We start from the raw sequence: 57,671 nt of genomic DNA, 5'->3' as shown, positions 1-57,671 counted from the left end.
CCGGTGACGTTCGACAACAGCGGCAAGCTGACCAATCCTGCCAACGGCAAGGTCAGCCTCGGCACCTTCACCCCGACCACCGGCGCGGGCCAGCTGAACATGACGCTGGATATCAGCGGCTCGACCCAGTACGGCGAGAAGTTCGCGCTGCGCAACACCCAGCAGGACGGCTATGCCGCTGGCAAGCTCAACGAGATCACCGTGTCGGAAACCGGCGTGGTCTATGCCCGCTACTCCAACGGCGACGACAAGCCCCTCGGCCAGGTCGCACTGACCACGTTCAACAACACGCAGGGTCTGGAGCAGAAGGGCAACAACCTGTGGGTGGAGACGTTCGAGTCGGGCACCCCGCGCACCGGCATGCCGGACACCTCCAACCTCGGCAAGATCCAGGCCGGCTCGCTGGAAGCGTCCACCGTCGACCTCACCGAGCAGCTGGTCAACATGATCACCGCGCAGCGCAACTTCCAGGCCAACGCGCAGATGATCACCACGCAGGACCAGATCACCCAGACCGTCATCAACATCCGTTGATGACCTGCTGACCCCGTCACGGAACTCCCCGCATGGATAAAGCCCTTTACGTGGCGATGACCGGTGCCCGCGCCTCCCTGCAGGCGCAGGGTACGCTCAGCCACAACCTCGCCAACTCCGACACCCCCGGCTTCAAGGAAGCGCTGGCCAACACCGAAGCCTTCCCGATCCGTGGCCCGGGCTTTGCCTCGCGGGTGGATGCGCTGCATGTCGACGCCGGATTCAACCGCACGCCCGGTTCGCAGCACATCACCGGCAAGCCGCTGGACCTGTCCCTGCAGACCGGCACCTGGCTGGCCGTGCAGTCCAGTGACGGCAGCGAGGCGTACACGCGCGGCGCGGCGTTGTCGGTGACGCCGAACGGCCAGCTGGTGACCTCCAGCGGCCGTCCAGTACTGGATGACAACAACAACCCGATCGCCATTCCGCCCTACCAGGCGATGGAGATCGGTGCCGACGGCACGCTCTCGATCATCCCGCAGGGCGAAGGTCCGCAGACCATGGCGCAGATCGGTCGCATCAAAGTGGTGCAGGCACCGGATGAACGCCTGGAGCGTGGCCTGGACGGCCTGTTCCGCAACACCGACCCGCTGCAGCCGTTCGCACCGGCACAGGGCACGGCCGTGCACAGCGGCCAGCTGGAAGGCAGCAACGTGGATGCCGCTGGCGCGCTGGTGCAGATGATCCAGCTGCAGCGCCAGTACGAAATGCAGGTGCAGGTGATCAAGCACGGCGACGAAAACGCGCGCAGCGCCAACAGCATGCTGCGCCTGGGCAGCTGACGGAATTCCGGCGCCGGTTGATGCCGGCGCTGGCACACCGCTTGCACACCCGCATACAAGGGCCGCACCACGCGGCCGGCTTCAGCAGACAGGACATCGAAGATGAACCAGGCATTGTGGATCGCGAAAACCGGACTGGATGCGCAGCAGATGCGCATGTCGGTGGTTTCCAACAACCTCGCCAACACCAACACCACCGGCTTCAAGCAGGACCGTGCCAGTTTTGAAGACCTGCTGTACCAGCAGGTGCGCCAGCCCGGCGGCTCATCGTCGGCGCAGACGCAGCTGCCCACCGGCCTGCAGCTGGGTACCGGCGTGCGCGTGGTCGCCACCGCCAAGAACTTTGAACAGGGTGGCCAGCAGCAGACCGGCCGCGCCCTGGACGTGATGGTCAATGGCCGCGGCTTCTTCGAAGTTCAGATGCCTGATGGCAGCTCGGCCTACACCCGTGATGGCTCGTTCAAGATCAACCAGGACAGCGAGCTGGTCACCAACAGCGGCTACCCGGTGCAGCCGGGCATCCAGATTCCCGAAGGCGCGCAGTCGGTGACCATCGGCACCGATGGCACCATCAGCGTGAAGATGGCCGACGGCGCCGCCTCGGTGGAAGTCGGCGCACTGACCCTGACCGACTTCGTCAATCCCGCTGGCCTGCAGGCACGTGGCGAGAACCTGTTCCTGGAGACCACTGCGTCCGGCCCGGCACAGAACGGCAACCCCGGCCTCAACGGCCTCGGCACTGTGGTGCAGGGCGCGCTGGAAGGCAGCAACGTCAACGTGGTGGAAGAGCTGGTGTCGATGATCGAAACCCAGCGCGCCTACGAGATGAACGCCAAGGCGATCTCCACCACCGACTCGATGCTCGGTTATCTCAACAACAAGCTCTGACCGGCCAAATCGGGAAACCGCCATGTCGCCCATTTCCAACTTCGCCCGCACTGCTCTCGCCTGCGCCGTGGCCGCCCTGCTCGGTGGCTGCGTGATCGCGGGCGACGTGCGCCCCTACCCGACGATGGCACCGATCCAGCCGATCATGCCGCCGCAGGCACAGCCGACCGCCGGTGCGATCTACGCTGCCGGCCCGACCCTGCAGCTGTATTCGGACCGGCGCGCGCGCGATGTTGGCGACCTGTTGACCATCACCCTGCTGGAAAACACCACCGCGCAGACCAGTGCCAACACGGCCACCAACAAGGAATCGAACCTGAGCCTGGGTACACCGTCCATTCTCGGTGCTCCGGTCACCCTCGGCGGCAAGGACATCCTGAGTGCCACGGCCAAGGGCGCGCGTGACTTCACCGGCAAGGGCAACAGCGCGCAGAGCAACCGCCTGCAGGGCAGCGTCACCGTCACTGTGGTGCAGCGCCTGCCCAACGGCAACCTGGTGGTGCAGGGTCAGAAGAACCTGCGGCTCAACCAGGGCGATGAACTGGTGCAGGTGCAGGGCATCGTGCGCCCGGGCGACATCAGCCAGGACAACACCATTCCGTCCAGCCGCGTGGCCGAGGCCCGCATCGTCTACGGCGGCCGCGGTCCCGTCGCGCAGTCCAACGCGATGGGCTGGCTGAGCCGCTTCTTCAACTCCGGCCTGACGCCGTTCTGAGTATGGCCATGAAACTCTTCTCCTCTTCTTCCTGGCAGCGACGCATGGCGTCGTTCGTCGCGCTGATGCTGCTGGTCGTGGCTGCCCCGGCCAGCGCCGAGCGCATCAAGGACCTGGCCCAGGTCGGTGGCGTGCGCGGCAATGCGCTGGTGGGTTATGGCCTGGTGGTCGGCCTGGACGGCAGCGGCGACCGCACCAGCCAGGCCCCCTTCACCGTGCAGAGCCTGAAGAACCTGCTCGGCGAGCTGGGCGTCAACGTGCCGCCGAACGTCAACCCGCAGCTGAAGAACGTGGCCGCCGTGGCGATCCACGCCGAACTGCCGCCGTTCGCCAAGCCGGGCCAGCCGATCGACATCACCGTGTCCTCGATCGGCAACGCGGTCTCGCTGCGCGGCGGTTCGCTGCTGATGGCGCCGCTGCGCGGTGCTGACGGCCAGATCTATGCCATCGCCCAGGGCAACCTGATCGTCGGCGGCTTTGGTGCGCAGGGCAAGGATGGTTCCCGTGTCTCGGTGAACGTGCCCAGCGTCGGCCGCATTCCCAACGGTGCCACCGTTGAACGCGCCCTGCCCGACCCGCTGGCCAACGGCGGCGACATCACCCTGAACCTGCACAACAACGACTTCACCACGGTCTCGCGCATGGTTGCCGCGCTCAACAACGCCTTCGGCGAAGGTGCGGCGCGTGCGGTCGATGGCGTGACCGTGGCGGTCACCGCGCCGACCGACCCAGGCGCGCGCATCGGCCTGCTGGCACGCATCGAGAACCTGGAACTCACCCCCGGCAGCGCCCCGGCCAAGGTGGTGGTCAATTCGCGTACCGGCACCGTGGTCATCGGCCAGCAGGTGCGCGTGGGACCGGCGGCGATCTCGCATGGTTCGCTGACCGTGACCATCCAGGAAAACACCAACGTCAGCCAGCCCAATGCGCTGTCCGGCGGCCGCACCGTGGCCAGCCCGCAGTCGACCATCACCGCCACCAACGACGGCAGCCGCATGTTCAAGTTCAGCGGCGGCACCACCCTGGACGAGATCGTGCACGCGGTGAACGCCGTGGGCGCGGCACCGGGCGATCTCATCGCGATCCTGGAAGCCCTGAAGCAGGCCGGCGCACTGAGTGCCGAGCTCGAGGTGATCTGATATGCGTATCACTCCCGCATTCGATCTGCACCCGGCGCAACAGAACGATCCGGCCAAGATCGACAAGGTCGCGCGCCAGCTGGAAGGCCAGTTCGCGCAGATGCTGGTCAAGAGCATGCGTGACGCCAGCTTCGGCGATTCGCTGTTCCCCGGCGAAAACAAGATGTTCCGCGAGATGTACGACCAGAAGATTGCCGAGGCCATGACCCGCGGCAAGGGCCTGGGACTGTCGGGCATGATCAGCCGGCAGCTGTCCGGCCAGGCCGCCGACGGCCCGGCGCTGGATACCCGCGTGGACCCGGCCAAGGCCAGTCGTGCCTACCAGCTCAATGCACCGGCCAAGTCGGCACCGTCGCTGCCGCTGGAAGACGGCAGCCAGGCCGTGCGCCTGCTGCAGCAGATGGCCGCCGGTGCACAGCACGGTGCGCAGGCGGCGGTCGCACCGATGGAACAGGCCCTGGACCTGATCGCCGGCCGCGAGAGCAGCAGCATGCACCGCTCGTTGGGCACCGAGGATCCGTACATCGGCAGCCTGCAGGGCGAGGACTGGGCCGCCAACAGCGACCAGTGGTCGGCCACCGCCAGCAACCGCGGCACCGCGATCAGTCCGGCCGATGCGATGGCTACCCGCACCGCCGTCGCCCAGCTGGGCGAGCACACCCCGGAAGGCTTCGTTGCCAGCATCTGGCAGCACGCGCAGAGTGCAGCCAAGGAACTGGGCGTGGATGCCCGCGCCCTGGTCGCCCAGGCGGCGCTGGAAACCGGCTGGGGCAAGCGCCACATCAAGCATGCCGACGGTAGCACTTCGCACAACCTGTTCGGCATCAAGGCCAATGGCTGGAACGGCCAGCGCGCCGTGGCCGGCACCCACGAATATGTCGATGGCGTGCGCCGCAACGAGACCGCCAGCTTCCGCGCCTACAGTTCGCCGGCCGAGAGCTTCGCCGACTATGTGCGCCTGCTGAAGACCAGCCCGCGTTACCAGCAGGCCCTGCAGGCCGGCACCGACGTGCAGGGCTTCGCCCGCGGCCTGCAACGCGCCGGCTATGCCACCGATCCGCGTTACGCGGCCAAGATCGCCGCGATCGCCGGCGGCCCGACCATCGAGCGCGCCGTCAGTGCCGTGGCCGATGCCGGCTCGCGCCTTGGCCAGACCTTCGCCAGCACCGCAACCGCGGCGCTGGGTATCACTCGTCGTTGAGGAACCCCATGTCCAGCGTACTTTCCACCGGTACTGGTGCCCTGCTCGCCTTCCAGCGTGCGTTGGCGACCACCAGCCACAACGTCGCCAACATCAACACCCCTGGCTACAGCCGGCAGAAGGTCGACTTCGCCACGTCTGATCCGCAGAACTACGGCTTTGGGGACGTTGGCAGCGGCACCCGCATCACCGATATCCGCCGTGCTGCCGACCAGCTGGCCATCTCGCGCCTGCTCGACAGCAGCGGCGAGCTGGCACGCCTGAAGCAGCTTTCGGGCATGGCCGACCGCGTGAATGCCCTGTTCTCGGACCCGGCCACGAATGTCGCCGGCTCCTGGTCCAACTTCTTCGACGCCGTCAGTGGCCTTTCGTCCAACGCGGCCGGCACGGCCGACCGGCAGAGCCTGCTCGATGGCGGCAAGGCCCTGGCGAGCCGCTTCGTGCAGCTCAACACACAGATGAACAACCTGAGCAGCGAAGTCAACAACGGGCTCATTGCCGGCGCCACGGAAGTCAATCGCCTGGCGCAGGAGATTGCGCAGATCAACGGCGCCATTGGCAGCAACGTGGCCAACGCGGCGCCGGACCTGCTCGATCGTCGCGACCAGCTGATCTCGCAGCTGATCGGTTACACCGGTGGCACTGCCGTCGTCCAGGATGGCGGCGTGATGAACGTCTATACCGCAGGCGGCAATGCGCTGGTGGTGGGCACGACCGCGTCCAAGGTCACTACGGTGACCGATCCATACCAGCCCGAACGCCTGCAACTGGCTCTGGAAACCCAGGGCAACACGATCACGCTCGATCCCAAGGCAGTGGGCGGAAAGATCGGCGGCATGCTCGAGTTCCGCGATACCGTGCTGACACCGGCCCAGGCCGAATTGGGCAAGCTCGCCGTCGGCCTGGCCGAGAGCTTCAACCAGGCGCACCACCAGGGCGTGGACCTGTACGGCAAGATGGGCGGCGACTTCTTCACCATCGGCAACCCACGCGTCACGCCCAACGCGAGCAATACCGGTACCGGCAGCCTCACTGCGACCTACGGTGACCTCTCCAAGCTGGAGGCACAGAACATCGTCCTCAAGTTCGACGGCACCCAGTGGCAGGCCACCCGCGCCGACACTGGCGCCACCGTTGCGTTGACCGGTACCGGCACGACCGCCGATCCGCTGGTGATCAATGGCGTCAAGCTGGTGGTCGGCGGCACCCCGGCCACCAACGACCGTTTCCTCCTGCAGCCGACCGCGGGCGTCGCCGGAAGCCTGGAAACCGCCATCACCGATCCCTCCCGCATCGCCGCAGCGGCAGCGGTCAAGGGTACGGCTGCACTGGCCAACACCGGCACCGGGAAGCTGACCGGCGTCACCGTCAACGATGTATCCAATCCGAACCTGCGCGATCCTGCCGCAATCGTGTTCACGTCGGCGACCACCTACACCATCAACGGTGGGCCGCCGCAGACCTACACACCGGGCCAGACCATCAGCGCCAATGGCTGGAGCTTCGTGCTGGACGGTGCACCGAAGGTCGGCGACACCTTCAATATCAGCCCTACTCCGGCAGGCTCGTCGGACAACAGCAACGCGGCAAAGCTGGCCAAGGTCGAGGACGCCAAGGCGTTCAACGGCGGCACCGTCACCCTCAACGGTGCGCTGGGGGGGGTGACCACGCAGGTCGGCGCGGCGGCACGTTCGGCTGAGTACTCGCTGGACGCGCAGCAGGTCATCACAGACAAGGCGCAGGCAGCCCGCGACGAGATCTCCGGCGTCAACCTGGATGAGGAAGCAGCCGACATGCTGCGGTTGCAGCAGGCCTATCAGGCCGCCTCACAGCTGATCTCCACAGCCGACAACATGTTCCAGACCATCCTGGGAGCCGTCCGTCGATGAGCAGCCGAATTTCCACCGGGATGATGTTCAACCAGTCCGTGTCGCTGATGCTCGCCAAGCAGTCGAAAATCAGCCACCTCGAGCAGCAGATCGCGACTGGCAGCAAGATCACCTCCGCCAAGGACGACCCGGTCGCTGCAGGTACGGCCGTTGGCCTGGACCGTGTCGTGGCCGGGCTCGAGCAGCTCGGCAAGAACGCCAACAGCGTGCAGAACCGCCTGGGCCTGCAGGAAAACGCCTTGGCTCAGGTCAATGAGCTCATGTCGCGCGCCGTGGAGTTGAGTATCCAGGCCAACAGTCCGGTGCCCAAGGCCAGTGACCTCAAGGCCATCGTCAGCGAGCTGAAGACCATCCAGGAAAGCCTGCTGTCGCTGGCCAATTCCCGGGATGGCAGCGGACGCTATCTGTTCGGCGGCAGCAACGACGCTGACGCCCCGTTCCAGCGGAGCGGCGGCACCGTGACCTACAGCGGTGACCAGAACCAGCGGCAGGTGGAGGTGGCACCGGGCCAACGGGTCTCCGACGCCCTGCCCGGCAGCGAGATCTTCATGCGCATCCCCACAGGCGATGGCCGTGTGGATGCCAGCGCGGCCGCCGGCAACACCGGCAGTGGCCTGTTGACCTCGGTCAGCCGCGACGGCAGCGGCAGCTGGGCCGGCGGCACGCTCAATGTCCGCTTCACCGGCACTGCCGAAGGTGCCTATGAGGTGGTTGATGGCACCGGCACGGTGGTCGGCAGCGGAACCCACAAACCCGGCGAGGACATTGTCGTTGGCGGCGTGCGCATGCGCATCGAGGGCAAGCCAGCCGCCGGTGATCAGTTCAACGTCAGCGACGCGGGTAGCCGCGACATCTTCTCCACCCTGGACAAACTGGTCGCCGCACTGGAAACCGACCCGTCCACCGAAAGCCAGCGCACGGCGCTGCAGAACACGCTGCAGTCCAGCATCCGCGACCTCAACAGGGCCTCGGAAACGATGATCGACGCCCGCGCCAAGGGTGGCGCCCAGCTGGCCGCCATCGATACCGCGGCCAGCGCCCGCGAAGCCACAGCCGTCACCGTCAAGAGCACCCTCTCGACGATGCGCGACCTCGATTACGCCGATGCCATCGGCCAATACAAGCTGGAGACCGCCGCCCTTCAAGCCGCCCAGACGATCTTCAGCCAGATGCAGGCGATGTCCCTGTTCAACAAGATCCGCTAGTCCCTTTCCTCGTTCCATCCGTCTTCCAGCACGGCGCGTCCCGCGCCTTCCACACCGAAACAACCGAGCAACCACGGAGAAGCACCATGGCACAGATCATCAACACCAACACCATGTCGCTGAACGCTCAGCGCAACCTGTCCACCAGCAGCAGCTCGCTGGCCACCTCGATCCAGCGCCTGTCCTCGGGCATGCGTATCAACAGTGCCAAGGACGACGCCGCCGGTCTGGCGATCTCCGAGCGGTTCACCACCCAGATCCGTGGCATCAACCAGGCCGCGCGCAACGCCAACGACGGCATCTCGCTGGCACAGACCGCTGAAGGCGCACTGGGCGAAGTCGGCAACAATCTGCAGCGCATCCGCGAACTGGCCGTTCAGGCCCGCAGCGCAACCAACTCCGCCTCGGACCGCCAGGCGCTGAACGCCGAGGTGCAGCTGCTGAAGCAGGAAATCCAGCGCGTTGCGGAGCAGACCAACTTCAACGGCACCAGCCTGCTGGACGGCAGCTTCACCAACCAGGCCTTCCAGATCGGCGCCGACCAGGGCCAGACCATCAACATCTCGCAGATCACCAATGCGAATGTGCACAAGCTGGGCGACTGGACCAGTGCCTCGACCCCGGCAAGCGTGGCCGGCAAGACTGCGACCGGTGGCGCCGAGGCTGCGATTCCGACCACCTCGGGCACGTCCGGCGACTTCAATGATGTCGCGGCCGCTGCTCCTGCTTTCAGCTTCTCAGTAGGCGGCATTTCGATCCATACCGCTGCTGTTGGCGCCAATGTCACCGCCGCTGACATTACCGCAGCACTGGCCAGCAAGTCCGATGCATTGGCCGCCGCCGGCATCACCATGAGTGGCACCGTCGCTGCCGGCACCTTGGCGTTCTCGCGCGCCGACGGCAATGATCTGCCGATCACCGTCACCGGCGCCGGTGCCGGTGAGGGCTTCGCCACTGGCGCCTTTGTCGCCAACCATCAGAACGGCACGCCGGCAATTGCTGCTGATTTCCCCGCCATCACTGCCGGTCAGCTGACGCTGACCAAGGCCGATGGCAGTGGCGTGGTCGACATCAACGTGGGTGCCGCAAAGAACGCCTCGGAACGCAACACGTTGCTGGTGAACGCCATCAACGCCAAGACCCACGAAACCGGCGTCACCGCATCGCTGATCGACGGGAAGGTGCAGCTGGAAAACAAGGAAGGCAACTTCACCATTGGTGGCTCGCTGAGCGCCACCGCGCTGGCCAATGCCACTGGCCTGACGGCAGGCAGCAGCGCCACCAATGGCACGGCATTCACCGCAGGTACGGCCCAGACGGGCTTTGCAGAACTGGATATCTCCAACCAGGCCAACGCCGACAACGCCATCCTCGCCATGGATGCGGCGCTGCAGTCGGTCAATTCGGCCCGCGCCGACCTCGGCGCGATCCAGAACCGCTTCACCTCGACCATCGCCAATCTGAACACCAATTCGGAGAACCTGTCCGCCGCGCGCAGCCGCATCCGTGACGTTGACTACGCACAGGAAACCGCCGAACTGACCCGCGGGCAGATCCTGCAGCAGGCCGGCACGGCCATGCTGGCCCAGGCCAACCAGGTGCCGCAGAACGTACTGCGCCTGCTGCAGTCGTAATTCCTGCACCACTCGAGCTGGAGCCGGGCCCCGCCATGCAGATGGCGGGGCCTTTTCGTTTGACCAGAGAAAAAAGGATCGAAACTCCGCTAAAGGCCGGAGGGGTAGTGCCGTTATTGATTTCAGCAGCGGTAGCACACCCCTTGGGGGGAAGCCAGCCACTGCCCCCCGAAACCGGTCAGGCTGCTCTGCCGGACACACTGCCTACAAGGAAACCGCACCATGGCACAAGTCATCAACACCAACACCATGTCGCTGAACGCCCAGCGCAACCTGGGCACCAGCGGCGCCAACCTGGCCACCACCATTCAGCGCCTGTCCTCGGGCATGCGCATCAACAGCGCCAAGGACGATGCCGCCGGCCTGGCGATCTCCGAGCGCTTCACCACCCAGATCCGCGGCGCCAACCAGGCCGCCCGCAACGCCAACGACGGCATCTCGCTGGCCCAGACCGCCGAAGGCGCACTGGGTGAGATCGGCAACAACCTGCAGCGCGTCCGCGAGCTGGCCGTGCAGTCGCGCAGCGCCACCAACTCCGATTCCGACCGTCAGGCCCTGAACGCCGAAGTGCAGCTGCTGAAGCAGGAAATCCAGCGCGTCGCCGAACAGACCAACTTCAACGGCACCAACCTGCTGGACGGCACCTTCACCAACCAAGCCTTCCAGATCGGCGCCAACCAGGGCCAGACGATCAACATCTCGCAGGTTGCCAACGCCAACATCAGCAAGCTGGGTAACTGGACCAGCGCATCGCATGACGCCTCCGTCACCGGTGCTGTGCCGAATGGCAATGCTGCTAAGGCTGTTCCCACCACCACCGGTTCGTTCGGCACGTTCACCGCACCGGATGCCACCGCAAATGCGAACGGCTTCAGCATTAGCGTAGCAGGCGTGCAGATCGTTAATATCGCAGGCGGCACGGCGGTTACTGCACAGAACATCACCGACGGTCTGGCCGCGAAGAGTGATGAACTTGCGGCAGCAGGCGTGAAGTTCACCGGCGCGGTGGGCACCGACCTGACTTTCACGAAGGCCGATGGCAGCGCACTCGAAGTTCAGATGTCTGCCGACGCAGAGGCTGCATTTGGCAACGGTGCCGCCGTCAATGACACCGCCAACGGTACTCCGGCAGTCGCAGCGTCTTTCGGAGCTGTGAGCTTCACCGTCGCTGGCAGCAAGGGCTCCGCTCAGATCGACCTGACTGCCGTCGGAAGCGCAGGCGACCGCGCCACACAGATGGTGAACGCTGTCAACGCGAAAACCCACGAAACTGGCGTCACCGCCGCGCTGGTGGAAGGCAAGCTGCAACTGACCGGCAAGGAAGGCAACTTCACCATCGGCGTGGTAGCCGGCGGAGACGATGCCGCTGCGGTTAAGGAGCAGACTGGCCTGACCGCTGCTGCCACCAACAACTACGCTGCAGGTGGGGCCAAGACCGGCTTTGCAGATCTCGACATCTCCTCGAAGGACGGTGCCGACAACGCCATCCTGGCGATGGACGCAGCCCTGAACTCGATCAACTCCGCCCGCGCCGACCTGGGTGCAATCCAGAACCGCTTCACCTCGGTGGTTGCGAACCTGAACACCTCGTCGGAAAACATGTCGGCTGCCCGCAGCCGCATCCGCGACGTGGACTACGCTTCGGAAACCGCCGAGCTGACCCGCAACCAGATCCTGCAGCAGGCCGGTACCGCCATGCTGGCCCAGGCCAACCAGTCCAGCCAGAACGTGCTGAGCCTGCTGCGCTGATCCAGCGGTAGTACAAGGCAACAACGGGAAGGGGGCGCAAGCCCCCTTCTTCGTGCCCGGTGGCGGATTGGCATGAGCCTTGCAGAAGGCTGGAGAGCGTTTCCACGCTCAAGCTCGCCCCTCCCAGGCCGATAGCAGGTGCAGGACACCCGCCCGGCCCGTCCAAGATAAAGGATTCCCCTCATGGCCATCGGCACGATTGGTTCCGGCCTCGACATTCCCAGCCTGGTTGCACAGCTGACCGCCAAGGAACGCGAGCCCCGGGAAAAGCAGATCAACTCGGCGGGTGTTGCCGCCAGCGCCAAGCTTTCGGCGCTTGGCACCATCAAAAGCGGAATGACAGGTCTGCAGAGCGCGCTGAAGACCCTGGTCAAGGGCGTGGCCACCCCCGGCCTGAAAGTCAGCACGCCGACCGAGTCGAACTTCACTGCAACCCTGGACACCAGCACGACCGCCGGCAAGGCCGCTGCGGGCAGCCACCAGGTGGAAGTCAAATCCCTGGCACAGAACCAGAAGCTCAGCTCCAAGGCGTATACAAAGGACGCCGTGGTTGGCGACGGAACGCTGACGATCGCATACGGCGACAAGTCCATCAGCGTGAACATCGAACCCGGCGCGACGATGGAGAAGATCGCAGCCGAGATCAATTCCGCCGCCGAGAGCAAGGGCGTCACCGCGGCCGTGGTGACCGCCGACGATGGCATGCACCTGGTATTGACCGCCGTTGATTCCGGCAGCAAGGGCGCGTTGAAGGTCAGCGCCAGTGGCGGCAATGGCGGACTCTCCGAGCTGGCCTATGACGGCACATCCGCATCGAAGATGACCGAGATGGTGCCCGCCAAGGATGCAGTGGTGGTGGTGGATGGTTTCACCCGCACCAGCAGCTCCAACACGATCACCGACCTGGTACCTGGCATCAGCCTCACCCTGACCAAGGCGAAGGAAGGCGAGACGCAGACGCTGACCGTCACTCCGGACAACAGCACGCTGAAGACCAATCTCACGGCCTTCATCACCGCCTACAACGGCATCCAGACCACGTTGAAGAATTCCAGCGCTTACAACGCTGAGACGCGCACGGCCTCGACCATGACCGGCGACGCCATGGTCCGTGGCCTGCAGCAGCAGCTGCGCGCCCAGCTGAGTGCCAACGTCAACGACCTCAAGGATCTGGGCATCACCATTGCCGCCGACGGCAGCATGAGCCTTGATGGCGCCAAGCTCGACACCGCGCTGGCGAAGAACCCGGAGGCGGCCACCAAGCTGTTCGGTGCAGAGGGCGCGCTGGGCAAGCCGATGACCGAACTGCTCAAGAGCAGCCTGGACGCGACCACCGGCACGATCACCCAGCGTACGGCGACCTTGAACAAGCAGATCAAGGCACTGGAAAAGCAGCTGGACGAGCTGGACAAGAACATGGAAAAGGTGGCCGACCGCTACACCAAGCAGTTCACCGCGATGGAAAAGATGGTCACGCAGATGCAATCGGCCGGCGGCTCGCTCATCCAGCAGCTCGGCAACTGATTTCCAGGCATTTTTCCGGCGCAGTCGGTACTCAAGTAGAGCCCCGGCTGCGCCGATAACCCGTTAGACCCGTGCCGAACCCCTCAACCCACGCGGATGGGCAGGCATTCCAGGAGACTTCCCCTATGTACGGTTCCAATCGGCAGTTCGCCGAGCAGTACCGAAAAGTCGGCGTGACCACCTCGGTCGTCGATGCCGATCCACACAAGTTGGTAGCGCTGCTGCTGGCCGGTGCCTGCGAGCGCATCCGCACCGCTGAAGCCTCTTTGCAGCAGAATGACCAGGCGCGCAAGGGCAAGGCCATCGGCGAAGCCTGCGCCATCGTCGGCCACCTCAACGGCTCGCTCGATCACGAAGCCGGCGGCGAGATTGCCGGCAATCTGTCGGCACTGTACGACTTCGTCATCATGCGCCTGACCGAGGGTAACCTGCACAACGATCCGACCGCACTGAAGGAAGCCCTGGGCTTGATGGTGGAGATCGACTCGGCCTGGAACGCGATTCCGGCAGACCAGCGCCAGGTCACCAAAGCGGTGGCGCCATGAACCTTCAGACTATGCACGACGCCCTTGATACGCTGGAAACCAGCCTCGAGGGCGAGGACCACGACACCAGCGAACGGCTGATGGCCGAACACCTGGAAGCCGTGGCTGCCCTGTCGTTGGTTGTCGAGCGCCCCAGTGATGCCGCCATCCTCGCGTTGCGCGACCACCAGCAACGCGTACTGGCGCGCATGATCTCCCTCCGCGATGAAGCCGCAGCTCATCTGAAGCACACCGGCCGCTCCCTTCGCGCGGCGCATGCCTACCTGCAGGCAGAATCACTCGCATGACCCAACTGCCGACCACGTCGCTGCACCACCCCGCCGAAAGCGAGCTGTTCGACGAAACGCTCAGCTGCGAGCTGGCCTTGCCGGCCGAGTTCCAGGCAGGCAGCGCCGCCGGTCGCACCAGCAGTGCCGAAGGCCTGCTGCGCAGCCTGGCCCTGGTCGAGGACAGTCGCGTTGACGAGCACGACGACCGCAATGAGTCCAGCCTGCAGTTGCAGCGGCTGGAAGCCAAGCTGGATCTGGCGATGGTGCTGCTCGGCCGTCTGGTACGCCAGCAGGGCCAGGAACTGACGCTGCGCCCGGTGCGCTGGTCGCGCCGTGGCATCCGCCTGCAACTGGGGCCGCGCAGCGGCGCCAGCCCCGGCCAGGCCGGCCTGGTGCGCCTGCAGCCCAGCGACTGGCTGCCTGACCATATCGACCTGCCCGTGGAAGTGATCGCCGAAGCGGCGGACGGTGGCGGTGGTCACTACCTGTGGCTGCGTTTCCAGCGTCTTGGCGATGGCCTGGAGATGGCAATGGAGCGGCATCTGTTCCGCCTGCATCGCCGCCAGGTGGCCGAAGCACGCCGCGCCCGCTGAAACCTGCCACCATGACGCCGGATGGGCAACCCTTGGCGCGCCCGTTCAGCTAAGTTAAGGTGGACTCCCCTCACGGACCTCCAACGTGCCTGTGCGAGTTCTCATCGTCGACGATCACACCCTGGTCCGCGCCGGCCTGGCGCGGCTGCTGCAGGGGTTTGCCGACGTGCAGCTCGTCGCCGAGGCCAGCAATGCCGAGCAGGCACTGCAGCTGGCCCTGCAGCACGCCCCGGACGTGATCCTGATGGACCTGTCACTGCCCGGCCGCACCGGCCTGGAAGCCCTCAGCGACATCCGCCTGCGCGCCCCCGGCACGCGGGTGGTGATGATGACCATGCACGACGACGCCGCACACGTGCGCGATGCACTCGATCGCGGTGCGGTCGGGTTCCTGGTCAAGGATGCCGCACCGCAGGAGCTTGAACTGGCGCTGCGTGCCGCGCACGCCGGCCAGGTGTTCCTGAGCCCGCAGATCTCCGCCAAGATGCTGGCACCGATGCTCGGTCGAGAGAAACCCACCGGCATCGCCGCACTGTCGCCGCGCCAGCGCGAGATCCTGCGCCGCATCGGCAAGGGCGAAAGCAACAAGGAAATCGCCGCCGACCTCGGCATCAGCGTCAAGACAGTGGAAACCCACCGCGCACGCATGATGGAGTCGCTGGGCTGTCGCCGCGCCAACGATCTGCTGCTGCTGGCCGCGCGCCACCAGCACGAGCTGGAGTGATCCTCCGCGAAGGAGGCCAGATCCGCACTGACGACGAATTCCCGTCACCCCGACGCTCCCTGACAGGAATCCGTACACGGCGCAGCCCGCTTAACCCGGCACCCACACCGGAAATCAGCAACTTAGCGGCGATCATCGTCAACATTCCGCGACAATGTAGGGAATACCCCTACACCCTGTCAGGACATTCACGAAGCCCCTCAGGAACCCCCTGATTCCGCCCCCGCCGGATCAAAAGCAAGATGCGTTCCACAAGGCGCCGGGGAGCGGTGCCGGGGAACCACGATGAAGGCTGCACTCTCGACCCAGCTGGGCCAACAACTTCACCTCACCCCGCAGTTGCTGCAGTCGATCCGGCTGCTGCAGCTTGATGGCCTGCACCTGGAACAGGAAATCCAGCGCCTGCTGGACTCCAACCCGCTGCTGGAGATCGAAGAGGCTGAAGCACCCACCGCAGAAGCCACCGAGGCCGGCGCCACCACGCTGGAAACCGCTGCGTTCGACGAGCTGCCCGAGTCGTCGATGTGGGACGTGGCCGGCGCCAGCTGGCAGGACGGCGACGACGACCGCATGGCGCGCATCGCCGCCGGCGAATCGAGCGACCCGCAGCTGCGCGTGCTGCAGCGCCTGTCGCTGGACATGGATGACCGCGAGCTGGCCGTGGCCGCCTTCTGGCTGGACCATTGCGATGAGGCAGGCTACCTGCAGGCACCGCTGGACCAGCTGCAGCTGCTGGCCAGCGCCCAGTTCGACATCGCCGCCGACGGCGTGGAAGCCATCCGTCAGCAGCTGCTGCATGGCGAGCCGGCCGGCATGGCCGCACAGGACCTGCGCGAAGGCCTGCAGGCCCAGCTGCGCAGCCTGCACGGCGTAGTCCCCGCCCGCCACCTGGCGGCACGCATTCTCGATGGCGCGCTCGACGCGCTGGCCGCGCACGACTACCCCGCCCTCGCTCGCCTGCACGACGCCGAGATCGACGACGTGCGCGAGGCGGTGCGCCTGATCCTCTCGCTGCAGCCGCGCCCGGGTGACAGCCTGCTGCCCGAACGCAATGCCGTGGTGGTGCCGGACGTGGTCGCCTGGCACGCCGACGACCAGTGGAAGGTGGCGCTGAATCCGGCGACCAGCCGCCGCGTCTCGATCAACAGCCAGTACGAACAGGCCCTGGCCGAGACCAGCGAGGCCGCACCGGCACTGCGCGAAATGCTGCAGGAAGCGCGCTGGTTCAGCCGCGGCCTGTCGATGCGCTACGACACCCTGCTGCGCACCGCGCGGGTGATCGTCGAGCGCCAAGCCGCGTTCCTGGTGCGTGGCGAGGAGGCCATGGCGCCGCTGACGTTGAAGGAAGTGGCCGAAGAGATCGGCATGCACGAGTCCACCGTCTCGCGCATCACCACCGGCAAGTTCCTGCAGACCCCGCGCGGCACCTTCGAATTGAAGCACTTCTTCGCCGTGCGCCTGGAAGGCGCCAGCGTCTCCGGCCAGGCCGTGAAGGCCATGGTCCGCCGCCTGATCGACGCCGAACCGGCCGGCCGCCCGCTGGCCGACGAGGCCATCGCCGGCCTGCTGTCGCGCCAGGGGGTGAACATTGCCCGCCGAACCGTCGCAAAATACCGAGAACAACTGGACATCGCCCCGGCCCGTGAACGGCGCCGGCTTGGCGCTAGGCAACCGCAGCTGGCCCGGGTGGGCTGAAAAGGATGTTGGACATGAACAAGCTCACGGTCCTGCTGGTCGATGACCACGAGGGCTTCATCAACGCGGCGATGCGCCATTTCCGCAAGATCGACTGGCTGCAGATCGTCGGCAGCGCCGGCAACGGCCTGGAAGCGATCGAGCGCTCGGAAACGCTGCGCCCGCAGGTGGTGCTGATGGACCTGGCGATGCCGGAAATGGGCGGCCTGCAGGCCACCCGCCTGATCAAGTCGCAGGACGATGCACCGTACATCGTGATCGCCAGCCACTTCGACGACGCCGAGCACCGCGAACACGCGCTACGCGCTGGCGCCGACAATTTTGTCAGCAAGCTGTCCTACATCCAGGAAGTCATGCCGATCCTGGAAGGCCTCAGGGAGGATCGATCGTGAGCGAATCGCGCATCCTGGTGCTGGACAACGACGCCGTGCGTGCAGAGCGCACCGTTGCCCTGCTGGAATTCATGGATTTCAACCCGCGCTGGGTTTCCGACGCGGCCGACTTCGACCTGGGTCGCCAGCGCCAGAACGACTGGATGGCCGTGATCGTCGGCAGCCTGGACGACACCGCTGCCAGCACCGCGCTGTACAACTGGCTGGGCGGCAGCAGCCTGCCGCCGCCGGTGCTGCTGGCCGACGGTGATGCCGCAGCCTTTGCCCATCACCACGGCCTGCACGAAGCCAACATCTGGCCGCTGGAAACGCCGCTACGCCATGCGCAGATGGAAGCCCTGCTGCGCCGCGCCAGCCTCAAGCGCCTGGACGCCGAGCACCAGGCCGGCGCCGCCCAGGACCAGGGCCCGACCGGCAACGGTCCGGCGGTGACTGCGTTGCGCACGATGATCGAACAGGTGGCCGCATTCGACACCACCGTGCTCGTGCTGGGCGAATCCGGTACCGGCAAGGAAGTCGTGTCGCGCGCCATCCATCAGCGCTCGCCGCGCCGCGACGGCCCGTTCGTGGCGATCAACTGCGGTGCCATTCCGGCCGACCTGCTGGAAAGCGAACTGTTCGGCCACGAAAAGGGTGCCTTCACCGGCGCACTGACCGCGCGCAAGGGCCGTTTCGAAATGGCCGAAGGCGGTACCCTGCTGCTCGACGAAATCGGCGACATGAGCCTGCCGATGCAGGTGAAGCTGCTGCGCGTGCTGCAGGAACGCAGTTTCGAGCGTGTCGGTGGTAACCAGACCATCCGCTGCAACGTGCGCGTCGTGGCCGCGACCCATCGCGACCTGGAAACCCGCATCGCCGAAGGCAAGTTCCGCGAGGATCTGTTCTATCGCCTCAACGTGTTCCCGATCGACGTGCCCGCCCTGCGCGAGCGTCGCGAAGACCTGCCGGCGCTGGTGGAAACCATCGCCGCACAGCTGGCGCGCACCGGCCGTGGCGAAGTGCGCTTCACCCCGGAAGCCCTGCAGGCCCTGACCGGCTACGAGTGGCCGGGCAATGTGCGCGAACTAACCAACCTGGTCGAGCGCCTGGCGGTGCTGCACCCGGGCGGCTCGGTGCGCGTGCAGGACCTGCCGGCCCGCTACCGTGGCGACGCTGCACTGGCAGCGGTGGCCGCACCGGCACCGGTACAACCGACGGCCAGCGAAGAACGCCTGGACCTGCGCAGCTTCTCGTTCCACACCCCGGGCGGCGGCAACCAACCGGCGCTGGAGCACGGCATTGCCGTCAATCGCGCCGCAGCACCGGCGGCGCTGCCCGATGAAGGCATGGACCTGCGCAACCACATGGCCAACATCGAACTGGGCCTGATCAACGAAGCACTGGAACGCACCCAGGGCGTCGTCGCCCACGCCGCCCAGCTGCTCGGCCTGCGCCGCACCACCCTGGTGGAAAAGCTGCGCAAGTACGGCATCGAACGCGAGCAGGCCGAACTGGCCGGCTGAACCTCGCGACCAGCATGAAGGGGGCACGAACGCCTGGGCTTGCCCGGGCGTTGGTGTTTCCAGTACCTGGGGTCAGATCCCTTTCCTGCGGAAAGAGATCTGACCCCATTGCATTTGCACGTTTTCCTAAAGACATCACCGCCGCAGTGCGGAGCATGGCAAGGACATCCCAACGAGGTCCCACCATGCATCGCCTCACTCTGCTCGCCGCCTTGCTCTGCCCGCCCCTGGCCAGCGCCGCCGACTGCACCCTGCCCACCACGGTGGACCAGCGCCAGTTCACCAACCTCAGCGACCCGCTTTACGCACCGGACAACCCCAATGCCGGACGCATGGTGCAGGTCAGCTTCGCCGGCAACCAGTATGTGCTGGACATCCTCGGCACCGACCTCCGCATCGGCGGCAGCTACCGCTATCAGCGCCTGGCCCCACACATCGCGGAAATCGAGATGACTGAAGCCCACCCCGCAGGACCGGCCCACTACACCCTGCTGCTGACCTGCCAGACCAATCACCAGGGCCGTTTCATCTACACCCAGCACGACGGCCCTATCGCACCGCGCCAGCGCCAGAATTCCGGCCGTTGGACCCTGCAGCCATAGGCCAGAAAACCGACGCCGGATAAATGGCGCTTTCAATAGGGTCAGCGCCCGTTGCGTCGCAACGGGATCTGACCCCGTGCCGACCAACGGTCGGCACCCACCATCAGCAGCAGGTTCCAACAGATCGCGGCCAACTGTCGAAGGCGGGGTGGGTCCGGTTGCGGGGGCGTGAGCCGCATGGATGCGGCGACCGAGCTTACATGGACGTACTTGCAGCGCCCCCCGTAACCGGACCCACCCCGCCAACCATCGGTAGCCCCGCTTTTGCTGTTGCTTCGGCCGTTGCCGCTGAGGTTGCCGGCCAGCGGCCGGCACTACCGCGGGGAGCGGGGTGCAACCCCGCACGCACACCCAACCTCCTCACTTCACTGAATCGAAAACCGGTTTCGGCACGGCACTTGCACCTGCTCCAGCAGACAACCCCATCCCCTGTTTCTGGAACCGTTGCAGATGTCCCACTCCGTCACGTCGATCCTTTCGCAGATCCGCTCCTATCAGACCCAGATGGGACAGCCGGCGCTCAACCCGCTGGGCGAAACGCCGCGCAGCAACGCCCTGCCGGGCACGGTGCTGGATGCACCGCAGGCCCAGCCGGCCAGCTTCACCGAAACCCTGCGTGGTGCGATTGCCGGCGTCAACGACGCGCAACAGAAATCCGGCGCCCTGGCCAAAGCCTTCGAAATGGGCGACCCCAGCGCCGACCTCGCCAAGGTCATGGTCGCCTCGCAGCAGTCCCAGATCGCCTTCCGCGCCACCGTGGAAGTCCGCAACCGTCTCGTCCAGGCCTACCAGGACGTGATGAACATGCCGCTGTAAGGATAGAACCGCATGGCCCTGTCGCTCTCCAAGGAATCCCTGAACGTCGAAAAGGCGGGCCAGTGGTTCGATCGGCTGCAAAGCCTGCAGATCACCCGTCGGCTCGGACTGATGGCGATGATCGCCGTGGCCGTAGCGGCCGGGCTGTCCGTGTTCTTCTGGTCGCAGAAGCCCGGCATGGTCCCGCTGTATACCGGCCTGGACCAGAAGGCCACCGCTGAAGCGACCGACCTGCTGCGCGCCGCGCAGATCCCGTTCGCGCTCGACCCGGCCACCGGTGGCATCACCGTGCCGGAAAAGAACCTGCACGACGCCCGCCTGAAGCTGGCCGGCTCCGGCCTGACCGACAGCGGCAAGCTCGGCTTCGAGCTGATGGAACGCGACCCGGGCTTCGGCGTCAGCCAGTTCGTGGAAAGCGCGCGCTACCAGCATGCGTTGGAAACCGAGCTGTCGCGCACCATCAACACACTGCGCCCGGTGCGCGATTCGCGCGTGCACCTGGCCATTCCCAAGCCCAGCGCCTTCACCCGGCAGCGTGACGTGGCCAGCGCCTCGGTCACCCTGGAACTGCGTGGCGGCCAGCAGCTGGAACGCAGCCAGGTGGACGCCATCGTGCACATGGTCGCGGCCAGCATTCCGGACCTCGCTCCGGAACGGGTGACCGTGGTCGACCAGAGCGGGCGCATGCTCAGCATCACCGACCCGAACAGCGAAGCGGCGGTCAATGCGGCCCAGTTCGAGCAGGTCCGCCGCCAGGAAACCTCGTTCAACCAGCGCATCCGCGAGCTGCTGGAGCCGATGACCGGTCCTGGCCGCGTCAATCCGGAAGTGAGCGTGGACATGGACTTCTCGGTGACCGAGGAAGCCCGTGAGCTCTACAACGGTGAACCGCAGAAGCTGCGCAGCGAGCAGATGAGCGAGAACACCACCAGCACCCCGGGCCCGCAGGGCGTGCCGGGCGCGACCAGTAACAGCCCGCCGGGCCAGCAGGCCGCACCGGCCACTGCGCAGGCCCCGACCGAAAGCAGCAAGAACGCGACCCGCAACTACGAGCTGGACCGCACCCTGCAGCACACCCGTCAGCCGGCCGGCCGCATCAAGCGCGTCTCGGTGGCGGTGCTGGTGGACAACGTGCCGCGCGCCGGTGCCAACGGCAAAGTCGCGCCGCAGCCGCTGTCGGCGGCCGAGCTGACCCGCGTCGAGGCGCTGGTCAAGCAGGCCGTCGGCTTCAACGCCGAGCGTGGCGACACCGTGTCGGTGATGAATGCCCCGTTCGTGCGTGACACCACGCCGGTCGAAGGCCCGGCATGGTGGGAGCTGCCGTGGGTGCACGACGCCGGTCGCATGCTGCTGGGTGCCGTGGTGGTGCTGGCATTGCTGTTCGGTGTGCTGCGCCCTGCACTGCGCGCGATCACCGGCCAGAACAAGAAGAACGACGAACAGGCACTGGAGCCGCATACCGCGGACGTGCAGCTGGTCGATGACGATGGCATGCCGCTGCCGGCGCTGGGCGCCGACCGGGCCAGCCTGGGCGGGCCGGATGCATTGGCCCTGCCGGTGGATTCATATGAGGAACGACTGCGGATGGCGCGTGAAGCCGTGAAGACCGACTCCAAGCGCGTGGCCCAGGTGGTCAAGGGCTGGGTGGCCAATGACTGAGGCCGCACTGACTGGCGTGCAGCGCGCCGCCGTACTGCTGCTTTCGCTGGGTGAGCTGGATGCGGCCGAAGTGCTGCGTCACATGGAACCCAAGGAAGTGCAGAAAATCGGCATCGCCATGGCCACCATGACCGACATCACCCGCGAACAGGTAGAACGGGTGATGGACCAGTTCGGCCAGGAGCTGGGCTCGAAGACCTCGCTGGGCGTGGGCTCGGACGATTACATCCGCAACATGCTGGTGCAGGCACTGGGCAGCGAGAAGGCCGGCAACCTGATCGACCGCATCCTGCTCGGCCGCAACACCACCGGCTTGGACGCACTGAAGTGGATGGACCCGCGTGCGGTGGCTGACCTGGTGCGCAACGAGCACCCGCAGATCATCGCCATCGTGATGGCGCACCTGGAGACCGACCAGGCCGCCGACGCGCTGAAGCTGCTGCCCGACCGTACCCGCGTGGACGTGCTGCTGCGCATCGCCACCCTCGACGGCATTCCGCCGAACGCACTCAATGAACTCAACGAGATCATGGAGCGCCAGTTCGCCGGCAACCAGAACCTGAAGTCGTCCAACATCGGCGGCGTGCAGTGCGCGGCCAACATCCTGAACTTCATGGACAGCGGCCAGGACCAGGCGATCCTGGGCGAGATCGCCCGCATCGATGCGCCGTTGAGCAACCGCATCCAGGACCTGATGTTCGTGTTTGACGACCTGGTAGACCTCGACGACCGCGAGATGCAGCTGGTGCTGCGCGAGGTGAGCGGCGAGCGCCTGGGCCTGGCCCTGCGCGGCGCCGACATCAAGGTGCGCGACAAGATCACCCGCAACATGTCGCAGCGTGCGGCCGAAATCCTGCTGGAAGACATGGAAGCCCGTGGCCCGGTGCGCCTGTCCGACGTGGAAGGCGCGCAGCGCGAGATCCTGGCCATCGTCAAGCGCATGGCCGATGAAGGCACGGTCACCATCGGTGGCAGCGCGGAGGCCATGCTGTGAGCAACGTCGTGCGCTGGCTTGCCCCGGACCTGCTGGCCCAGCCCGAACCGGTGCTGGATCAGGAGGATGCGTTCGAACTCACCGAGCCGGACCCGGAACACGAGCCGGAGCCGCCGCTGCAGCTGCCGACCCTGGAGGAAATCCAAGCCATCCAGGACAGCGCAGAGAAGGAAGGCTTCCAGCACGGCCATACCGAAGGCTACGGCCAGGGCCAGGCGGAGGTGCGTCGCCTCGCCGCGCAGATCGAAGGCATCCTCGACAACTTCAGCCGACCGCTGGTGCGGCTGGAGAACGAAGTGGTCGGCGCACTGGGCGAGCTGGCGGTACGCATCGCCGGTGCGCTGGTCGGCCGCGCCTATGAAGCCGACCCGGCACTGCTGGCACAGCTGGTCGGTGAGGCCATCGACGCGGTGGGTGGCAGCACCCGGGAAGTGGAAGTGCGACTGCACCCGGACGACATCGCCGCCCTCGCCCCGCTGTTGAGCCTGCCGCCACAACAGCGCCTGGTGCCAGACACCAGCCTCAGCCGCGGCGATCTTCGCGTGCACGCCGAAGCCGTGCGCATCGACGGCACCCTGGAAGCCCGCCTGCGCGGCGCGCTGGACGCGGTGATCCGCCAGACCGGAGCCAATGCATGAACCCCGATCAGCAGCCGACGCCGCCACCGGCCGACTGGGCCATGGCCCGCAACCTGCGCCTGGCCCGTCGCCTCGATGGCCTACGTGTGGATACCGCCCATGGCCGCGGCCTGATCCGCGAGGGCGTGCTGCGCCGCGCGGTCGGGCTCACCCTGGAAGCGGTCGGCTGCGAGGCACCGCTGGGCGCCAGCTGCAAGGTGGAAGTGGTCGATGGTGGCTGGGTCGATGCCGAAGTGGTCGGCTTCGCCGGCGAGCGCACTTACCTGATGCCCAGCGCCGAACTGCACGGCCTTCTGCCCAATGCCCGGGTGGTGCCGTCCGCGCGCCGTGGCGGCGTGGAAGTGGGCGAAGGCCTGCTCGGCCGCGTCATCGACAGCGATGGCGTGCCGCTGGATGGCAAGGGCCCGATCCGCGCCGAAGGGCATGTCGGCATGGCCGGCGTGTCGATCAATCCGTTGGCGCGTGAACCGATCACCCAGCCGCTGGACGTGGGCGTGCGCGCGATCAACGCGCTGCTGCCGATCGGCCGCGGCCAGCGTGTCGGCCTGTTCGCCGGTTCCGGCGTCGGCAAGTCGACGCTGCTGGGCATGATGACCCGCTATACCGCCGCCGACGTGATCGTGGTCGGCCTGATCGGTGAACGTGGCCGCGAAGTACGCGACTTCGTCGAGACCACGCTGGGCGAGGAAGGCCTGCGCCGCGCCGTGGTGGTGGCCAGTCCCGCCGACCGGCCGCCGCTGGCGCGCCTGCATGGTGCCTATCGCGCTACCGCCATTGCCGAATGGTTCCGCGACCAGGGCCTGAACGTGCTGTTGCTGATGGACTCGCTGACCCGCTTCGCCCAGGCCCAGCGCGAGATCGGCCTGTCGGTGGGCGAACCGCCGACCACCCGCGGCTATCCGCCGTCGGTGTTCGCCAAGCTGCCGGCGCTGGTCGAGCGTGCCGGCAATGGAGCCAAGGGCCGTGGCTCGATCACCGCGTTCTACACGGTGCTGACCGAAGGCGACGATCCGCAGGATCCAATCGCCGATGCAGCGCGCGCGATCCTCGACGGCCACATCCTGCTGTCGCGGCGCGTGGCCGACAGTGGCCTGTACCCGGCCATCGACGTTGAATCGTCGGTCAGCCGCGTGGTCACGGAAATCGCCGACGAACCGTGGCGCCTGCGCATCCGCAAGCTGAAGCGGCTGGTCTCGGCCTATTCGGCCAACCGCGATCTGATCGCCATCGGTGCCTACCAGCGCGGCAACGACGCGGCCACCGACGAAGCCCTGGAACGCTGGCCGGAAATCATGGAGTTCCTCGGCCAGGACGTCGCCAAGGCCGCAGATCTCCCGCACAGCCAGGCGGCACTGCAGCGCCTGGTGGAACAAGAGAGTTAAGCCATGAACCAGTCCAAGCGCATCGATCCCCTGCTCAAGCGGGCCCAGGAACACGAGGACGCAGTCGCCCGCGATCTGGCCGAACGCCAGCGCGTGCTCGATACCCATCTATCGCGACTGGACGAACTGCGCCGCTATGCCGAGGAATATGCGAACGCGCAGATGGCAGCGACCAGCCCGGCGCAGCTGCTGAACCGGCGCGCCTTCCTCGACCGTCTCGACAGTGCGGTGGAGCAGCAGCAGGCCACGGTCAACGGCAACCGCGAAAAGGTGGAAGCCGAGCGCGCCCGCCTGATCCTGGCCAGCCGTGACAAGGCCGTGCTGGAACAGCTGGCCGCCAGCTACCGCGCACAGGAAAAAGTGGTGACCGACCGCCGCGACCAGCGCGAGATGGACGACATTGGCGCGCGTCGCGCCCGCCTGGTACAGGCCGAAGATCAGGACGGCGCCGAGCAGGGAGGCCGCTCGTGATGCCCGCGCCATTGGCCAGCAGCGCCAACGCGCAGCCACAGCATTCCGGCAGCAGCGCCCCCCGCGCACCACGCGGTGATGGCAACAAGGGGTTCAGCCAACTGCTGCAGGGTGGCTCGCCGGGTGCCGATGCACCCTCGAAACCCTCGAACTCGCCCATGCCGTCCACGCAGGGACCGGCATCGGACAGTACTGGCCAGGCCGGCGCCGAGCGCAGGCCGGACAGCACTGCCGTCCCCGAAGAGACCGCCGCCACGGTGCCCACAGCACCGGCCAAGCCGGTTGCCGAAAAGGACACCCCGGCGGCGACCGAGGAAGCCCCTTGGCCGCCACTCGGCCTGGCCGGGCTGGTGCTGGCGGTACCCGCGCCTGCCGATCCTGCCGCCGCTCTGCCAACAGTGGCCGCAACGGCTACCGACGTAGACGGCAACGCACTACCCGCCCCCGCCGCACTGCCGGCCGCCGCAGCCCTGCCATCCACAGCGGCGGCTGCCACATCGTCCACCACCAGCAGCGGCACCGACCAGACAGCCACGCTGCCGTTGCCTGAACTGGTGCTGCCCGGCAAGCGCAACGAACGTGGCGAAGACAGCGACGCAACCTTCATCGGCGACCGTGCCGCAGCGCCGCTGCTGCATGCGCCAAGCAATGCGGCCGTGCAGGATCTGAAAGCCGCGCTGGCCACCGGCAATGCCATCTTCAATGGCGAGCCGACGCCGAAGCCGGTGCTCGGTGACGATGGTTTCGACCAGGCCGTCGGCGCGCGCCTGGGCTGGCTGGCCGACCAGAAGATCGGCCACGCCCACATCCGGTTGAGTCCGGACGACATGGGCCCGGTCGATGTGCGCCTGCAGTTGAACGGCGACAAGGTGCATGCCAGCTTCAGCAGCCCACACGTGGATGTGCGCCAGGCACTGGAAAGCAGCCTGCCGCGCCTGCGCGAACTCCTCGGCGAGCAGGGCTTCCAGCTGGCTCATGCTGATGTTGGTCATCAGGCGCCCGGTGGTGACGGCAATGCGTCAGGCCAGGCCAGTGGCGGCGGCATCGCGGGTGACGGAGAACCGTCGCCGGGCGAGGCCAGCGTGTCGTCCGCGCAGTTGATCCGCCAGCGCGGGTTGCTGGACGCGTACGCCTGACAGACGTGCCAACCAAGGTTGGCACCCACCAGAGCGGGACGGTTGGCACCTACCAGTATCGCGTTGGTGGGTGCGGAGCGTGCTCCGCACGGCCCCACCGGCACCCCGACGGAATTCCGTCGCACCCCTCTGCCCCGGCTCCGGCACACCCCTTGCATATCCCGGTGAAGCAACCCTCAGGAGCTTCACCCCGTGGCCGCAGCCGCTGACAAAACCAAGAAGACCGCCGAGAAGGACAAGGCCGCCAAGCCGCGCAGTCCGATCCTGATCACCGCACTGGTGGCCGTGCTCGCCGCCGCTGCCGCCGGTGGCGGCGTCTGGTTCTTCACCCAGTCCAAGCACGAAGAGAAGACCGCGCAGGCCCCGAAGAAGGCCAGTACTCCGGCACCGGCGCAGTACTTCGCGCTGGACCCGGCCTTCGTGGTCAATCTCAACGGCCCGGTCGACGGCCCGCGCTACCTGCAGCTGGAAGTGCAGCTGATGACCCGCGATCCCGCTGCACTGGAAGCGATCAAGACGCATGCGCCAGCCATTCGCGCACGCCTGCTGATGCTGTTCTCGCAGGTCAGCCCCGACCAGATCGCCGACATCGCCGGCAAGCAGAAGCTGCAGGCCGCTTCGCTGGCCGAAGTGCAGAAAGTGCTCAAGGCCGAGACCGGCAGCAACGGCGCCGACGATCTGCTGTTCACCAGCTTCGTGACCCAGTAAGGGCCCACAGATGAATGATCTGCTGTCCCAGGACGAGATCGATGCCCTGCTCCACGGCGTGGACAGTGGCGCGGTCGAGACCGATGCGGAACCGCCGTCAGGCGAAGCACGTTCGTACGACTTCGCCAGCCAGGACCGCATCATCCGCGGTCGCATGCCGACCCTGGAAATGGTCCATGAGCGCTTCGCGCGCCTGTGGCGGATCGGCCTGTTCAACCTGATCCGCCGTTCGGCCGAACTGTCGGTGCGCGGCATCGAGCTGATCAAGTTCAACGACTACATGCACTCGCTGTATGTGCCGACCAACCTGAACCTGATCCGCTTCAAGCCGCTGCGCGGTACCGGCCTGATCGTGTTCGAACCGACCCTGGTGTTCGCCATCGTCGACAACTTCTTTGGCGGCGACGGGCGCTACCCGACCCGCATTGAAGGCCGCGAGTTCACCGCCACCGAAATGCGGGTGATCCACCTGCTGCTGAAGCAGACCTTCGCCGACCTGCGCGAGGCCTGGGCACCGGTGATGGATGTCGACTTCGAGTACATCAACTCGGAGATCAACCCGCACTTCGCCAACATCGTGACGCCGCGCGAGTACGTGGTGGTGTGCCGGCTGCACGTCGAGCTCGACGGCGGTGGCGGCGACATCCATGTGACCCTGCCGTATTCGATGCTGGAACCGATCCGCGAGCTGCTCGACGCTGGCATCCAGAGCGACCGCAATGATCGCGACGAAAGCTGGGGCCAGACCCTGCGCGAACAGCTCAACATCGCCGAGGTGACCCTGTCCAGCGTACTGGCCAGCAAGCGCATGACCCTGCGTGACCTGACCCAGCTGAAGGTCGGCGACATCCTGCCGATCGAGCTCAGCCCGCAGGTGCCGCTGTGCGTGGAGAACATCCCGGTGTTCACCGGCGAGTTCGGCATCGCCAACGGCATGAACGCCGTGAAGATCACCGCTACCCATCCGCCGGGCACCCGCCCGCGCGCACCCGTCATCCAGGAAGACCCGCAATGAACGATATCGACGCCCTCGAACCGACCCCGGCCCAGTTCGGCACCCTGCAGGCCGAAGAAGGGGCCGGCGCCGACCTCAACCTGGACGTGATCCTCGACGTGCCGGTGACCCTGTCGCTGGAAGTCGGTCGTGCCCGCCTGCCGATCCGCAATCTGCTGCAGCTCAACCAGGGCTCGGTGGTGGAACTGGAACGCGGCGCCGGCGAATCGCTGGATGTGTTCGTCAACGGCACCCTGATCGCCCACGGCGAGGTGGTGGTGATCAACGACCGCTTCGGCGTTCGCCTGACCGACGTGGTCAGCCCGAGCGAGCGGATCCGGAGACTGCGTTGAGCCTGCTGGCCTCCACACTGCTGGCGGTCGGCAAGACCGCCGCTCCGGTCGGCCCGCAGATCGGCCAGCACGCAGCCGCCGCACCGAGCCTGTTCGGCGCGGTGCTGGCGCTGCTGGCAGTGCTGGCGCTGGTCATCGGCCTCGGCTGGCTGCTAAAGCGCCTGCCCGGCAGCGGCTTCCGCCCGGCCGACGGCATGAAGGTGGTGGCCAGCCTGAGTGTCGGTGCCAAGGAGCGCGTGGTGGTGGTCGAGGTCAACGGCCAGCAGCTGCTGCTGGGCGTCACCGCTGGCGGCATCAACACCCTGCACACCCTGCCCGAACCGCTGCCGCCGCCCGCGCCGGTGCGCGTGCCGGACTTCAAGAACCTGCCGAATTTCGCCCAGCTGCTGCAGCAGCGGCTGCGCAAGGATCCCTGACATGCGTGTCACCCGTACCCGTCTTGCCACCCTGATGCCGTGGCTGCTGATGCTCGCCCTGTGCCTGTTGCCGGCGCTGGCCTTCGCCGCACCCGGCGCGCCGACCACCCCGCTGCCGGAAATCAACGTCGGCAAGATCGGCGGTGCGCCGGTCAGCCTGCCGCTGCAGACCCTGCTGCTGATGACCGCGATCACCCTGATCCCGTCGATGCTGCTGGTGCTGACCTCGTTCACCCGCATCATCATCGTGCTGGGCCTGCTGCGCCAGGCACTGGGTACCGGGCAGACGCCGTCCAACCAGGTGCTGCTGGGCCTGGCCCTGTTCCTCACCGCGATGATCATGCTGCCGACCTGGGACAAGGCCTGGAGCACCGGCATGGCGCCCTACCTCAACGGCGAGATCGACTTCCAGACCGCCTGGACGCTGACCACCACGCCGCTGCGCGGCTTCATGCTGGCGCAGATCCGCGAGACCGACCTGATGACCTTTGCCGGCATCGCCGGGCATGGCACCTACGCCAGCCCCGATGCGATCCCGTTCCCGGTGCTGGTCGCCTCGTTCGTCACCAGCGAACTGAAGACCGCCTTCGAGATCGGCTTCCTGATCTTCATCCCGTTCGTGATCATCGACCTGGTGGTGGCCAGCGTGCTGATGTCGATGGGCATGATGATGTTGTCGCCGATGCTGGTGTCGGCACCGTTCAAGATCCTGCTGTTCGTGCTGGTGGATGGCTGGGTGCTGACCGTCGGTACCTTGGCGGCGAGCTTCAATCCGGCGTGATCGAGAGGCAGTCGAGCATGGCTCGACTCTACAGAAGCACAGTCGAGCATGGCTCGACGCTACATGAGCAGATGGAACCCGAATGACTCCCGAACTTGCCCTGACCGAACTGCGTGGCGGCCTGATCACCGTGTTGTGGGTGGCCGGCCCGCTGCTGCTCACCGTGCTGGTGGTCGGTGTGGTGGTGGGCGTGGTGCAGGCCGCGACCCAGCTCAATGAGCCGACCATCGCCTTCGTCGCCAAGGCGGCGGCGCTGACCGCGGTGCTGTTCGCGCTGGGCAGCCTGCTGATCGGCCACCTGGTGGAGTTCACCACGCTGCTGTTCCAGCGCATTCCACACCTGATCGGCTAGGAAACGCGCTTCGATGGACGCCGCCACCCAGATGGCTGCCGACGGCCTGCAGGCCTTCGGCATGATCGGCACCGTGCTGTGGACCATGCTGCGCATCGGCGCAGTTGCCATGGCCATGCCGATGGTCGGTACCCGTGCCGTTCCCGCACGGGTGCGCGTGGTGCTGGCTGGCACCCTGGCCATTGCGCTGGCGCCGCTGCTGCCGCCGGTACCGGACTGGACCGGTTTCGATGCCGCCACGGTCCTTACCATCGCCCGTGAACTGGCCATCGGCGTATCCATCGGCTTCCTGCTGCGGCTGGTGTTCGAGGCCGGCGCGATGGCCGGCGAACTGATCGCCCAGGGCACTGGCTTGGCCTTCGCGCAGATGAGTGACCCACTGCGTGGCGGCACCTCCGGCGTGATCGGCCAGTGGTTCTATCTGCTGTTCGGCCTGCTGTTCTTCACCGCCAACGGGCACCTGGCACTGATCTCGCTGGTGGTGGACAGCTACCGGGCGCTGCCGATCGGCGCCCCGCTGCCGGACCCGCACGCCTTCTTCAGCATCGCCCCAACCTTCCTGCTGACCGTACTGCGCGGCGCATTGACCCTGGCGATCCCGCTGACTGTGGCAATGCTGGCGGTGAACCTGGCGTTCGGCGTCCTGGCTCGTGCGGCGCCCGCGCTGAACCCGATCCAGCTCGGCCTGCCAGTGTCGCTGCTGCTGGGCCTGTTCCTGCTGGCGCTGCTGGCCGGGGAAATGGGTCCGCCGGTACAGCGCCTGTTCGATGCCGCCTTCCAGGCTGCGGACACGGTCACACACTGACCGGATCATCACGTTTTACTGCTTGCCCTTCCCCCGGGTCTGCGCGTTAGAGTGAATACGCGGCAACCGGGGGGATGCCGCACGTGGCCGGCGCCGTGCGTCGGCCTGCCTCATGCATGCCCCACCGTGGTTTCCGTCGACAGGCAGGTCCGGGAGACTGACGAATGCTGGTAGGCACGTACAACCCGTGGCTGGTGGCGATCTCGCTGCTGGTGGCCGTGATGGCTTCGTACACCGCGCTGGCGATGGCCGGGCGCACGGTCACTGCACCCGGCAAGGGCGCGGCGTGGTGGTGGCGCCTCGGTGGTGGCTTCGCCATGGGCCTGGGCATCTGGTCGATGCACTTCATCGGCATGCTCGCCTTCGACCTGCCCATTCCGCTCGGCTACGACCTGCCGATCACCCTGCTTTCCCTCGCATTGGCGATCGCCTCATCGGTGTTCGCGCTATGGCTGGTTTCGCTGCGTACCCTGCCCCACCCGCGGTTGGCCGGTGGCGCGCTGCTGATGGGCACCGGCATTGCCGGCATGCATTACGTTGGCATGGCCGCAATGCGCATGCAGCCGGGCATCGACTACGACCCGGGCTGGCTGCTTTTTTCGCTGATGGTGGCGGTGGCCGCCTCGTGGACGGCGCTGTACGTGGCGTTCCGCCTGCGCGCGCAGCGCACCCGTGTCGGCGACCGGCTCGCGGCTGCCGGCCTGCTCGGGTTGGCCATCGTCGGCATGCACTACACCGGCATGGCCGCCGCGCGCTTTCCGGAAGGCAGCATCTGCGGCGCAGCCGTCGGCGATGGGCTGCAGAGCGAATGGCTGGCCATGCTGGTGGTGGTGCTGACCGTCGCCATCCTGGCCGTGGTGCTGGTGGTCTCCTGGCTGGACCAGCGGGTGGAGGCGCAGCTGCTGCGCCTGCGCAATTCCCTGTTGAGTACCTCACTGACCGACGCACAGCAGGAACTGACCCAGGCCGCACTGCACGACCCGCTTACCCGCCTGCCCAACCGCCTGCTGCTGCAGCGTCGCATCGTGCAGGCGCTGGCCGAGGCCGAACAGGGCGGCAGCCGCTTCGCGGTGATGTTCATGGACCTGGATGGCTTCAAGCAGGTCAACGATGCCTACGGCCACCAGGCCGGCGATGCACTGTTGGTTGCGGTGGCCGAACGCACGCGCCAGCTGCTTCGGCCCAACGACATGCTGGCCCGTCTGGGCGGTGACGAATTCGTGCTGGTGGTGCGCATCGAGCACGACGAGGACCTGCCGACGCTGGCCCGGCGCATCCTGCAGGCGGTCGGCAGCGGGCCGTTGCTGGCCGACAACGAACTGCAGGTGACCGCCAGCATCGGCGTGGCGATCTGTCCGGATCACGCTGCCAGCGAGCGGCAGCTGATGGCCTTTGCCGATGCAGCGATGTACCAGGCCAAGGAATCCGGACGCAACGCCTTCGTGCTGTTCGCCGACTGGATGAATGACAGCGCCGAACAACAGTTCCGGCTGCTGGCCGACCTGCGCCGGGCCATCGGCAGCGAGCAGCTGTTCCTGCACTACCAGCCGAAGATCCAGGTAGCCACGCAGAAGGTGGCCGGTGCCGAAGCGCTGATCCGCTGGCGCCATCCGGAGCATGGCCTGATCCCGCCGGACCGCTTCATCCGGCTGGCCGAACGCAGCGGTGCGATCAATGAGATCGGGCGCTGGGCGCTGGACCAGGCCTGCCAGCAGCTGCGCCGCTGGCACGATGCCGGCCACGAGGGCTGGTCGATGTCGGTGAACCTGTCGCCGGTGCAGTTCAGTTCGCCGCACCTGCTGCAGGATGTGCGTGAAGTGATCGAACGCTACGACATTGCCCCACGCCACCTGGTGCTGGAGATCACCGAAAGCACGGTGATGCGCGATACCGATACCAGCCTGCGCCTGCTGCAGGCGCTCTCGGCACTGGGCGTGGGCATCTCCATCGATGACTTCGGCACCGGCTATTCCAGCCTGCTGTACCTGAAGCGGTTGCCGGCCACCGAAATCAAGATCGACCACGCCTTCGTACGCGACCTGGAGCACAGCGCCGAGGACGTGGTGATCGTCTCGGCGATCGTGGCGCTGGGCCACGCGCTGGACATGGACATCGTGGCCGAAGGCGTGGAAACCGCCGCGCAGCGCGCCTACCTGGAGCGGCTGGGCTGCGATTACCTGCAGGGCTACCTGCTCGGCCGCCCGGTGGATGCGGCGCGCTTCATGCAGCTGCATGACCTGCCCCGGCCTCGGGTGGAACTGGCGCAGAGCCCGCCGACGCAGCACCCGCCGGGGTAAATCCAGGCTGCGCTCCCACCTGCACCTGCTCTGGTAGATGCCAACCTTGGTTGGCACATGAACCCATCACGGAACACTTCTTGCACGCACCCCGGCATCCCCTGCCGCAGTGCCCGTGATGTCCGAGAACGAATCCGCCGGCGAAAAGACCGAACAACCTACCGAAAAACGCCTGCGCGACGCCCGTGAACAGGGCAACCTGCCGCGCTCGCGCGAGCTCGGCACGGCCGCCGTGTTCGGCGCCGGCGTACTGGCGGTGATGGCCATGAGCGGCTCGATCGGCCGCGGTGCAAGCGCCTGGATGAAGCTTGCACTCAGCCCAGAGCAGAGCCTGCGGCAGAACCCGAAGGCGCTGTTCGGCCACTTCGGCGACCTGCTGCTGCAGTTCATGCTGGTGATCGCGCCGCTGGTGCTGGTCTGCCTGCTGGCCAGCTTCGTCGCCCCGCTGGTGATGGGCGGCCTGCGCTGGTCGCAGAAGGCGATGATGCCCGACTTCAACCGCATGAACCCGATGAGCGGGCTCAAGCGCCTGTATGGCCCGGAAGCCATCGCCGAGTTCACGAAGTCGTTGTTGCGCGTGGCTTTTGTCGGCGTTGCCGCCGGGCTGGTGGTGTGGACCGGCTTCGACACCCTGCGCGGGCTGATCCACCACCCGCTGGAGACCGCCATCACCGACGGCCTCGGCTTCACCCTGCGCCTGCTGCTGGCCACCGCCGGCGCGATGCTGGTGCTGGCTGCCATCGATGCGCCCTACCAGCGCTGGAACTGGATGCGCAAGCTGAAGATGACGCGTGAAGAGCTGCGCCGGGAAATGAAGGAAAGCGAGGGCAGCCCCGAGGTCAAGGGCCGCATCCGCCAGCTGCAGCAGCAGATGGCCAACCGCCGGATGATGGAGGCGGTGCCCACTGCCGACGTGGTGGTGGTCAACCCCACCCACTACGCGGTCGCCCTTAAATACGAGGGCGGCGCCATGAACGCCCCCAAAGTGGTCGCCCTGGGTGTGGATGAGACCGCCCTGCGCATCCGTGAAGTGGCCGACGGCAACAAGGTGGCGATCGTCTCCGCCCCGCCTTTGGCACGCGCCTTGTATCGGGAAGGCCAACTCGGAAAGGAAATCCCCGTGAGACTGTATTCGGCCGTCGCCCAGGTCCTGTCCTACGTCTACCAGCTGCGCGCCTGGCGCACTGGCCCGATGCCGGACGCCCCGCACATCCAGGTGGATGAATTCGGCAAGGGAGGCCGCCCGTGAGCGCCCAGCCCTCCACCGGTTTCAACACCCGCCGCGCGCTGGAAATGATCCGCCAGGGCCTTGGCGCACCGCTGATCGTGCTGGCCCTGCTGGCCATGGTCGTGGTGCCGCTGGCCGCGCCGGTGCTCGACGCCCTGTTCACCTTCAACATCGCCATCTCGCTGATGGTGCTGCTGGCGGTGGTCTACGTGAAGCGCCCGCTGGACTTCACGATCTTCCCGATCGTGCTGCTGATCACCACCATGCTGCGGCTGGCGCTGAACGTCGCCTCCACCCGCGTCATCCTGCTGAACGGCCAGAACGGCCACGACGCCGCAGGCAAGGTCATCGCCGCGTTCGGCGAATTCGTGATCGGCGGCAACTACGCAGTGGGCATCGTGGTGTTCGCGATCCTGACCATCATCAACTTCGTGGTCATCACCAAGGGCGCCGGCCGCGTCTCGGAAGTGACCGCGCGCTTCATCCTCGACGCGATGCCCGGCAAGCAGATGGCGATCGACGCCGACCTCAACGCCGGTTTGCTGACGCGTGAAGAAGCCAAGCTGCGCCGCGAGGAAGTCCGCGAGGAAGCCGATTTCTACGGCGCGATGGACGGTGCCAGCAAGTTCATCCGTGGTGATGCCATTGCCGGCATCCTGATCCTGTTCATCAACATGCTCGGCGGCCTGGCCGTAGGCGTGCTGCAGCATGGCATGCCGTTCGGCGATGCCGCTGCCACCTACACCCTGCTGTCGATTGGTGATGGCCTGGTGGCGCAGCTGCCGGCGCTGCTGGTCTCCAGCGCCGTGGCCATGCTGGTCACCCGCGCCTCGCGTTCGCAGGACATGGCCCAGGCCATGACCGGCCAGGTGTTCGGCCAGTACCGTGCGCTGGCGATCACCGCCGGAATCATTGGCGTGGTCGGCCTGGTGCCGGGTATGCCCAACGTCGCTTTCCTGACACTGTCCGCGATCCTCGGCTTCATCGCCTGGAAGGTCTACCGCAAGGGCAAGGCCGCGGCCACCGATCCGGCAGCCGCAGGCAATGACGCCGCCGCGCTCAACGCACTGGGTCGCCCGGCTGCACCGGCGCCCACCGCCGAACTGAGCTGGGACGAGCTGCGCCCGGTCGATCCGCTTGGCCTGGAGGTCGGCTATCGGCTGATTCCGCTGGTGGACAGCAACCAGGGCGGCGAACTGATGGCACGCATCAAGGGCGTGCGCCGCAAGCTGACCCAGGACGTCGGTTTCCTGATCCCCTCGGTGCACATCCGCGACAACCTGGAGCTGCCGGCCAACGGCTACCGCGTGCTGGTGCATGGCGTACCGGTGGCCACCGCCGAGATCCACCCCGACCGCGAACTGGCGCTGGACCCGGGCAGCGCCCTCGGCGCGCTGGAAGGCATCGCCGGCAAGGACCCCGCGTTCGGCCTGGACGCGACCTGGATCCAACCGCACCAGCGTGCCCAGGCTGAAACGCTGGGCTATACCGTGGTCGATCCGGCCACCGTGGTCGCCACCCATCTGTCGCACCTGATCCGCGAGCACGCACCGGAACTGCTCGGCCACGAGGAAGTGCAGCACCTGCTGGCCAACCTGGCCAAGAGCGCGCCCAAGCTCGTCGAAGATCTGACGCCGAAGGCGCTGCCGCTGTCGGCGGTGGTGCGCGTGTTGCAGAACCTGCTGGTCGAGCGCATTCCGATCCGCCAGTTGCGCAAGATCGCCGAAGCGCTGGTCGAACACGCGCCCAGCAGCCAGGACCCGGCCGTGCTGACTGCCGCCGTGCGCACCGCACTGGGCCGCTTCATCGTGCAGGAGATCGCCGGAATGTCGGCGGAGCTGCCGGTGTTCACGCTCAACCCACAATTGGAACGTGTCTTGCAGGAGTCCACGCAGGGCAACGGCGCCGCGCTGGAACCCGGACTCGCTGAGCGACTGCACCAGAGCCTGGCCGAATGTGTCAGCAAGCAGGAAGCCCGCAACGAGCCCGCGGTCGTGCTGGTACCTGGCCCGGTGCGTGCCGCGCTGGCCCGCCTGGTCCGCCACAGCGTTCCGTCGCTGTCGGTCCTGGCCTACAGCGAGGTGCCGGAGGACAAGCGCCTGAAGCTGGTCGGAACGATCAGCTGACGCCGCCCTCCGATGCGCCAGAAAACAGACACCACTTTCGAACCAACGCAACAGACAGATACCAAGGGGAACCCGCACCGTGCAGACCACCGACCACCCGAGTTCTCCGACCGCCACCCCGCCGTCTTCGTCCCGTGACCACAGCATGAAAATCAAACGATTCGTCGCCGCCGACATGCGCTCGGCCATGAACCTGGTGCGCAAGGAACATGGTCCTGACGCCGTGATCCTGTCCAACCGCCGGATCGAGGAAGGCATCGAGATCGTCGCCGCCGCCAACTACGACGAGAGCGCCGTGCAGCGTGCACTGGAAGCCTCGCGTCGTGACATCGCTCCGCCGCCGGCGCCGAAGCCGCGCACCGCCGCCGACGCGGTGATCGCCGCGGTCACCCGCCGCCGCAGCAATACCCCTGCACCGGAACCGGTCGCCGCAACCACCTCGGCCGTGGCTGCCCTCGCCCGCGCTGCGGTCGGCGCCACCGGCCGCACCCTGGACAGCGCCGACGAGATCGTGCCGACCCGCGGCAGCACCGGCTTCGCCGCCACCCTGGCACGCGCCGCCGTCAACGAACCGGCGCTGCCGGATCAGATCTTCGCTCCGTTCGCCGAAGCCATCGTCGCACCGGCGCCCAGCACCGCCGCACCGGCCAACCGCGCCCGCTTCCAGATCGACCCGCCGCACGAGACGCATCACGAAAGCGCGGCGTCGGCCGTGCAGCCGCCGCCGCTGCCGACCGCTGCCGTGACCGAAGCGCAACCCGGGATCGTCGCCAGCGGACCGGCACCGGTCGAAGCCAGCGACGAAACCGGCGCTGCCCCCGTGCTCGCCCCAGCCCCGGCACTGACCCTGGTGGCCCAGGACGACGCCGAGATCCGCCAGCTGCGCCAGGAAGTGGCCGGCATGCGCCATGTGATCGAGCGCGAGATGAACCGCTTCACCGACGAGCGCCTGCGCGGCTGCCCGGTGCGCGCCACCGCGCTGGACCTGATGGACGAGTATGGCTTCGATGCCGGCCTCGCCCGCGACGTGGCCATGCAGATCCCGCTGGAGACCGAGGCCCATCGAGGCCGCGGCCTGATGCTGGGGCTGATTTCGCGCAAGCTGCCGATCGCCCCGGTCGACCCGCTGGAAGAAGGTGGTGTGATCGCACTGGTCGGCCCGACCGGCGCCGGCAAGACCACCACCATCGCCAAGCTGGCCTCGCGCTTCGCCGAGAAGCACGCGCCGCGTGACGTGGCCCTGGTCACCACCGACACCACCCGCATCGGTGCCCGCGAGCAGCTGTACGGCTACGGCCGCCAGCTCGGCATCGCGGTGCACGAGGCCAACAGCGGCACCGACCTGGACCAGCTGCTGGAACGCTTGAAGGACTACAAGCTGGTGCTGATCGACACCGCCGGCCTGGGCCCGCGCGACCGCGCCCTGGCCGCCCAGCTGCAGTGGCTGCGTGCCGCCCGCCAGGTCCGCACCCTGCTGGTGCTGCCGGCCAACACCAGCTTCGGCGACATGGACGAGGTGGTCCGCCGCTTCGGCGCGGCCAACCTGCAGGGCCTGGTACTGAGCAAGCTGGACGAGACCGGCCGCTTCGGCAACGCCCTGTCGGTGGCCGTGGATCATGCCCTGCCGATCACCTGGGTGACCGATGGCCAGGACGTCCCGGAGGACCTGCACCGGGCCAGCGCAGCCAATCTTGTACTTCGCCTTGAAGATTTGCGCCGCGCGGCCGATATGCCCTGCAACCCGGAGTTGAACCATGCCGTCGCGTGAGTACGCCAAGCTGACCAAGACCTTCCCGCTGTCGGCCACCCGCAGCGAGCCGCTCGGCCCTGTGCGCACCATTGCGGTCACTGGCGGCAAGGGCGGCGTGGGCAAGACGAATGTGTCGGCCAACCTGGCCGTGGCGCTGGCTGGCATGGGCAAGCGCACGCTGCTGCTGGACGCCGACCTCGGCCTGGCCAACATCGACGTGATCCTGGGCCTGAACCCCACCTTTACGCTGGCCGACCTGGTTGCCGGCCGCTGCACGCTGGATGACGTCATCGTCGAAGGCCCGAACGGCGTGCTGGTCGTCCCGGCCGCGTCCGGCCGCCGCCACATGGCCGAGCTGGCCCCGGCCGAGCACGTCGGCCTGGTCAACGTGTTCTCCGAGCTGGAACGCGAGCTGGACATCATGGTGGTGGACACCGCCGCCGGCATCAACGATGGCGTATTGACCTTCTGCCAGGCCGCACAGGACACCGTGGTGGTGGTCTGTGACGAGCCGGCCTCGATCACCGACGCCTACGCACTGATCAAGGTACTGTCGCGCGAACGTGGCGTGGACCGCATCCAGGTGGTGGCCAACATGGTGCGCGACCCGAACGAGGGCCGCGTGCTGTACGAAAAGCTGACCCGCGTCTGCGAGAAGTTCCTTGCCGATGTCTCGCTGAACTACCTCGGCTGCGTGCCGCAGGATGACTGGCTGCGCCTGTCGGTGCAGCGCCAGCAGCCGGTGGTGAAGGCCTATCCGTCCAGCCCGGCGGCGCTGGCGATCACCGAGATCGCGCGCCGTACCGCGCGCTGGCAGGCGCCGACCGAACCGCGTGGCGGCGTCGAGTTCTTCCTCGAACGCATCCTCAAGCAGCGTGGGGTGACGGCATGAAAGGCGCAGCCCAGTACAGGGAAGTGCAGCGCTCGGCGGCGAACGAAGTCATCGCCCAGCATTCGGACCTGGTGCGGCGCATCGCCCACCACCTGGCCGCGCGCCTGCCGGCCAGCGTCGAGGTCGACGACCTGATCCAGGCCGGCATGATGGGCCTGATCGAAGCCTCGCGCAGCTATGACGCCGACCAGGGTGCTTCTTTCGAGACCTACGCCTCGATCCGCATCCGTGGTTCGATGATCGACGAGATCCGCCGTGGTGACTGGGTCCCGCGCTCGGTGCACCGCCGTGCACGTGATGCCGCCGCCACCATCCGCCGCCTGGAACAGAGCAGTGGCCGTGCCGCCAGCGCCACTGAAGTGGCCGCCGCGATGGAGATGCCGCTGCCCGAGTACCTGCGGCTGATGGAAGACGCTGCACGTGGCCAGGTGCTGAGCCTGGAATCGCGCATCGAGGACCAGGGCGAGCTGGACACCGTCGCCCAGGGCGGGCCGACCCCGCAGCAGGTACTGGAGCGCGGCGAGTTCGGTCGCGAGCTGGGCAAGGCCATCGGCCACCTGCCCGAGCGCGAACAACTGGTGCTCTCGCTGTACTACGAGCAGGAACTGAACCTGAAGGAGATCGGCGCGGTGCTCGGCGTGAGCGAGTCGCGGGTCTGCCAGATCCACGGCCAGGCGGTACTGCGCCTGCGTGGCCGGCTGAAGCTGTTCGAGGCTGCCGACGCAGGCCTCGAAGAATGAACATCCCCGAGGCGGCTGCCCCCGGCCGTCCGGAATGAACAACAAAGGAATTCTGCTTTGAACAAGAACATGCGCATCCTGATCGTCGACGACTTCTCGACCATGCGTCGAATCGTCAAGAACCTGCTGGGCGATCTGGGCTTCACCAATACCGCCGAAGCCGAGGACGGGCATGCCGCGCTGTCGCTGCTGCAGAGCCAGCCGTTCGATTTCGTGGTCACCGACTGGAACATGCCGGTGATGACCGGCATCGAGCTGCTCAAGGCCATCCGTGCCGATGCCAAGCTGAAGACCCTGCCGGTGCTGATGGTCACGGCCGAAGCCAAGCGCGAGCAGATCATCGAAGCCGCCCAGAGCGGCGTGAACGGCTACATCATCAAGCCGTTCACCGCGCAGACGCTGGAAGAGAAGCTCGGCAAGATCTTCGAACGCCTGGCGGCCAGCGCCTGATGGATACCACGGTCGACAAGAACGCCCTCGCCCTGCGCCTGCAGGAGGCTCTGGACGCACTCGAGTCCGGTGACGAGGCCGCCTGGCGGCAGCGCATCGATGGGCTGGTCGCGCTGCGCACGCAGCCGATGATGAGCGGCCTCTCGCGGCTGGCCCGCGAGCTGGGACAGGCGCTGGGCGAACTGCCGACCGTGCCGAGCGAAGCCGGCGAACTGGACGACGCCTGCGCGCGACTGGACCACGTGGTGGCGATGACCGAACAGGCGACGCACCGCACCCTGGACCTGGCCGAGGAATGCCGCAGCCTGACCGAACAGTTGCGCGCTGAAGGCCTGCAGCCGGGCCAGGACGCGCAGCTCGAGCGCATCCGCCACAACCTGACCGAGATCGCCCTGACCCAGAGCTACCAGGACCTGACCGGGCAGATCATCCGTCGCGTGGTCGGCATCGTCCGCCGCGTGCACGAAGGCTTCGGCGCGCTCGGCCTGCCGCCGGAACAGCATCGCACCGACCCGGAACTGGCCGGGCCGGCACTGAAGGGACTGGACCGCCACGCGGTCTCGCAGAACGACGCCGACGACCTGTTGTCGGACCTGGGGCTGTAAGCATGAGCGCGGTATCCGACGACATCACTGCCGATTTCATCATCGAGGCGCAGGAAATCCTGGATCGCCTGGGCGAACAGCTGGTGTCGCTGGAGCAGGCACCCCAGGACGGCGAACAGCTCAATGCGGTGTTCCGCGGCTACCACACGCTGAAGGGCGGCGCCGGCTTCCTCGGCGTCACCGCCATGGTCGAGCTGTGCCATGCCGCTGAAGAGGCGCTGGGCGCCGCACGTGCCGGCCAGGCCGTGCTGCAGGCCCACCACTTCGACGCGGCCCAGCAATCGCTGGACTACCTGCAATCGATGCTGGACGCGGTTTCCTCCGGCACCGAGCCGGGCTATGCGCCGCCGGACCTGATCGCACAGTTCGACGTGCACGGCGGTGCCGTGGCTGCACCCGCCGCCGCCGCAGCACCCATCGCGGGTGGCAGCGACCTGATCACCGACGACGAATTCGAGGCTCTGCTCGACCAGCTGCATGGTGGCAACGCGCCGACCGCGGTCGCGCCAGCGAAGAAGGCCGACGACGGACTGATCAGCGAAGACGAGTTCGAAGCCCTGCTCGACCAGCTGCACGGTGGCGCCGCACCGGGCACCAAGCCTGCGGCCGTGGTGGCACCGGCACCGATCGCAGCGCCGCGCCCGGTCGCCGCACCGGCACCGGTGGCGAAGCCGGCCGCCAAGCCGCTGGCCGAGGCCGAACATACCGTGCGCGTGGACACCAAGCGCCTGGACGCGATCGTCAACCTGATCGGCGAACTGGTGCTGTCACGCAATCGGCTCAAGACCCTGCGCGCACGCCTGCGTGATGAAGAGCTGGACCGCGCCGTGTCCACCCTGGACATCGCCACGGCCCGCCTGCAGTCGGCAGTGATGCGTACCCGCATGCAGCCGGTGGGCAAGGTGTTCTCGCGCTTCCCCAAGGTTGCCCGCGACGTCGCCCGCTCGCTGAAGAAGGAAGTGGACCTGGAACTGATCGGCGCCGAGACCGAGCTCGACCGCAACCTGGTCGAAGCGCTGGCCGACCCGCTGGTGCACTTGGTCCGCAACGCCATCGACCATGGCGTGGAAATGCCCGACCTGCGCGAGGCACAGGGCAAGCCACGGATGGGCCATGTGCGCCTGTCCGCACAGCAGGAAGGCGACTACGTCAGCATCGAGGTACAGGACGATGGCGCCGGCATCGACCCGGAAAAGCTGCGCGCCAAGGCGCGCGAGAAGGGCCTGATCGATCCGGAAGCCGCCGCGCGCCTGAGCAGCGAGGAGTGCCTGCACCTGGTGTTCCTGCCCGGCTTCTCGACCAAGCAGCAGGTCACCGACATCTCCGGTCGTGGCGTCGGCATGGACGTGGTGCAGTCACGCATCCGCGAACTGAGCGGCCAGATCCAGATCCAGTCGGAACTGGGCCGTGGCAGCCGCTTCCTGATCCGCGTGCCGCTGACCCTGGCGATCCTGCCGACCCTGCTGGTGCAGGCCGGCGAGGACGTCTATGCGCTGCCGCTGGCCCGCGTGATGGAAGTGCTGCACGCGCCGCGCACCTCGCTGGGCTGGTTCGATGGCCGTGCCGTGCTCGACCGCCGCTCGCACACGCTGCCGCTGGTCGATCTGCGCCAGTGGCTGGATGTGACGCCGGCCGCCTCGCCGCTGCTGACCATCGTGGTGCTGCAAGCTGGCGAAGCGCGCTTCGGGCTGGTCGTGGACCAGGTACGCGGGCGTGAGGAAGTGGTCATCAAGCCGCTGCCGAAAGCGCTGCGCGGCCTGCGCGGTTATGCCGGTGCAACCTTGATCGGCGATGGTCGCATGGCGCTGATCCTGGACGTGGACGGGCTGCGATGACCCCCGCCGGGCCATGCCCGGCGCCCCGAAAACTGTGACTACCGTCTGTACGCGATCTACCGGTGTCTCAAGTCCCATTCATACACGCCGATACCGGAACCATGGATAGACTCAGCCTCATTGGACTCTTTCTCGCCCTGGCCTCGCTGGTCGGCGGCAGCATCCTCAAGGGCGCCGGCCTGGCGTCGTTGTGGTCGCCTGCGGCGTTCGTGATCGTCATCGTCGGCACCGTCGCCGCGATCCTGCTGCATACCTCGCCGGCGGTGTTCAAGCATGCCTTCAAGATCGTGCGCTGGGTCGTGCGCCCGCCGCACAGCGATCGCCGCGAACTGATCCAGCAGATCGTCGAGTGGAGCAACATCGCCCGCCGCCAGGGCCTGCTGGGCCTGGAATCGCAGGTGGAAGCACAGCAGGACCCGTTCCTGCGCAAGGGCCTGCAGCTGCTGGTGGACGGCGTCGAACCCGAATCGATGCGGCACATGCTGGAAATCGAACTGGGCAGCCAGGAACACCAGGACCAGGCCGGTGCCAAGGTCTTCGAAGCGATGGGCATCTATGCACCGACGCTGGGCATCATCGGTGCCGTGCTTGGCCTGATCGCGGTGATGAAGAACCTGGCCGACCCGAGCAAGCTCGGCCACGGCATCGCCGCAGCGTTCACCGCCACCATCTACGGCATCGCCTCGGCCAACCTGCTGTTCCTGCCGGTGGCCGCCAAGCTCAAGAGTGTGATCTCGCACAACACCCGCGACCGCGAAATGGTCATCGAAGGCCTGATCTCGATCGCCCAGGGCGAAAACCCGCGCAACATCGAAACCAACCTCTCCGGCTTCCTGCACTGACATGGCCCGCCGCAAGCACCACGAAGAGCACGCCAACCACGAAGCATGGGCGATCCCCTATGCCGACCTGATGACGCTGCTGCTCGCCTTCTTCGTGGTCATGTACGCGATTTCCTCGGTGAACGAAGGCAAGTACCGGATCATGGCCGACGCGCTGACCGATGCCTTCGGGGGCGCGCCGCGCACGATCAATCCGGTACAGGTGGGTAACAAGCAGGTGCAGGGTGGCGGCTGGGACAGCCCCTCGGTGATCAAGTCCGGCACCAAGATCGGGCCCTCGGCGCCTGCGCCGTCGCACGACCCGACCCTGCTGCCGTCGATGGCCTCGCAGATGCGTATGCCTGTTTCGGTGCACAACCAGGAGCAGATCGCGCGCGCCGAGCGCCAGCTCAACAGCATCGCCGACCGCCTGACCGCCGCGCTCGCGCCGCTGATCGACCGCGGCATGATCAGCGTGCGCCGCACCGAGCTGTGGATCGAAGTCGAGATCAACAGCGACATCCTGTTCCCCACCGGCTCGGCGGCGCTGGACGTGCATGCGCGGCAGACCCTGGCCAGCCTGGCCGAGGTCCTGCGCGACGTACCCAACAGCGTGCGCGTGGAAGGCCACACCGACAACGTACCGATCGCCACCGCCACCTTCCCGTCGAACTGGGAACTGTCGGCCGGGCGCGCGGCCAGCGTGGTGCACCTGTTCGCCGACCAGGGCGTGCAGCCGTCGCGGCTGGCCATGGTCGGCTACGGCCAGTTCCGCCCGCGCGAAGAGAACGACAGCGCGCAGGGCCGCAACCGCAACCGCCGGGTGATGGTCATCATCCTGGCCGACACCTCGCACTCGGTGGACCCACTCGGCCAGCGCCTGAACGCAGCCACCGGCGCCACCCGGAACACCGATACCGAACAAGCCGCGGCAACTCCGGCTACCGCCCCCACCTCCCCCATCGCACCGGTGAAGTTGCCGCCGGTGCCGGCTGGCAGCCGCGTCGGCGCCGCCGTTCCCCCGGCAATGAAGGAGTAATCCGATGCGCATCTGGGCAGTCGCCAACCAGAAGGGCGGAGTCGGCAAGACCACCACCACCCTCGCCCTCGGCCGCGGACTGGCCGCACTTGGCCATCGCGTGCTGCTGATCGACCTCGATCCGCATGCCTCGCTCAGCCGCGCGTTCGGCGTACCGGTAGACCCGCCGCCGGCTGGCGTGCTGGAGCTGTTCGGCGCCCCGCCCGCCGATCTTTCCAGCCTGTGCCATGCCAGCAGCATCCATGGCCTGGACTATGTCTGCGCACAGTCCGCGCTGGCCACGCTGGAACGCCGCAGCGCCAACCAGCCTGGCCTTGGCCTGGCGCTGCAGAATGCGCTTGCGCGCCATCAGGGCCAGCACGACTACATCCTGCTGGACTGCGCGCCCACCCTCGGCCTGTTGATGATCAATGCGCTGGCCGCAGCCGATCGCCTGATCATCCCCACCCAGGCCGAGCCGCTGGCCCTGCATGGCCTGGATGGCATGGTCCGCACCGGCGAGATGGTCGAACGCTCGCGCCGCCGCCCGCTGCCGATCTCGATCCTGCCTACCCTGTTCGACCGCCGCACCCGCGCCGGCAACGAGTCGCTGCGCACGATGCAGGATCGTCACGGCACCCGTGTGTGGGAAGACGCGATTCCGATCGACACCCGCATCAGCAACGCCGCCGGCCTGACCCTGCCGAGCGTTGGTGAGGATTACCCGGGCCGCGGCCTGGCCGCCTATCGCCGCGCGCTGAACTGGATCCTCGGCGAGGATGCCCGCGCCCTGGAGCAGGCCGCATGAACAGCACCGGTGTACTGGACGACTACCTGGACGAACTGCTGGGCGAAGCGATCGCCGTGGCACCACCGGCTGCACCGCCGCCGGCGAGCGACGAAGCGTGCCCAGCAATTGCAGCCGACGCCGAACGCGAGCCGACCTGGGATGACCTACCGGCCGAGGTGATCTACGAAACCGAGACCGTCGCCGCTGCGCCTGCCGTCGACAACGCCGCACTCGAAGCCGCCTTCGACGCGGCCGCAACGGCTGAGCGCGAACCCACCTGGGACGATCTGCCCGCCGAAGTGATCTACGAAACGGAGACTGTTGCTGCTGCCGCGGCAGAGGACGACGCAGCACTGGAGGCCGCCTTCGAGGCCGCCGCGATGCCTGTTGCCGCCCCCGAGCGCGAACCGACCTGGGATGACCTGCCTGACGAGGTGATCCACGAGACGGCCCCTGCTCCCGCCACCGCCAAGTCTGGCCCGGAACCTACATGGGACGACCTGCCGGACGAAGTGATCTACGAGACCGATCCGGCCGACAGCCATCGACTCGCCCACACCGACAGCCCCGGCCTGGAGGCCGCGTTCGAGGCCGCTGCCGGCGGCGAGGACGTTCCTGCGCCACCAGCGGCCGTGGTCGCAGCACCCGCTCCAGTTGCACGCACCGATGCCGCACCGCCCCCGCGCGTGGCCGTGGACGCGCCAACAGGCAACCGCCCGAGCAGCTGGCAGGAGCTGCAGGCACAGGCACATCGGCCCGCCAGCAGCCCGCATCCGCAGAACCGACGCGCCGGCGAGCGCACCTCGCGCTGGCTGCGCCTGCGCTGCGGCACCCAGGCCTATGCACTGGAACTGCTGAAGGTGCAGGAAGTGGTGCTGCCGGTGCCGCTGCTGCCGTTGCGCGGCACTGCGCCGGCCATGCTGGGCATCATGAACCTGCGTGGCCAGGTGGTACCGGTGATGGACCTCGGCCTGCACCTGGGCGCCGCGGCCGCCGAAGACGACTCACAGACCCGCATCGTGGTGCTGGAGGAAGACGGCGAGACCATCGGCCTGCGCGTGTCGGCAGTGGAAGATGTGGCCAACCTCACCGATTCGCAGATCGAACCGCCCGATACCGCGCGCATCTGCCAGATCTCCAACGACCTGTTCCGTGGCGTGGCCCGGGTCAGCCAGCGCCCGATGATCCTGCTGGATGCCACCCGGTTGTTGAGTTGAGCGGAAAAAGGGGACGGAGGGGATTAAGTCGCAATCGACCAGGCTCTCCCGCAGCCACCCTCGGCAACGGCGACCACGCAGTGGGGGACGTAAGGTGTTGATCCAACGGATCAACTCCTTGCGTCCCCGACAGGCACCGCATCGGCGCAAAGCGCCGAGCCAGTTGCGACTTAATCCCCTCCGTCCCCTTTTCCACAGCGACCGCATCGACGCACCGCGTCGATTCCCCTAAAGAACCCCACCGGGGTGCCGTTATGGATCACGGAACCGTTTGTCCGGAGCAACGATGAGCACTGTCGAACTGGGTGGGGATCTCGGCATCGAGAGCACCACCGAGCTCAAGAACCGCCTCGCCCCGCTGGTGGCGCAGGCAGGCGAGCTGACCCTGGATGCCAGCCAGGTCGCCCGCATCCACACGGCCGCCGTGCAGGTGCTGTGTGCGTTCGTGCAGGCCCGCCGCGAGGCAGGCCTGGGCACCGGCTTCCACGGTTGCACCGCAACCTTCCGTGACGCCGCGCGCCTGCTGGGCGTCACCCAGGCCCTGGGCCTGGACGTAACCCATGACAACCTGAAATCTGTGGAGAACGCTGCATGAGCGCACGTATCTTGGTGGTGGACGATTCGGCGTCAATGCGCCAGATGGTGTCCTTCGCCCTCACCTCGGCCGGTTTTGCCGTCGAAGAAGCTGAAGACGGCGCGGTCGCGCTCGGTCGCGCCAAGGGCCAGCGCTTCAATGCGGTGGTCACCGACGTCAACATGCCGAACATGGACGGCATCGCGCTGATCCGCGAACTGCGCCAGCTGCCGGACTACAAGTTCACGCCGCTGCTGATGCTGACCACCGAATCGGCCGCCGACAAGAAGTCCGAAGGCAAGGCCGCCGGTGCCACCGGCTGGCTGGTCAAGCCGTTCAATCCGGAACAGCTGGTCGCCACCGTGCAGAAAGTGCTGGGCTGATCGCCCGCCACCGCTCCCCCTCTTCGCTTCCGGACCACCACTGCCATGAGCATGGACCTGCAACGCTTCCACGCCACCTTCTTCGAGGAGAGCCGCGAAGGCCTCGACGCGATGGAGGCTGGCCTGCTGGCCCTGGAATCGGGGCAGCAGGACGCGGAGATCATCAATTCGGTGTTCCGCGCCGCCCACTCGATCAAGGGCGGCGCCGGCACCTTCGGCTTCGATGCGATCGCCGGCCTGACCCATGTGCTGGAAACGCTGCTCGATGAGCTGCGTGCCGGCAAGCGGGCGCTGGAAGGCCACGCCGTCGACGCCATGCTGTCCTCGGTGGACGTGCTGCGCGCCCTGCTGCGCGAAGCCGAACACGGCCAAGCCGCCGATCCCGCCGCAGTTGCTGCGGTGAAGGCGCGCCTGGAGGCGGTTCTTTCCGGGGAGGCCGCAGCGAGCGCCCCCGCGGCCGCCGCAGCCAAGGTGGACGATACGCCGGAAGCCTGGCAGATCGGTTTCACCCCGGCGCCATCGCTGTTCATGAGCGGCAACGACCCGCTGCGCATCATCCGCGAACTGGAACATCTCGGTTCGCTGCAGGTCGCCGCGCGCATGGAACGCCTGCCCGGCTTCGCCCAGCTCGACCCGCTGGAGGCCCACCTGGCGTGGGATCTCGGCCTGGTCGGCAAGGTGCCGCGCAGCAAGATCGAAGACACCTTCGCCTGGGTGCTGGACGACTGCGAACTGGACATCCGTCCGGCTGCGCCGCCGAGCCTGGCCACCGAGGCACCTGCCACACCCGCCCCTTCCACACCGGCTGCCGTTGTACCGGCGGCACCCGCCGCCGCTGCCAGCAGCGCTGGCGGCCAGGAAGCCGAAACCTCGATCCGGGTCAGCGTCGACAAGGTCGATGCACTGATCAACCTGGTCGGCGAACTGGTCATCACCCAGGCCATGCTCAAGCAGGTCTCGCACGCGCTGGACCCGGTCCACGCCGAGAGCCTGTTCGCCGGCCTGGACCAGCTTGAACGCAACACCCGCGACCTGCAGGAAGCGGTGATCGGCGTGCGCATGCTGCCGGTCGATGCGGTGTTCCGCCGCTTCCCGCGCCTGGTCCGCGACCTGTCCAGCCGCCTCGGCAAGCAGGTACGCCTGCGCACCGTCGGCGAAGGCACCGAACTGGACAAGGGCCTGATCGAAAAGATCGCCGATCCGCTGGTCCACCTGGTGCGCAACTCGATTGACCACGGTCTGGAAATGCCCGACGTGCGTCGCGGTGCGGGCAAGGACGAGACCGGCACGATCACCCTGGCAGCCTCGCACCAGGGCGGCCACATCGTCATCGAAGTCAGCGACGACGGCCGCGGCCTGGACCGTGCCAAGATCCTGGCCAAGGCCACCGAACGCGGTCTGGCGGTGCCGGACAACCCGACCGATTCGCAGGTCTGGGACCTGATTTTCCAGCCGGGTTTCTCCACTGCAGACGCGGTCACCGACCTGTCCGGCCGCGGCGTCGGCATGGACGTGGTCCGCCGCAACATCCAGGCACTGGGTGGCGAAGTGCAGATCGAAAGCGGCCTCGGCACCGGCACGCGCACGCTGATCCGCCTGCCGCTGACCCTGGCCATCCTCGATGGCATGACCGTGGCGGTGGCCGGCGAAACCCTGATCCTGCCGCTGGCCTATGTGCTGGAGGCACTGCAGCCGCAGCCCGAGGACATCCGCAGCATGGCCGGCGAAGGCCGCGTGCTGCGCGTGCGTGGCGAATACCTGCCGATCCTGTCGCTGAGCGAGTACTACGGCTACGGCAACCGAGCCCCGGGCAGCGAATCACTGGTGGTGGTGGTCGAAGGCGATGGCCAGAAGATTGCGCTGGAAGTGGACGAGCTGGTCGGTCAGCAGCAGGTGGTGGTGAAGAACATCGAGAACAACTACCGCCGCATCGGCGGGGTATCCGGTGCCACCATCCTTGGCGATGGCCGCGTGGCCCTGATCGTCGACATCGGCGGTCTGGTGCGTTCGCTGCGGATGCCGCAGGCCGCCTGATCCACGTTGCATGCGTGTACTGAGCCGCCGCCCTTCGGGGCGGCGGTTTTCGTTTGCGCGCACGGCCACGATCTGACCGCGCTCGCTTCGCCAGGCATACCGTGAACTCCGTCTGCACGAAGGTTTCGGGCGCAACCTTGCCATTCAAGCGAAAGCCCTGTCATGGCACCACTTTCGCGACGTCATCCCTACGCAACCGAATGTGATCTGCGTCCATAAAGTCCATCCGAACTGCGCCGCTATTTCGCTTTGACGGCCGTCACCGAACCCCCACCGGGCACCACCGTTCGCTCTGCAACCACCCCCAGCCGACGCAACGACGCCGGCGCCCTGCCCACCTGGAGCACCCTGCATGAAGTGGTTCCACGATCTGCCCATCGCCCGCAAGCTGGCCGTGGGGTTCACCCTCACCACCTTGATGACCGTCGTACTGGGCGCTTTCGCTCTGGTCCGCCTGTCCGAGGCCAACGCGCAGTTGAGCGCGATGGCCTCCAACGATATTCCGTCCGTGCAGTACCTCGGCGAAGTGCGCTCGCAGCTGGGTGAGTTCCGCACCTATGAGCTGGCCCAGCTGAGCATGCTGGACCAGCCCGAGAAGGTGGCCGACTACAACAAGCGCATGGACGACACCGCCGCCGTCGTGCGCGAACAGCTGGCCGCGTACGCCAAGCTGCCGGCCGGCGCCAAGGAGCGCGAGCTCTACCGCGCCGTGCAGGCCGACGTCGATGGCTACTTCACAGCCAATGCCAAGCTGCGCGAAGCGGCCACCGCCGGCGATGGCGTCGTCGCACGGCAGATCTCCGACGACCAGTCGCGCCCGCTGCGCCGCAAAGCCTTTGAAGACCTCAAGGCACTGGGCGCGTACAGCAGCTCGCTGATGCAGGACAAGATCAACAACGCCAACGCCACCCACCGCAACAGCATGCTGGCGATCATTGCCGTCGTAGTATTGCTGGTTGTGGTCGCCGCAACCCTGGCGGTGGTCATCTCGCGCGCCGTCACCGGCCCGCTCGGCAAGGCCCTGCACGCGATCCAGGCCGTTGCCCGTGGCGATCTCAGCGTCAGCACCCAGGCCACCAGCAAGGACGAAGCCGGCAAGATGCTGGCCGCCACCACCGAAATGACCGCGATGCTGCGCCGCTTCTCCGAGCAGACCCAGTTGATGGCGCAGATGCACGCCGGTCCGGACATCAGCCATCGCATTCCGGAAGACTTCCCGGGCGTCTACGGGCAGCTGGCCAGCGGCATCAACACGGTCATCTTCGAACATCTCGACGCGATCCGCGATGCCATCGACGTGCTCAACCAGTACGCCACCGGCAACCTCACCCCGGACGCACGCCGCCTGCCCGGCAGCCGCGCGATCCTGCACGAGTCGATGGATGCGGCCAAGGCCAGCCTGCTGGCCATCAACACGCAGATCCAGCAGCTGGCCAGTGCCGCCGCCGCAGGCGACTTCAGCCAGCGCGGTGATGCGCAGCGTTTCGATCACGATTTCCGCGTGATGATCGAGCAGCTCAACAGCATGATGCAGGTGGCCGACGGCAACCTCGGCCAGCTCTCGCAGCTGCTGCAGTCGATCGCCGCCGGCGACCTGACCGCGCGCATGGACGGCCAGTTCAACGGCGTGTTCGCACGCATGCGTGACGACGCCAACACCACCGTCGCGCAGCTGACGCAGATCGTCGGCCAGATCCAGGCCAGCGCCGGCAGCATCACCCTCGCCGCCGGCGAGATCGCCTCAGGCAACAGCGACCTGTCGCGCCGTACCGAGCAGCAGGCAGCCAATCTGGAAGAAACCGCCGCGTCGATGGAGGAACTGACCTCCACCGTGCGCCAGAACGCCGAGCACGCCCGCCAGGCCAACCAGCTCGCCATCGGCGCGCATGGCGTCGCCTCGCAGGGCGGTGAAGTGGTCGGCCAGGTGGTCACCACCATGTCGGCCATCGAAGCCTCGTCGAAGAAGATCGCCGAGATCATCTCGGTCATCGACGGCATCGCCTTCCAGACCAACATCCTGGCGTTGAATGCCGCAGTGGAAGCTGCCCGCGCAGGTGAACAGGGCCGTGGCTTCGCCGTGGTCGCCAGCGAAGTGCGCACCCTCGCCCAGCGCTCGGCCGCTGCCGCCAAGGAGATCAAGGGCCTGATTGATGATTCGGTCGGCAAGGTCGCCGAAGGCTCCAGCCTGGTGCACCAGGCCGGCAGCACCATGGGCGAGATCGTTGCCTCGGTGCAGCGCGTGACCGACATCATGGCCGAGATCTCCGCAGCGTCGCAGGAACAGAGTGCCGGCATCGAGCAGGTCAACCAGACCGTGGTGCAGATGGACGAAACCACCCAGCAGAATGCTGCGCTGGTGGAAGAAGCCACCGCTGCCGCACGTGCAATGGAAGACCAGGCCGTGCAGCTCGGTGAAGCCGTGGCCCGCTTCCGGCTGGCATCACAGGGCACGACGGCCATCCCGGCACGCCCACTGGCGGCACCGGTACCGCGCCAGGTCGCAGCCGCCGCACCGGCCGCAAAGCCGGTCCCGGCGCGTACGCTGCGCACGGCGACGGCCCAGCCGGCGCTGGCCGCAGACGGCGACTGGCAGGAGTTCTGATGTACCCGGGGTCGGATCCCTTTCCTTCGGGAAAGGGATCCGACCCCTGACGCATGGAAAGTGATGCAATTCTCACTTCATAATCGGGCACAGTGGCCGATATCCCCATCGAGCCTCGCGCCAACGCGTGCTGGCGCCCGCCCCTGACCGTAGATTCCATGTCCGACGGCAACGACACTGCAGTGCATGATGTCCACGCGGCTGATGCCGCTGACGAACGTTTCCTGGTCCGTAATCCGCGCCAGCTGCGGCAGCTGCTGCGATCGCTGATCGACCAGCGATCACTGATCAATGCGCATATCGACGGCCGCGACCGCTCGTTCCCAACCGCGCTGCTTGAGCTCGACGAGGACGACGACACCCTGCTGCTCGATGGCAGCCCGCAGGAGGCGTCCAACCGCGCCGCCGAACAGGCCGAGCATCTGCTGTGCTTTGCCCAGCTCGAACGCGTGCTGGTACGGTTCCGCCTGCAGGCACTGCAGCGTGTGGACAACGACGGCCACGTCGCCTTCCGTGCCCCTCTGCCGGACGAACTGGTCCATCTGCAGCGACGTGAGATGTACCGGCTGGAGACGCCAGTCACCGATTCGCCCCAGCTGCTGATCCCCGCCGGCGAGAGCCGTGCCGAAGCGCTGTCGATGCGGGTGGTGGACATCAGCGGCGGCGGCCTGGCGGTGGCCGTACCTACCGACTGCGCGGTGTTCAGCCTGCAGAAGCGCTACCCGGCGATGCTGTCGCTGCCCGACGGCCCCGACCTGGAGATCGAGCTGGTCGTCTGCAACCTGCTGCCGCAGCGCCAACCCAATGGTATCGAGATCAAGCGCGTGGGCATGCGCTTCGACATCCTGCCGCGTGGCGCCGACAGTGCCATCCAGCGCTACATCTTCCGCATCGACCGCCAGCGCAAGGCGCGCCGCAACGGCGAGCTGTAAGGCCTCCCGACCGGTAGTGCCGGCCGCTGGCCGGCAATGACCGTATCCACATTGTTGCCAGGTTGCCGGCCAGCGCCCGGCACTACCGCTTCCCGTGTAGATCCACGCCATGCGTGGATGCCCCCATCTTCCCCGGTAGATCCACGCCATGCGTGGATGCCTTCCCCCGGCACCTAAAGTCCCCCGACGAGGGGCCGATATCGAGCCTGACACCGGGACTTCCGGCAGAACCAGGACCCCTCGATGAACGACAAGACCAGCTCCGCCGCCAGCGCCGGTGGCGAATTCCTCAGCTTCACCCTCGGTGCCGAGCACTACGGTGTGGACATCCTCAAGGTCCAGGAAATCCGCGGCTATGACGCGGTCACCCGGGTCCCGGATGCACCGGACTACATCAAGGGCGTGATCAACCTGCGCGGCACCATCGTCCCGGTGATCGACCTGCGCCTGAAGCTGCGCCTGGACGATGCCCGCTACGACGCCTTCACCGTGATGATCGTGCTGAACGTCGACGACCGCGTGGTCGGCATCGTCGTCGACAGCGTCTCGGACGTGATCCCGCTGTCGGCCGAGCAGATCCGCCCGACCCCGGAATTCGGCGCCGCCGTCGATACCCGCTTCATCTCCGGCATCGGCACGCAGGACGACCGCATGCTGATCCTGCTCGACATCGAGACCCTGCTGGACAGCGCCGACATGGGCCAGGCCAGCGTCGTTGAAGACGCCGCTGCCTGATCGAACGGACCTGCTTCACGTTCTGGTCACAAAACCCTTCAGTTCCCTCCGGCAGTGCCGATAGGGGGACAGAAGCCGGTCGCGCAGAAGCGCGCAGAACCGGAACGACCATCACCATCCCCGGAGATACACCTCGATGAAGTCCCTGCTTGCGTTCGTTTCGGCCGCTGTCCTGGCCACCACTGCTTCCGCCGCGTTCGCCCAGTCGGCCGACATGATCCCGCCGGAACTGGCACCGCGCTCGGTCGGCAAGGACGGCATGGTCTGCGGCAAGGTCGAGAAGGCCCGCTACGCAGAGGGTTCCGAAGGCCAGCCGACCTTCCTGTACATGGGCGGCGCCTTCCCGCGCCACACCTTCTCGGCCCGCATCGCTGGCGAGAACCGCGGCAAGTTCTCCTTCCCGCTGGAAACCCTGGAAGGCAAGACCGTCTGCGTGATCGGCAAGATCCAGCGCGACGCCTCGCGCGCCGAAATCGAAGTCAGCTCGCCGGCCGGCCTGAAGCTGGCCAACATCAAGTAATCCGCTGTCCGTCGAACCACGCCGGACCTGGTGCCGGCGTGGTTTCTGCTGCAACCGGGCCCGATGCCCGGGCGCGTCTGCCTTAGGAGCTCGCAACGCCCATGCCGTGGATCAACAACCTGAAACTGATGCCGAAGCTGCTGCTGACCTTCGGTGTCCTCCTGCTGGTGATGCTGCTGCAGGGTATCGTCGCCTATCGCGGCCTGCACTCGCTGAACAACGTCACCACCGAGCTGGCGGGTTCTCGCATGGAGAGCATCCGCATGGCCGGCGAGATGCGCGGCATGCTGGGTGAATACCGCAACGCCGCCTACCAGCAGCTGATCCGCGCCAGTGACGACGTCAAGGCTGATGCACGCAAGCAGACCGTCGAGCTGCGTACCAGCATGGACAAGTCGATCAAGGACTATCCGAAGCTGGTCGACAACGCACAGCAGAAGAAGCTGTTCGACACCTTCGCCAAGGAGTGGAAGGATGCCCTGGCCTCCTATGACAGCGTCACCGAGATGCTGGAACTGGACCTGCCGGACGACGCCATCGATACCTTCGTCGGCGAGACCCGCACCAAGCACCGCAAGGCCGCGTCGGCGCTGGAAGCGCTGATCGCCGAAGACAACCGCCTCGCCCGCGCCTCGCGCGAAGAGGCCGAATCCACCTACTCCGCCTCGGCCGTGCTGACCGTGATCGCCCTGCTGGGCGGCGCCGCACTCGGCCTGGTGCTGGTCTGGCTGTTTGCCCGTGCTCTGGTCGGCAGCGTGCGCGGCGCCGTCTCGGTTGCCAACGATGTGGCCGGCGGCAAGCTCGATGGCCACATCGACGTCAGCCGCCAGGACGAAGTGGGCGAACTGATGCAGGCGATGCAGCGCATGCAGCGCGACCTGCGCGAGCGCACCGAAACCGACCAGGCCATCGCCCGCGAGAACCTGCGCATCCGCACCGCGCTGGACTACAGCTCCACCGGCGTGTACCTGACCGATACCAGCAACACCATCGTCTACACCAATCGCGCCCTGCAGCAGACCCTGAGCCAGTACCAGGACGACGTGCGCCGCGACCTGCCGGACTTCGACGCGCAGGCCTCGCTGATCGGCAAGCCGGTCACCGTGCTGGAGCATCGCGGCGAGATGGACCAGACCCTGCTGGGCAACCTGAAGGCACACGGCGTCGCCCGTCGCCCGATGCAGTACGGCGACGCCCAGTTCGCCCAGGTGGTCTCGACCATCCGCAATGAAGGCGGCGACACCGTCGGCTACGTGGTGGAATGGCGCGACCGCACCCAGGAAGCGCAGGTGGAAGCCGAAGTGGCCCGCGTGATCGCCCAGGCCGCTGCCGGCGACCTGTCCGGCCGCATCGATGCCACCGACAAGGAAGGCTTCTTCCTGCAGCTGGCCCAGCAGATCAACGGCCTGCTCGACGCCAACGCCGGCAGCATCGAACAGATCTCCGGCCTGCTCGCCGCGCTGTCGCAGGGTGACCTGACCGTGCGCATGCACGGCGATTACCAGGGCGTGTTCGCCCGTATGCGAGACGACGCCAACGCGACCGCCGCGCAGCTGAGCGAGATCGTCACCCGCATCAAGCAGTCCAGCCGCGCGATCAGCTCGGCCGCCGGCGAGATCGCCTCGGGCAACAGTGACCTGTCGCGCCGCACCGAGCAGCAGGCCGCCAACCTGGAAGAAACCGCCGCCTCGATGGAGGAGCTGACCTCCACCGTGCGCCAGAACGCCGAGCATGCCCGCCAGGCCAACCAGCTCGCCATCGGCGCGCATGGCGTCGCCTCGCAGGGCGGTGAAGTGGTCGGCCAGGTGGTCACCACCATGTCGGCCATCGAAGCCTCGTCGAAGAAGATCGCCGAGATCATCTCGGTCATCGACGGCATCGCCTTCCAGACCAACATCCTGGCACTGAATGCCGCGGTTGAGGCCGCGCGTGCCGGTGAACAGGGCCGTGGCTTCGCCGTGGTCGCCAGCGAAGTGCGTACCCTAGCCCAGCGCTCGGCCGCTGCCGCGAAGGAGATCAAGGGCCTGATCGACGACTCCGTCGGCAAGGTCAACGACGGCTCGGCGCTGGTGCACAAGGCCGGCGCGACCATGGGCGAGATCGTCGCCTCAGTGCAGCGCGTGACTGACATCATGGCCGAGATCTCCGCAGCGTCGCAGGAACAGAGTGCCGGCATCGAGCAGGTCAACCAGACCGTGGTGCAGATGGACGAAACCACCCAGCAGAACGCCGCGCTGGTGGAAGAAGCCACCGCCGCCGCACGCGCAATGGAAGAACAGGCCGGTCACCTCAGCGAGGCCGTGTCGATCTTCGTGGTGGATGAAGCCGAGACCGTGGTTGCCCCGCGCATCGCCGCTGCCCCGGTCCCGCGCGCTGCCGCACCGGCCGCACCGGCCCCGGTCGCCCCGCCGGCCCGCCGCACCGCCGGTGGTCGCCCCATGGCCACCGAACTGGCTGATGGAGACTGGCAGGAGTTCTGATGCCTGCCTGACCTGATGTACGAGAACGCCCTGGCCCTGCGCTGGGGCGTTTTCGTTTACGGGGTATCTGGATATCCAGCCAACGGCGATGCCCCTCGGGGTGGTCGCGGTAGGCGCGTGGCTACTGAGGGTTGGCCGGGAGGGTGGGCTGCGCAGGGGCCGCTGCAAGTACGTCCATGTAAGCTCGGTCGCCGCATCCATGCGGCTCACGCCCCTGCGCAGCCCACCCTCCCGGCCACGGACAGTTTCCGTGCGCGTCCACCCCGGATTGAAGAAAGAAGAGCAAGAGCAACAGCACCGCTTCCGGGTTCAGATTCGCTTTCCGCAGGAAAACGGATCTGCCCCCTCTTCCCACTTGGAAACCCAACGCTCTTGCCGTCCGTCACAGGAATGCCGAGAGGGCTGGGTCGGGGTGGGCTGGCGGGACCGTTGGCGCCATGGATGGCGCCATCGAGCCCCCAAGGGTGAGGGCGCTTTGCTTGCGAAGCACTGCTTCGCAAGCGCCCGAACGCCCAGCCGCCAGCGGCTGGGCCGGACCGCGGAGCGGGGTTTACG

The 57,671-nt window shown here is 67.0% G+C and carries 54 protein-coding genes and 1 pseudogene (1 of these 55 only partly in view); all 55 read left to right on the top strand.

The features are described from left to right. On the top strand, positions 1-534 hold the final stretch of the coding sequence (flgE, locus tag AC5O77_RS00735) for a flagellar hook protein FlgE (RefSeq protein WP_107431886.1). Its footprint begins 690 nt before the window's first position; only the last 534 of its 1,224 coding nucleotides appear in the window; its start codon lies beyond the left edge, outside the window; it ends in the stop codon at positions 532-534. A gap of 32 nt (positions 535-566) precedes the next feature. Beyond that, positions 567-1,316 (top strand): flagellar basal body rod protein FlgF, encoded by a 750-nt coding sequence (locus AC5O77_RS00730; RefSeq protein ID WP_032127377.1) that lies wholly within the window; start codon positions 567-569, stop codon positions 1,314-1,316. Between the two features lie 102 nt (positions 1,317-1,418). After that, positions 1,419-2,204, top strand: coding sequence for a flagellar basal-body rod protein FlgG (gene flgG, locus AC5O77_RS00725; RefSeq protein ID WP_005409571.1), 786 nt, complete (start codon positions 1,419-1,421; stop codon positions 2,202-2,204). 22 nt (positions 2,205-2,226) lie between these two features. Continuing rightward, positions 2,227-2,919, top strand: coding sequence for a flagellar basal body L-ring protein FlgH (gene flgH, locus AC5O77_RS00720; protein WP_010485899.1), 693 nt, complete (start codon positions 2,227-2,229; stop codon positions 2,917-2,919). A gap of 2 nt (positions 2,920-2,921) precedes the next feature. Next, positions 2,922-4,058 carry a flagellar basal body P-ring protein FlgI gene (locus AC5O77_RS00715; protein WP_049421917.1) on the top strand — a complete coding sequence of 379 codons (1,137 nt, stop codon included), beginning with the start codon at positions 2,922-2,924 and terminating at the stop codon, positions 4,056-4,058. A gap of 1 nt (position 4,059) precedes the next feature. After that, a complete protein-coding gene (flgJ, locus tag AC5O77_RS00710; protein WP_494506319.1) occupies positions 4,060-5,259 on the top strand; it encodes a flagellar assembly peptidoglycan hydrolase FlgJ in 1,200 nt (399 codons plus the stop codon). An 8-nt stretch (positions 5,260-5,267) separates the two neighbouring features. Further along, positions 5,268-7,148, top strand: a complete 1,881-nt coding sequence (flgK, locus tag AC5O77_RS00705) for a flagellar hook-associated protein FlgK (RefSeq protein WP_478057286.1) — start codon at positions 5,268-5,270, stop codon at positions 7,146-7,148. Continuing rightward, a complete protein-coding gene (flgL, locus tag AC5O77_RS00700) occupies positions 7,145-8,353 on the top strand; it encodes a flagellar hook-associated protein FlgL (protein WP_423164021.1) in 1,209 nt (402 codons plus the stop codon). Before flgK ends, flgL begins: the two co-directional genes overlap by 4 nt. Before the next feature lie 86 nt (positions 8,354-8,439). Next, positions 8,440-9,171, top strand: a pseudogene (locus tag AC5O77_RS00695) (flagellin N-terminal helical domain-containing protein); the annotation flags it as partial. Between the two features lie 33 nt (positions 9,172-9,204). Beyond that, positions 9,205-9,987, top strand: a complete 783-nt coding sequence (locus AC5O77_RS00690; protein WP_478057450.1) for a flagellin — start codon at positions 9,205-9,207, stop codon at positions 9,985-9,987. A gap of 222 nt (positions 9,988-10,209) precedes the next feature. Continuing rightward, a complete protein-coding gene (locus AC5O77_RS00685) occupies positions 10,210-11,736 on the top strand; it encodes a flagellin N-terminal helical domain-containing protein (protein ID WP_478057285.1) in 1,527 nt (508 codons plus the stop codon). A 183-nt stretch (positions 11,737-11,919) separates the two neighbouring features. Next, complete coding sequence (fliD, locus tag AC5O77_RS00680; protein ID WP_049421909.1) at positions 11,920-13,260, top strand: flagellar filament capping protein FliD; 1,341 nt, start codon at positions 11,920-11,922, stop codon at positions 13,258-13,260. A gap of 125 nt (positions 13,261-13,385) precedes the next feature. Then, positions 13,386-13,805, top strand: a complete 420-nt coding sequence (gene fliS, locus AC5O77_RS00675; protein WP_049398118.1) for a flagellar export chaperone FliS — start codon at positions 13,386-13,388, stop codon at positions 13,803-13,805. Then, positions 13,802-14,092 carry a hypothetical protein gene (locus tag AC5O77_RS00670; RefSeq protein WP_125895720.1) on the top strand — a complete coding sequence of 97 codons (291 nt, stop codon included), beginning with the start codon at positions 13,802-13,804 and terminating at the stop codon, positions 14,090-14,092. Before fliS ends, AC5O77_RS00670 begins: the two co-directional genes overlap by 4 nt. Continuing rightward, positions 14,089-14,667, top strand: a complete 579-nt coding sequence (locus AC5O77_RS00665) for a PilZ domain-containing protein (RefSeq protein ID WP_010485910.1) — start codon at positions 14,089-14,091, stop codon at positions 14,665-14,667. The genes AC5O77_RS00670 and AC5O77_RS00665 overlap by 4 nt, the downstream gene beginning before the upstream one ends. A 91-nt stretch (positions 14,668-14,758) precedes the next feature. Further along, on the top strand, positions 14,759-15,391 hold the full coding sequence (locus tag AC5O77_RS00660; protein WP_032970105.1) for a response regulator: 633 nt from the start codon (positions 14,759-14,761) through the stop codon (positions 15,389-15,391). Positions 15,392-15,676: 285 nt separating this feature from the next. Then, positions 15,677-17,086 (top strand): RNA polymerase factor sigma-54, encoded by a 1,410-nt coding sequence (rpoN, locus tag AC5O77_RS00655; protein ID WP_189719491.1) that lies wholly within the window; start codon positions 15,677-15,679, stop codon positions 17,084-17,086. 14 nt (positions 17,087-17,100) lie between these two features. Continuing rightward, complete coding sequence (locus AC5O77_RS00650; protein ID WP_010485922.1) at positions 17,101-17,478, top strand: response regulator; 378 nt, start codon at positions 17,101-17,103, stop codon at positions 17,476-17,478. Next, the gene (locus AC5O77_RS00645) at positions 17,475-18,980 is read left to right on the top strand and encodes a sigma-54 dependent transcriptional regulator (protein WP_494506318.1); all 1,506 of its coding nucleotides are present in this window, start codon (positions 17,475-17,477) and stop codon (positions 18,978-18,980) included. Before AC5O77_RS00650 ends, AC5O77_RS00645 begins: the two co-directional genes overlap by 4 nt. Before the next feature lie 185 nt (positions 18,981-19,165). Next, entirely contained in the window at positions 19,166-19,582 is a 417-nt protein-coding gene (locus AC5O77_RS00640) for a hypothetical protein (RefSeq protein ID WP_494506317.1), read from the top strand. 450 nt (positions 19,583-20,032) lie between these two features. Further along, complete coding sequence (gene fliE, locus AC5O77_RS00635) at positions 20,033-20,398, top strand: flagellar hook-basal body complex protein FliE (protein WP_005409552.1); 366 nt, start codon at positions 20,033-20,035, stop codon at positions 20,396-20,398. Positions 20,399-20,410: 12 nt separating this feature from the next. Next, positions 20,411-22,057, top strand: coding sequence for a flagellar basal-body MS-ring/collar protein FliF (fliF, locus tag AC5O77_RS00630; RefSeq protein ID WP_494506316.1), 1,647 nt, complete (start codon positions 20,411-20,413; stop codon positions 22,055-22,057). A 7-nt stretch (positions 22,058-22,064) separates the two neighbouring features. Beyond that, entirely contained in the window at positions 22,065-23,051 is a 987-nt protein-coding gene (fliG, locus tag AC5O77_RS00625; RefSeq protein WP_024958226.1) for a flagellar motor switch protein FliG, read from the top strand. Continuing rightward, a complete protein-coding gene (locus AC5O77_RS00620; protein WP_099479183.1) occupies positions 23,048-23,689 on the top strand; it encodes a FliH/SctL family protein in 642 nt (213 codons plus the stop codon). Before fliG ends, AC5O77_RS00620 begins: the two co-directional genes overlap by 4 nt. After that, positions 23,686-25,071: a FliI/YscN family ATPase gene (locus AC5O77_RS00615; RefSeq protein WP_032129207.1), complete on the top strand. Its 1,386-nt coding sequence runs from the start codon at positions 23,686-23,688 to the stop codon at positions 25,069-25,071. The genes AC5O77_RS00620 and AC5O77_RS00615 overlap by 4 nt, the downstream gene beginning before the upstream one ends. 3 nt (positions 25,072-25,074) lie before the next feature. Then, the gene (gene fliJ, locus AC5O77_RS00610) at positions 25,075-25,542 is read left to right on the top strand and encodes a flagellar export protein FliJ (RefSeq protein WP_005416437.1); all 468 of its coding nucleotides are present in this window, start codon (positions 25,075-25,077) and stop codon (positions 25,540-25,542) included. Continuing rightward, positions 25,542-26,678, top strand: coding sequence for a flagellar hook-length control protein FliK (locus tag AC5O77_RS00605; protein WP_494506315.1), 1,137 nt, complete (start codon positions 25,542-25,544; stop codon positions 26,676-26,678). The genes fliJ and AC5O77_RS00605 overlap by 1 nt, the downstream gene beginning before the upstream one ends. A gap of 192 nt (positions 26,679-26,870) precedes the next feature. Next, entirely contained in the window at positions 26,871-27,386 is a 516-nt protein-coding gene (locus tag AC5O77_RS00600; protein ID WP_049421892.1) for a flagellar basal body-associated FliL family protein, read from the top strand. A 10-nt stretch (positions 27,387-27,396) separates the two neighbouring features. Beyond that, positions 27,397-28,401: a flagellar motor switch protein FliM gene (gene fliM, locus AC5O77_RS00595; RefSeq protein WP_032129211.1), complete on the top strand. Its 1,005-nt coding sequence runs from the start codon at positions 27,397-27,399 to the stop codon at positions 28,399-28,401. Continuing rightward, on the top strand, positions 28,398-28,733 hold the full coding sequence (gene fliN, locus AC5O77_RS00590) for a flagellar motor switch protein FliN (RefSeq protein ID WP_012510967.1): 336 nt from the start codon (positions 28,398-28,400) through the stop codon (positions 28,731-28,733). Before fliM ends, fliN begins: the two co-directional genes overlap by 4 nt. Continuing rightward, positions 28,730-29,149: a flagellar biosynthetic protein FliO gene (fliO, locus tag AC5O77_RS00585; RefSeq protein WP_032129212.1), complete on the top strand. Its 420-nt coding sequence runs from the start codon at positions 28,730-28,732 to the stop codon at positions 29,147-29,149. The genes fliN and fliO overlap by 4 nt, the downstream gene beginning before the upstream one ends. Position 29,150: 1 nt before the next feature. Continuing rightward, complete coding sequence (fliP, locus tag AC5O77_RS00580; RefSeq protein ID WP_478057281.1) at positions 29,151-29,930, top strand: flagellar type III secretion system pore protein FliP; 780 nt, start codon at positions 29,151-29,153, stop codon at positions 29,928-29,930. An 82-nt stretch (positions 29,931-30,012) separates the two neighbouring features. Further along, positions 30,013-30,282 (top strand): flagellar biosynthetic protein FliQ, encoded by a 270-nt coding sequence (locus AC5O77_RS00575; protein WP_012510965.1) that lies wholly within the window; start codon positions 30,013-30,015, stop codon positions 30,280-30,282. A gap of 13 nt (positions 30,283-30,295) precedes the next feature. Beyond that, positions 30,296-31,087 carry a flagellar biosynthetic protein FliR gene (fliR, locus tag AC5O77_RS00570; RefSeq protein WP_012510964.1) on the top strand — a complete coding sequence of 264 codons (792 nt, stop codon included), beginning with the start codon at positions 30,296-30,298 and terminating at the stop codon, positions 31,085-31,087. Between the two features lie 164 nt (positions 31,088-31,251). Further along, the gene (locus AC5O77_RS00565; RefSeq protein ID WP_121503205.1) at positions 31,252-33,384 is read left to right on the top strand and encodes a putative bifunctional diguanylate cyclase/phosphodiesterase; all 2,133 of its coding nucleotides are present in this window, start codon (positions 31,252-31,254) and stop codon (positions 33,382-33,384) included. Positions 33,385-33,502: 118 nt separating this feature from the next. Further along, positions 33,503-34,633: a flagellar biosynthesis protein FlhB gene (flhB, locus tag AC5O77_RS00560; protein WP_478057280.1), complete on the top strand. Its 1,131-nt coding sequence runs from the start codon at positions 33,503-33,505 to the stop codon at positions 34,631-34,633. 44 nt (positions 34,634-34,677) lie between these two features. Further along, positions 34,678-36,738, top strand: coding sequence for a flagellar biosynthesis protein FlhA (gene flhA, locus AC5O77_RS00555; RefSeq protein WP_177178903.1), 2,061 nt, complete (start codon positions 34,678-34,680; stop codon positions 36,736-36,738). Between the two features lie 145 nt (positions 36,739-36,883). Continuing rightward, positions 36,884-38,506 (top strand): flagellar biosynthesis GTPase FlhF, encoded by a 1,623-nt coding sequence (flhF, locus tag AC5O77_RS00550; protein WP_494506314.1) that lies wholly within the window; start codon positions 36,884-36,886, stop codon positions 38,504-38,506. Then, positions 38,493-39,380 carry a MinD/ParA family ATP-binding protein gene (locus tag AC5O77_RS00545; protein ID WP_494506313.1) on the top strand — a complete coding sequence of 296 codons (888 nt, stop codon included), beginning with the start codon at positions 38,493-38,495 and terminating at the stop codon, positions 39,378-39,380. Before flhF ends, AC5O77_RS00545 begins: the two co-directional genes overlap by 14 nt. Continuing rightward, positions 39,377-40,120 carry an RNA polymerase sigma factor FliA gene (locus AC5O77_RS00540; protein WP_049401180.1) on the top strand — a complete coding sequence of 248 codons (744 nt, stop codon included), beginning with the start codon at positions 39,377-39,379 and terminating at the stop codon, positions 40,118-40,120. The genes AC5O77_RS00545 and AC5O77_RS00540 overlap by 4 nt, the downstream gene beginning before the upstream one ends. A gap of 57 nt (positions 40,121-40,177) precedes the next feature. Further along, positions 40,178-40,570 carry a chemotaxis response regulator CheY gene (gene cheY, locus AC5O77_RS00535; RefSeq protein ID WP_006365466.1) on the top strand — a complete coding sequence of 131 codons (393 nt, stop codon included), beginning with the start codon at positions 40,178-40,180 and terminating at the stop codon, positions 40,568-40,570. Then, positions 40,570-41,175, top strand: coding sequence for a protein phosphatase CheZ (locus AC5O77_RS00530; protein WP_006442968.1), 606 nt, complete (start codon positions 40,570-40,572; stop codon positions 41,173-41,175). Before cheY ends, AC5O77_RS00530 begins: the two co-directional genes overlap by 1 nt. 2 nt (positions 41,176-41,177) lie before the next feature. After that, complete coding sequence (locus AC5O77_RS00525; protein ID WP_494506312.1) at positions 41,178-43,010, top strand: chemotaxis protein CheA; 1,833 nt, start codon at positions 41,178-41,180, stop codon at positions 43,008-43,010. A gap of 101 nt (positions 43,011-43,111) precedes the next feature. Next, positions 43,112-43,852, top strand: coding sequence for a flagellar motor protein (locus AC5O77_RS00520; RefSeq protein WP_010482457.1), 741 nt, complete (start codon positions 43,112-43,114; stop codon positions 43,850-43,852). Between the two features lies 1 nt (position 43,853). Then, positions 43,854-44,870: a flagellar motor protein MotD gene (gene motD / locus AC5O77_RS00515; protein ID WP_032129222.1), complete on the top strand. Its 1,017-nt coding sequence runs from the start codon at positions 43,854-43,856 to the stop codon at positions 44,868-44,870. A 4-nt stretch (positions 44,871-44,874) separates the two neighbouring features. Further along, positions 44,875-45,657, top strand: a complete 783-nt coding sequence (locus AC5O77_RS00510) for a ParA family protein (RefSeq protein WP_005413243.1) — start codon at positions 44,875-44,877, stop codon at positions 45,655-45,657. Beyond that, positions 45,654-46,856: a chemotaxis protein CheW gene (locus AC5O77_RS00505; protein ID WP_494506311.1), complete on the top strand. Its 1,203-nt coding sequence runs from the start codon at positions 45,654-45,656 to the stop codon at positions 46,854-46,856. The genes AC5O77_RS00510 and AC5O77_RS00505 overlap by 4 nt, the downstream gene beginning before the upstream one ends. Before the next feature lie 286 nt (positions 46,857-47,142). Further along, complete coding sequence (locus AC5O77_RS00500) at positions 47,143-47,451, top strand: STAS domain-containing protein (RefSeq protein WP_014037092.1); 309 nt, start codon at positions 47,143-47,145, stop codon at positions 47,449-47,451. Beyond that, positions 47,448-47,813, top strand: a complete 366-nt coding sequence (locus tag AC5O77_RS00495) for a response regulator (protein ID WP_005409521.1) — start codon at positions 47,448-47,450, stop codon at positions 47,811-47,813. Before AC5O77_RS00500 ends, AC5O77_RS00495 begins: the two co-directional genes overlap by 4 nt. 45 nt (positions 47,814-47,858) lie before the next feature. Next, the gene (locus AC5O77_RS00490; RefSeq protein WP_478057277.1) at positions 47,859-49,847 is read left to right on the top strand and encodes a chemotaxis protein CheA; all 1,989 of its coding nucleotides are present in this window, start codon (positions 47,859-47,861) and stop codon (positions 49,845-49,847) included. A 352-nt stretch (positions 49,848-50,199) separates the two neighbouring features. Then, positions 50,200-52,449 carry a methyl-accepting chemotaxis protein gene (locus AC5O77_RS00485; protein ID WP_494506310.1) on the top strand — a complete coding sequence of 750 codons (2,250 nt, stop codon included), beginning with the start codon at positions 50,200-50,202 and terminating at the stop codon, positions 52,447-52,449. A 158-nt stretch (positions 52,450-52,607) separates the two neighbouring features. Then, positions 52,608-53,381, top strand: coding sequence for a flagellar brake protein (locus AC5O77_RS00480; RefSeq protein WP_478058892.1), 774 nt, complete (start codon positions 52,608-52,610; stop codon positions 53,379-53,381). 243 nt (positions 53,382-53,624) lie between these two features. Then, positions 53,625-54,116 (top strand): chemotaxis protein CheW, encoded by a 492-nt coding sequence (locus AC5O77_RS00475; protein ID WP_049401162.1) that lies wholly within the window; start codon positions 53,625-53,627, stop codon positions 54,114-54,116. Between the two features lie 136 nt (positions 54,117-54,252). Beyond that, positions 54,253-54,636, top strand: a complete 384-nt coding sequence (locus tag AC5O77_RS00470; protein ID WP_010482470.1) for a hypothetical protein — start codon at positions 54,253-54,255, stop codon at positions 54,634-54,636. 101 nt (positions 54,637-54,737) lie between these two features. Then, the gene (locus AC5O77_RS00465) at positions 54,738-57,116 is read left to right on the top strand and encodes a methyl-accepting chemotaxis protein (protein WP_180847596.1); all 2,379 of its coding nucleotides are present in this window, start codon (positions 54,738-54,740) and stop codon (positions 57,114-57,116) included. Positions 57,117-57,671 lie beyond the last annotated feature (555 nt).

The sequence above is a fragment of the Stenotrophomonas sp. INTA L402-1 genome, from assembly GCF_059295135.1.
The sequence above is the reverse complement of the archived record's forward strand: the minus strand, read 5'-3'. Positions and strand labels throughout refer to the sequence as shown.

Bases quoted from the DNA above. Each gene is read 5' to 3' on its own strand.
- AC5O77_RS00730 (WP_032127377.1), top strand. From the start codon at position 567: ATGGATAAAGCCCTTTACGTGGCGATGACCGGTGCCCGCGCCTCCCTG.
- fliJ (WP_005416437.1), top strand. From the start codon at position 25,075: ATGAACCAGTCCAAGCGCATCGATCCCCTGCTCAAGCGGGCCCAGGAA.
- AC5O77_RS00505 (WP_494506311.1), top strand. From the start codon at position 45,654: ATGAACAGCACCGGTGTACTGGACGACTACCTGGACGAACTGCTGGGC.
- AC5O77_RS00490 (WP_478057277.1), top strand. From the start codon at position 47,859: ATGAGCATGGACCTGCAACGCTTCCACGCCACCTTCTTCGAGGAGAGC.
- AC5O77_RS00615 (WP_032129207.1), top strand. From the start codon at position 23,686: ATGAACCCCGATCAGCAGCCGACGCCGCCACCGGCCGACTGGGCCATG.
- AC5O77_RS00665 (WP_010485910.1), top strand. From the start codon at position 14,089: ATGACCCAACTGCCGACCACGTCGCTGCACCACCCCGCCGAAAGCGAG.
- AC5O77_RS00605 (WP_494506315.1), top strand. From the start codon at position 25,542: ATGCCCGCGCCATTGGCCAGCAGCGCCAACGCGCAGCCACAGCATTCC.
- flgK (WP_478057286.1), top strand. From the start codon at position 5,268: ATGTCCAGCGTACTTTCCACCGGTACTGGTGCCCTGCTCGCCTTCCAG.
- AC5O77_RS00470 (WP_010482470.1), top strand. From the start codon at position 54,253: ATGAAGTCCCTGCTTGCGTTCGTTTCGGCCGCTGTCCTGGCCACCACT.
- AC5O77_RS00565 (WP_121503205.1), top strand. From the start codon at position 31,252: ATGCTGGTAGGCACGTACAACCCGTGGCTGGTGGCGATCTCGCTGCTG.
- AC5O77_RS00670 (WP_125895720.1), top strand. From the start codon at position 13,802: ATGAACCTTCAGACTATGCACGACGCCCTTGATACGCTGGAAACCAGC.
- fliS (WP_049398118.1), top strand. From the start codon at position 13,386: ATGTACGGTTCCAATCGGCAGTTCGCCGAGCAGTACCGAAAAGTCGGC.
- AC5O77_RS00500 (WP_014037092.1), top strand. From the start codon at position 47,143: ATGAGCACTGTCGAACTGGGTGGGGATCTCGGCATCGAGAGCACCACC.
- AC5O77_RS00640 (WP_494506317.1), top strand. From the start codon at position 19,166: ATGCATCGCCTCACTCTGCTCGCCGCCTTGCTCTGCCCGCCCCTGGCC.
- AC5O77_RS00575 (WP_012510965.1), top strand. From the start codon at position 30,013: ATGACTCCCGAACTTGCCCTGACCGAACTGCGTGGCGGCCTGATCACC.
- AC5O77_RS00475 (WP_049401162.1), top strand. From the start codon at position 53,625: ATGAACGACAAGACCAGCTCCGCCGCCAGCGCCGGTGGCGAATTCCTC.
- rpoN (WP_189719491.1), top strand. From the start codon at position 15,677: ATGAAGGCTGCACTCTCGACCCAGCTGGGCCAACAACTTCACCTCACC.
- flhF (WP_494506314.1), top strand. From the start codon at position 36,884: ATGAAAATCAAACGATTCGTCGCCGCCGACATGCGCTCGGCCATGAAC.
- fliD (WP_049421909.1), top strand. From the start codon at position 11,920: ATGGCCATCGGCACGATTGGTTCCGGCCTCGACATTCCCAGCCTGGTT.
- flgL (WP_423164021.1), top strand. From the start codon at position 7,145: ATGAGCAGCCGAATTTCCACCGGGATGATGTTCAACCAGTCCGTGTCG.
- AC5O77_RS00530 (WP_006442968.1), top strand. From the start codon at position 40,570: ATGGATACCACGGTCGACAAGAACGCCCTCGCCCTGCGCCTGCAGGAG.
- AC5O77_RS00480 (WP_478058892.1), top strand. From the start codon at position 52,608: ATGTCCGACGGCAACGACACTGCAGTGCATGATGTCCACGCGGCTGAT.
- fliR (WP_012510964.1), top strand. From the start codon at position 30,296: ATGGACGCCGCCACCCAGATGGCTGCCGACGGCCTGCAGGCCTTCGGC.
- flhA (WP_177178903.1), top strand. From the start codon at position 34,678: ATGATCCGCCAGGGCCTTGGCGCACCGCTGATCGTGCTGGCCCTGCTG.
- AC5O77_RS00520 (WP_010482457.1), top strand. From the start codon at position 43,112: ATGGATAGACTCAGCCTCATTGGACTCTTTCTCGCCCTGGCCTCGCTG.
- AC5O77_RS00545 (WP_494506313.1), top strand. From the start codon at position 38,493: ATGCCGTCGCGTGAGTACGCCAAGCTGACCAAGACCTTCCCGCTGTCG.
- AC5O77_RS00485 (WP_494506310.1), top strand. From the start codon at position 50,200: ATGAAGTGGTTCCACGATCTGCCCATCGCCCGCAAGCTGGCCGTGGGG.
- flgH (WP_010485899.1), top strand. From the start codon at position 2,227: ATGTCGCCCATTTCCAACTTCGCCCGCACTGCTCTCGCCTGCGCCGTG.
- AC5O77_RS00465 (WP_180847596.1), top strand. From the start codon at position 54,738: ATGCCGTGGATCAACAACCTGAAACTGATGCCGAAGCTGCTGCTGACC.
- AC5O77_RS00715 (WP_049421917.1), top strand. From the start codon at position 2,922: ATGGCCATGAAACTCTTCTCCTCTTCTTCCTGGCAGCGACGCATGGCG.
- AC5O77_RS00650 (WP_010485922.1), top strand. From the start codon at position 17,101: ATGAACAAGCTCACGGTCCTGCTGGTCGATGACCACGAGGGCTTCATC.
- fliM (WP_032129211.1), top strand. From the start codon at position 27,397: ATGAATGATCTGCTGTCCCAGGACGAGATCGATGCCCTGCTCCACGGC.
- fliE (WP_005409552.1), top strand. From the start codon at position 20,033: ATGTCCCACTCCGTCACGTCGATCCTTTCGCAGATCCGCTCCTATCAG.
- AC5O77_RS00690 (WP_478057450.1), top strand. From the start codon at position 9,205: ATGAGTGGCACCGTCGCTGCCGGCACCTTGGCGTTCTCGCGCGCCGAC.
- flgG (WP_005409571.1), top strand. From the start codon at position 1,419: ATGAACCAGGCATTGTGGATCGCGAAAACCGGACTGGATGCGCAGCAG.
- fliN (WP_012510967.1), top strand. From the start codon at position 28,398: ATGAACGATATCGACGCCCTCGAACCGACCCCGGCCCAGTTCGGCACC.
- flgJ (WP_494506319.1), top strand. From the start codon at position 4,060: ATGCGTATCACTCCCGCATTCGATCTGCACCCGGCGCAACAGAACGAT.
- AC5O77_RS00495 (WP_005409521.1), top strand. From the start codon at position 47,448: ATGAGCGCACGTATCTTGGTGGTGGACGATTCGGCGTCAATGCGCCAG.
- AC5O77_RS00525 (WP_494506312.1), top strand. From the start codon at position 41,178: ATGAGCGCGGTATCCGACGACATCACTGCCGATTTCATCATCGAGGCG.
- fliF (WP_494506316.1), top strand. From the start codon at position 20,411: ATGGCCCTGTCGCTCTCCAAGGAATCCCTGAACGTCGAAAAGGCGGGC.
- fliP (WP_478057281.1), top strand. From the start codon at position 29,151: ATGCGTGTCACCCGTACCCGTCTTGCCACCCTGATGCCGTGGCTGCTG.
- AC5O77_RS00510 (WP_005413243.1), top strand. From the start codon at position 44,875: ATGCGCATCTGGGCAGTCGCCAACCAGAAGGGCGGAGTCGGCAAGACC.
- AC5O77_RS00685 (WP_478057285.1), top strand. From the start codon at position 10,210: ATGGCACAAGTCATCAACACCAACACCATGTCGCTGAACGCCCAGCGC.
- flhB (WP_478057280.1), top strand. From the start codon at position 33,503: ATGTCCGAGAACGAATCCGCCGGCGAAAAGACCGAACAACCTACCGAA.
- motD (WP_032129222.1), top strand. From the start codon at position 43,854: ATGGCCCGCCGCAAGCACCACGAAGAGCACGCCAACCACGAAGCATGG.
- AC5O77_RS00540 (WP_049401180.1), top strand. From the start codon at position 39,377: ATGAAAGGCGCAGCCCAGTACAGGGAAGTGCAGCGCTCGGCGGCGAAC.